The organism is Mucilaginibacter sp. GW821-FHT07G05 (assembly GCF_059418565.1).
Genome location: NZ_JBWKQC010000007.1, coordinates 230686 through 288356, shown reverse-complemented (window position 1 = coordinate 288356; position 57671 = coordinate 230686). Strand labels below are relative to the sequence as shown.

Sequence of the window (57671 nt, the reverse complement as noted above, 5' to 3'; positions counted from 1 at the left end):
TTTAAAAAAATGGACGGTAAATTAATCATATTCTCAGCACCATCCGGAGCCGGTAAAACTACTATTGTGCACCATTTGCTGGGTAAAATTCCTGATCTGGAGTTCTCCATATCGGCCACCACCAGGTTGGCCCGTGGCGAGGAAGTTGACGGACAGGATTACTATTTTATAAGTAAAGAAGAGTTTTTGCACCGTATTGCCAAAAAGCAGTTCGTTGAGTTTGAAGAGGTATATAGCGGTACATTTTATGGCACCCTGCGTACCGAAATTGAGCGGATATGGCAAAAAGGTAAAACGGTAATATTTGATATTGATGTAGAGGGCGGCATGCACCTGAAACGTAAATATGAAGACCAGGCGCTGGCCATTTTTGTACAGCCGCCATCGTTAGAGGTATTGAAGGAGCGTTTGAGTGGCCGCGGTACCGATAGCGCCGAAAAATTGCAGGAAAGATTCGCCAAAGCTGAAAAGGAGTTAAATTACGCCCCTCAGTTTGATATTATCCTCAAAAATTACGATCTTAACACGGCATGTGCCGAAGCAGAACAATTGGTGAGCGACTTTATAAAGTCGTAACTTACTTAATTAGTTCTCAGTTGTAACCGGGACGATTGTCATTGCGAGGAAGGAAGCAATCTCCGGTTTAATTTGTACGCTGTATAGTTCGCGATTGATTCGTTCTTCGCGATGACAGGTTTCTTACAACAAGCTTTATAGTATTTCAAGAGAAATAGATTTCTCTTTGTCCTTTGGCTAACTATTAATCCGTGAACAAGAATGAAGATAGGCTTATTATTCGGTTCATTTAACCCCATACATATTGGGCATTTAATTATAGCCAACTATCTGGCTAATCATACCGCGCTTGATAAAGTGTGGCTGGTGGTATCGCCCCAAAACCCGCTTAAAAAATACGGCGACCTCATTAACACTTACGACAGGCTGGAGATGGCTAAACTGGCAACCAGTAATTCTGATAATATTGAGGTGAGCGATGTAGAACTGAAATTACCGCAACCATCATATACCATCGATACCTTAACCCATCTGCGTGAAAAATACCCTCAGCACGAGTTTGCCGTTATTATGGGTTCGGATAACCTGATTTCGCTGCCCAAGTGGAAAAACTATAAACTGATACTGCGCGACTACCGCGTATTTGTATACCCTCGCCCCGGTTATGAAAATGCCGAACTGGCATCGCACCCATCGGTAACCATCACGATGACACCGCTGATGGAACTCTCGGCCACCTTCATCCGTAAATCGCTCGCCGATAAAAAGAACGTGCAATACTTTGTACCCGATGCCGTTCTGAGCTTTATTGAGAGTAAGAATTTGTACAGGTAAATTTGGTATAGGGGAGGGTGTTTGTATTCTTCACCGCTGTCATGCTGAGGAACGAAGCATCTGTCGGTTACTTTTAAAGCGAAGAAGATTCTTCACTACGTTCAGAATGACAACTTTTTAGCCCGTAATTGCTTCGTCGTTCCTCCTTGCGATGGCATGATTTCAATTTCAGCAGTTCTTAGGAACCGAAAATGTAACATTCAAAGCCTGCCACTATCTAAATAGCAAATTATTACATATGGCAATAGATTCTACTTCAACTAATTTAGCAACTGCTGTTACTTTTGATGCCACTTATGAGGCTTTGAAAGAGAAGTTTAGTATTGAGCCGACCGGTCATATCGATTTTCAGCTGAACGATTTTGGTGTGTTTAAAGATTACAGCAGCGTTGCCGTTACGGCATCGTACCGCATCACCACCGACTGCGACAGTTGTTATATTATTTTTGCCGATACCACCCGCAAGGTAGCAGGTTCGCGAGGGCGTATTACCGAGCAGCGTGAATATCAAACCTGGGCCATTGCCTACCTCAAGCGCGACCTTGGCCGCATACTCATTCGCCGTGAGACACTGGCCGACAAAATAATTGAACTGATACACCCCATCGAACTTGATTTCAAGGAAGACAAGCCTTTTAGCGATACCTTTTATGTACTGGTAGATAACCTGCAAAAAGCGATAGCCGGTATCGACCGTAATTTCCGCAACGCGGTAATGGACATCCGGGAAGACGATTTCATCATCGAAATAAACAACCACACCCTACTGGCAGGCAGCCACAAACCCATACCACACCAAAAAGCCCTTCATTTGGCAGAATTTATAGAACGTTTGATTTCTACCTATTGAGTTGTAGGTTGTGTGTTGTAAGTTGTGAGTATTCGAAGAACAGGGATGTAGGTGTTGAGTAGTTGACTTACAACCTGCAACACACAACTTACAACACAAACTAAGCCGCTTCAGATATATACTTTACCAAACTCCTTTTGGCTACGGGTAGCAGCGTTTGCTCGAGCGGGAAGGTAATATCGCTATGTACGTAGTATACCGCCGGGTTGGGGGCATATTTATTGCGCTTTATCAATTGTTGCTTAAAGGCCTCCGGCGTGTTTACTATGCTTTGCTCGTAGGTATCTATCAGGCTGATATTGATGCCGCGGTATTTATCATCCTTGCCTTCAAAAATGGTAAGGTTATACTCGTATACCATATTGGTAAGGTCGGCACCATTACGGAGCGAGAAATAGCCGTGGTATGGTAAAAGGGGCACTAAACCCACCGGGTCGATATTGAGGCGGCTTTCCACAAAATCGTAAATTTCTTTACCGGTTTGTATAGCCGGGTCCATTTTGCCAAGCGAGTAACTGATAATGCGTTCTATCTCCAGCATGGAGCTGTCGTCTTCCACTATTTTTTTATAGGTAAGCTTTACCGCGTTGATATTGGCTTTGGTAAGTCGCTGCGGAAAAGCCTGTTGCAGCACCGTTTTGTTTTGCTTAAAAGCGAGCAGGTTATTGTAATGAAATATCAGATCGGCCAGATTAGGGTACAGCCTGCTTTTATCAAAATGCCGGTTAATCTCTTGCAGGTAATCGAGCAAAATGTATTTTTTATACTCAAAATCAATAGCCCCTTCAATAAACCAGTTCACGCCCAGCATTTTCATAATTTCAATCTCCTTTCATACAGCTTAAATTAAATAAAAAAAGGCAATTTTGCAATATGGCCACAGGTACCCTCTTTTTAATACCCGTTCCGCTTGCTGATGACGCGGCGGCAAAATCGTTCACCCCGTTTTTGGTTGATACCATTAACAGCATTAAGGAGTACATTGTGGAGAACGAAAAAACCGCGCGCCGCTTTCTTAAACTCGCCGGGCTGAAGATGCCACAAAGCGAACTCATTATTCATGATTACGGTAAGCATAACCGCGATAACATAGGCAATGATTTTTTTAAAGGGCTGATGGCCGGTAACGATGTAGGCCTGATGAGCGAAGCGGGCTGCCCCGGCGTGGCCGATCCCGGTGCGGATGTAGTGGCCGAAGCACACCGTAAAGGTATAAAAGTGGTTCCGCTGGTGGGGCCAAGTTCTATTTTATTGGCGTTGATGGCATCGGGCTTTAACGGGCAAAGCTTTACCTTTCATGGTTATTTGCCTATTGATAAGGTGCAGCGCAGCAAAAGCATTAAAGACCTCGAAGCCCTGGCCGACCGCAACAAACAAACGCAGATATTTATTGAAACGCCTTTCCGCAATAATCAACTGCTGGAAGAAGTGCTTAAAACCGGCAACCCTAAAACCAGGCTTTGTATAGCCTGCAACATTACAGCTGCCGACGAAATGATAAAAACACGACCGCTGGCCGACTGGAAAAAACAACCGCCCGACCTGCATAAACGTCCAACTATTTTTTTACTTTTCCGTTAGTTTAACATGGTTATATCGGAGCAGCATGTACAGGTTTTAATTGTAGGCGCAGGTCCTTCGGGGCTGATGATGGCCGCGCAATTACTCAGGCATGGTGTGCAGCCCGCTATAATAGATATCCGGCAAGGCCCTACCGATTATTCAAAGGCGCTGGCCGTGCAAGCCCGAACGCTCGAAATATACCGCCAAATGGGTATTGCCGAACGTATTGTTAAAGAAGGTAAACATGCTTCGGGAGTTACCTTTAACAGTAATGGCGAGCCGCAAGCATCTTTATCATTTGAGGATATCGGCACCGGTAAAACGGCTTTTCCTTATGTGCATTTTTACCAGCAAAGCAAGAACGAGCGCTTGCTTTTAGATTACCTTACGCTCAACTGCTGCCCGGTTTACTGGGAAACATCGTTAGTAAGTTTACAGCAGGATACCGATAAGGTCACCGTACAATTAAAAAATACCGACAGCGAATATACCATTACCTGCGACCGCCTGATTGGCGCGGATGGCGCGCATAGTACCGTACGTAAGCAATTGAATATTCCATTTAAGGGCGACACTTATCAGCATAAATTTTACCTGGCAGATGTGAAGCTGGCTAATGAACTTGGCGATAACATACAGCTTTACCCGGCGAAAGATGGCTTCGCGGCCTTCTTCCCGATGCCTGAAGAAAACTGTTTCAGGATAGTAGGCAGTTTGCCTTACAACCTTACAGAAAGCGAAGAGAGCCTGCAACTGGATGATGTATTGCCGCATTTAAGCAAAATTGCGGGCTACCCGGTAAAGGTGGTACACTGTAATTGGTTCACGTTGTATAAGCTGCACCACCGCATGGCCGAGCACTTCAGGCAGCAGCGGTGTTTTTTGGTGGGCGATGCAGCGCATATCCATTCGCCGGTTGGCGGGCAGGGCATGAACACTGGCTTGCAGGATGCTTATAACCTGGGCTGGAAACTGGCAGGCGTAGTTAGCGGGCAAATCAGTCCGGCTATATTAGATAGCTACGAAACTGAACGTATGCCCGTAGCTAAAGACCTGCTAAACTCTACCGACCGTGCCTTTAGTATCATCATGTCGAAAAACTGGCTGGCGGGTTTGTTTAAAAGTTGGGTACTGCCTAAGCTCTTAAACTTTATGTGGAGCAGCCAAAAACTGAAAGCCGCCTTTTTTGAGCAGGTATCGCAAACTGGCATCAGTTACAGGCAAAGCCGGCTCAATCTGCATTTGAGTAATTCGTCGCCCGTAAAGGCTGGTGACAGGTTGCCTTACGTTAAAATATTCGACGAGAAAAAACAGGAAGAAACCGACCTGCACGAATGGTGCAGCAAACCCGGCTTCACCCTGATCGTGTTAGGTAAACTACAGGAGCTCGACCTGTTTACGCTTGCCAAGTGGATCACCCAGAATTATAATGGAAACCTTAACTTCTTCTACCTGCCGCCATCGGCTAAAAACCAGGAAGTATTTGATCATTTTAAGATAGGGAAGAAACAAAAAAAGGCCTTCATTATAAGGCCCGATATGTACATCGGTTACATTAACGATGTGGTGGATATTGATATGATGGATAATTACCTGCTCAACGTAGTGGGTTTTGTAAAGCGGGTTGCCACATAAGCAACAGAGGGTTCAATGTGTATGCAGATGTCCTTGCATCATGTCTGCATTGTCATTGAAATAGTCCCCCTGTTTTATGCCATGCGGATAATGCTTTAATCCGGCACAGCCGTCAAAAATCACTTACTGAGTTTGTGCTTTATTCTCTACCCAGTTCTCTATTGCCTTTAACAACTGTATATGTACAGCGAGTGATTTTTGAGCGGCTGCGTGACGTTATCTACCACAATAACTATCAATACCCGGTTAAATAATTATGATATAAAAGTGCGGATTAGCATGCGGCAATTACCCAATGTATCGGTAAACCGGCTATATGTATCGACTAATGACGTGCTTATCTTTTAGCCCACTCTTTAATAAAATCGGCATAGCTATCGCTTACCGGTAACTCAATGCCGGCCAGCTGTACCTTGCGGCTCTGTATCGATTTTATTTTGTTAACAGCTACCACATAGCTGCGGTGTATTCGCCGGAATTTATCGGCAGGCAGCTTCTCCAGCATTTTCTTAAGCGGCATCAGCGTAAGCACAGGTTTTACACCCGTCAGGTGGATCTTTACGTAATCCTCCATGCTTTCAATGTACTCAATGTCATTAACGTTCACCTTTACCATGCGGTACTCGCTGTACACATAAATGCTGTCGTCGGGCTGGTCTTTAGGCTCTGCGTTTTTATACTTATAGTACTCGGTGGCTTTATCAACGGCTTTGGCAAAGCGGGTAAAGTCGATGGGCTTAAGCAGGTAATCTATTGCCTCTAACTCAAAACCCTCAAAGGCGAAGTTTTTATAGGCTGTTGTGAAAATTACCATCGGTTTCTTTTCCAGCGAACGCACCAGCTCTATCCCGGTAATATCGGGCATATTGATGTCGATAAATAACAGATCGACCTGCGCGTGTTTTAAAAATTCGGCACCGGATATGGCATCCTCGAAAGTTTTAAGCAATTGTAATGATGGTATGCGCGATACATACTCGCTGATCAGCATCAGCGCCAGCGGCTCATCATCTATGGCAACACATTTTAATTGCATATCAGGCTTTTAAAGTAAGCTGAACGGTGTACATATCATCGGCATCAATAATATCTAATAAATACCTGTTGGCATACAAATGTTCCAAACGTTTGCGGGTATTTTTTATGCCGATGCCGGTGCTTTGGTTCTCCTTACTAATCGGGAACTTTTGGTTGCGGCAAATAAATGAGATTCCCGCCTCGCTGCTATCAATGCTAATATCGATAACTGATTTTATATTTTTGCTTACCCCGTACTTAAATACGTTCTCTACAAAGGTCATCATTATTAATGGTGCTATCTGCCTGCCAAAAATATCGCCCTTTACCTCAAAGTTCACCTGCGTGTTTTTGCTTATGCGGAGTTTTTGCAGTTCGATATAATCGCTTATGCAATCAATCTCGCTTTGCAGGGGTACCATATCGGCAGTTACATCGTCGGTTACATATCGCATAATGTTCGATAGCTTCATGATGCTATCTGCCGTTACCTGGCTGCCTATTACGGCCAGCGAATATATATTATTGAGGGTATTAAATAAGAAGTGCGGGTTGATCTGCGCTTTCAGAAAGGATAACTCGGCGCTGGCCTTATCGGCTTCGGCACGGGCGGCACGCTGCTCGGTAAGCTGCCACTGCTGCATGGTTTTGGTAGCCGTGCTCAGTGCCATTATCATAGCGAAAATGAAGATGCTGGTGCTGTCAAAATGCCTGCGCCTCATCATCCGGCGACCATCATCCTGCCTGAAATTACCATTAGGCGGGCCTTGTGGTGGCGGCATACTGCCATCGCGGGGCGGTGGCGGTGGTTGCTGACCATTAAGCGGCATACCAAAAGGCGGCGGTTGCATCCTGCCTTGCTGCTGATACCGCATGCCGTTGCGGTTTTCGTTGTTCCTCAGTAATTTATCAAAGGGCTGCAAAAAGAATACGCCGCATAGCAATATGGCTGTAACTACGGCGTAATCCATGTATTTCTTTTTCAGGAAAATACGCGGGATGAGTACGTATACATTCAGGTAAAACAGCGCGATGTACGTAAAACAAAACAGCCAGTAATACGGCGAGGTAAGCAACTGGTACTGGTTGGTGGTTTGGCCGTTATTGTTTAAAAACAATAAGGGGAAGGCCATAAATAGCAGCCAGCCTGCTATGTGTATGATAACTATATATGATTTGAAGCGCAACATACACAAAACAAGTTATTTAAGCTATATAAACCCACAATGTATCGGCAATTGCCCCAATTGTGTAGACGAACTACCCGTGGATGGTTTCGCCCTTGCCGTAATTTTGTATCAGTTGAGCCTCAAAATCCAGAAATTCTTTCCAGCGCGCATCCACATCGATATCGCCGGCATACTTTTTAGCCAGGCGAATAAACATGGCATAATGGGTAGCCTCGCTCACCATCAGCTCGTGGTAAAACTCGGCAAGTTTGGCATCGTTAATATTTTCAGACAATACTTTAAAACGCTCGCAACTGCGGGCTTCAATCATGGCCGCAAACAGCAGGCGTTCTATCAGCTGATCTATACGGCCGCCGCCGGGTTTCATGCCCTTGGCCAGTTCGCGTACATAATCATCTTTACGTTCTTTACCCAGTACGTAACCACGCTCCAGTATAATATCGTGTACGCGTTTAAAGTGCTCCAACTCCTCCTGCGCCAGGGCAAGCATTTCCTGCACCAGGTCGGACAGGTTAGGGTTCTGTATAATGATGGTTATGGCATTGGTAGCCGCCTTTTGCTCACAATAGGCATGGTCGGTAAGTATTTCCTCAATGTTGCTTTCCACCACGTTTTTAACCCATCTTGGGTCGGTAGGCAGCTGTAGTTTTAAAATGGTTCTTTCGCTCACAACAACAAAAATAAGGTTTAATGTTGGCGCTTAAAAGAGGGGAGGGATATTCGCTTTCAGTTGTAAAGTTAACTCACCCGGTCTACGCTGCGCTGGACCACCCTCTCTGCGCGAGCGCAAAGAGGGAAGGAAAAAACAAAAACAAAAACCCCTCTTTCCGCTTGCGGAGAGAGGGGTGACGAGCGTAGCGATGTCGGGGTGAGTTGATGAATCAACCCTTAATCTGACTGCTATGCTCAAACAATAACTTATTTCAATTTTGAAAGTGCTTCTTTTATTCTTGGGATAGTTTGCCTGATATCGGCATTGGTAATAGTACCCACTGAAGCACGGAACCAGGCCACATCTTCGCCGGTACCAAATGCCGAGAACGGAACAAAGGCTATACCCGCGTTTTTGATGAGGTAAAAGTTAATATCAGTAGCGGTTTCCAGCACTTTGCCATCGGGTGTGGTTTTGCCGAAGTAATCTACCTTAACAGTCAGGTAAATTGCACCCATGGGTTCGATAGAATCAACGCTGAAACCTTCAGCCTTTAGTTGTTGAAAGCCCTGGTGCAGGCTGTTCAGGCTGGCTTGTACGTTGCCTTTCAGCTCGGTTAAGTAGGTCTCAACACTGCTTTCGTCCTGTAAAAACTTAGCCATGGCAAACTGTTCGGCTTTTGGCGCCCATGCACCCATGTGGCCAACAATTGCTTTCATGTTATCAATTACATGCGCCGGACCAAAGCCCCAGCCCACACGTACACCTGTGGCCGCGAAACATTTTGAACCGCCATCAACAAAAATGGTATAATCCTTTAGTTCGGGGCGCAAAGTAACCGGGTCGAAGTGTTTGTGTTCGCCAAAGGTTAGCTGTGAATAGATTTGATCATATAACAGGTACAGCGGTTTTTCGTCTGCCGCGCGGTTCTTGTTTTCTTCAATTACCAGGTCGCAAATTTCTTCCAGGTCTTTTTTACCAAACATGGTACCTGTAGGGTTAAGCGGCGAGCATAATGCGAGCAAAGCGGCTCCTTTTATATGCGGACGAATTTCATCGGCCGTAGGCATAAAGTTATTTTCGGGACGGGTTTCAATCATTACCGATTCGGCCGAAAGCAGGTCGCAGTAATGGTTGTTGTTCCACGATGGGGTAGGGAAAACCACCTTTTCGCCGGGATTAACCACGGCCATATAAATAGAATAAATGAGCGGGCGTGATCCGCCTGAGATCAGTATTTCGTTAGAAGCCGCGTAATCAAGATTATAGCCATCCATCAAAAATTTAGATACACTTTCGCGCAGGCTCAACAAACCATCCGCAGGCGGGTAATTGGTTTGATTATCGTTATAAGCCTCAATAATACCTTGCTTTAAAGCAGTTGGTATAGGATAAATGTTCGAGTCAAAATCGCCAATGGTAAGGTTGGCTATGTTTTCGCCGCGGCGTTTCAGTTCGTTGATCTCGCCGGCAATCTTTATAATTTCAGAGCCCCTTAAGTTTTGGGCCAATACCGATACACTCATTGTAGTTATTTTTTGTGTGGCAAATATACATTATTTGATAAGGATGGCGGGGTTATCAGCCCTTCATTTCATGGTCATAAATGATCGTTCTACTTCAAGCACAACAAATTGTTATCCCATAAAAAAGCCCCTGCTGAATAGGCAAGGGCTTAAAATATTTTTATACTGCTACAGGTTTTCGTAGCTTGATGAGCCTTGTCCAATGCATCAGCTTCATAACCGGGTAAACAGGATCAATCTCCCACCACTTAGCGCCGAAGTTAGCTTGATTAGGGTGACGATGGTGATTGTTCTGAAACAATTCGCCAAGCATCAAAAAGTCGAAAGGGGTAGTATTCTTTGATTTATCGCCGTTGTTAAAGTTAGCGTAACCATATTTATGACCGCACCAGTTTACAATAGCGCCATGTAATGGACCCATTATAAAATGAATAGGCAACAACAGGAACATCCACCAGCTGGTAGCAAAGGCTACATAAAACCAGGTGTACAAGCCCATAAACATAAAGCGTGAAAAAAGAGACGAACCGAAGTTATCTATCAGCGGCCATTCGGGAGTATTACCTTTAAAGCGTTCTTCAGGCTCTTTTAGCTTGCGTACATGCTGCCTGTAGCTCATAGCGGTATACCACATCATCTGGAAAACATCCCTGAAGAAGTGTGGTGAATGCGGATCTTTTTCGGTATCACTATAAGCGTGGTGCTCACGGTGCATAATGGCATAAGCCCTCGGGTTTAAATATGACGAACCCTGGAAAAAGAAAGTTAAGAAATGGAATACGCGTTCATTGAATTTATGTGTGCTGAACATTTTGTGCGACGCATAGCGGTGCAGGTAAAACGTTTGGAAGAACAGGGATAGAAACCAATGTGCGACGAAGAAAATTAATATATACACAACTGAGATTTATAATATAGAAAATTTTATTTAGAATGCTTACAAAGATACAACTTTATCCGGTTATTAGCTTTTTACCGTATAAATCTTTCTATATAATACAAAAGCCGCCCCGTATGTTTGGGCGGCTTTCGCATTTTGCGGGTTAATTATACAGCGCTGTCGCGTAGGGCTTTGATCCTGTCGTGGCCTTCGTCAATCTTTTGTTTTTGATCAATGATCAACTGTGTAATTTGCGATGAAAGTCCGCCGTTATCTTCTGTAAGGGCATTTTGATACGCTTTTTTAATAGCGTCCTCGCCACGTTCGCATTCGGCTAAAATAGCCTTGCGGTCGTGACCTGAAAAGGTGGCCTTAACATCCAGCCATGCACGGTGGATAGTGCCTGTTACGGTATTGCCGGTATCAGGCTGCTCGCCTAACTGGGCTACAACCGCGGTAAGCTCCTGCACGTTGCGGCGGCTATCCTGTGCAAACAGGGTAAACAGGTTTTTCAGATCGTTGTCATCGGCGGTAAGATCCTTGCTCGCGCGGTCAAAACCGTCAATACGGTCGTTATTAATAGCGATAAGATCGTTTAGTACTTCAGCAGATTTTTCAATGGTTTCCATAATAGTAGATTTAAAAATTATTTTAAAAGTTAAATAAATAACCTTTGAAAATAATTATTGTTTCGATAAATCTTCAATTATTTAGGTGTTGTGAGTTGCAAGTTGTATGTTGTGAGTTGCAGGTTATTGGGCTTCATACTAAAAACATACAACCTGCAACACACAACTTACAACTACAACGTAACCCCCGTTCCGTTAGGGAAAAACATGTTTACGCTTACGGGTAGTTTGCCTGTGGGTTTCATTTGGCCGGTGATAACCTTTACGGCGGCGCGTTGCAGTTCTTCGCTGTTTTGGTAGCCTACTAAAAGGCTACCGCTTTTTTCAATACCCGGTAAACCTGCAATGCTATAAGCATTGGCGAATACGCTGGTTACGGTATTTTTTTGAGCCGCCAGTTGCGCTATCAAAAAGCGAACATCTGAACTATAATCCAGTTTGCTTTGCGGGCGCAGGCGGGTATCGTGAATGCTTATGTATACCTGGTCGAAAGTTTTGAGCGAGATAAGCATATTGTTGAGCTGCGATAATGGCGTGCTTTTGTTTACCAGGAACAACATACTGTTAGGGTACCATTTCGATAGCTCCATCTGGAAGATGGTTGGTTTATCAATGCCTATGCTTACTATCGCTGTTTTGCGCATTGGATCGAGGCGTAGGGCAGGAGTATTACCTTTTAATAAGGTGATGGCGGCATCGCTCAGTTGCTGTATCAATTGTTTGGCTTCGGGGCGATTGATGGATGCGATGATGCCTGCCGGGTTAACCGGTTTATAATCATTTAAGCCTGCCCAGTATTTGGCGGTAAGTACCTTTTTTACCTTGGCCTCAAACTCACGGGCATTGATCTTCTTTTTGCGGCAAACCTTACTGATCAGTTTAATGGCGCGTTCGGAGTTTACCGAAAGCTCCAGGATATCGTTTCCGGCTAAAAATGCCTGTACATCGGCTTCCCCGTTAGGGAAATATTTTACAACGCCTTTCATCTCCATAGCATCAGATACTACCAAACCTTCAAACTTCAACGAATCTTTCAGCAGGCCTGTAATAATAGGTCGCGACAGGGTAGAAGGACGGTTTTTGGCGGTATCAAGCGCCGGAATATTCATGTGGGCTATCATAATACCGCTGATGCCTGCTTTGATAGCTTCGCGAAAAGGGTATTCTTCCAGCGAATCGAGTCGCTGGCGGGTGAAGGGCAACAAGGGCAAATCGAAGTGCGAATCAACATTAGTATCACCATGACCGGGAAAGTGTTTGGCTGTGGTAAGCAAACCGCCATCCTGCATGCCTTTAAAATAGGCTATGCCCTTTTTTGCCACGTTGAAACGATTATCGCCAAACGAACGGTAATTGATCACCGGGTTATTGGGGTTATTGTTGATATCCATCACGGGGGCAAAGTTCATTTGCAGGCCTATACGCTTAAAATCGGCGGCTATCATCTGCCCCATTTTATATATCAGGGTGTTATCCTGTATGGCGCCCAAAGTCATTTGATATGGGTATGAAATGGCCGAATCAAGACGCATGCCCAAACCCCACTCTCCATCCATCGATACCAGTAAAGGTACTTCTGATGCCTTTTGATATCGGTTGGTTAAATTGGCCTGCCTCACCGGCCCGCCCTGAAAAAACACCAGGCCGCCAACATGCTGCTCACGGATCACCATTTCAACCGAATCTTCATAAGCACGGCCTTTATTAGTATGGGCGCGAATAAAGAATAGCTGGGCTATCCTTTCAGCTTTGGTCATGCCGTTATATACCGAATCAACCCAGTGGTTTTGCCTGTCGAGCGATTGTACAAATTCCTCCTTTTGCGCAAAGGCATTTATGGCCAGAGTATTAAATAGTATGATTGATATTATATATAGTAAGCGTCTTTTATATCCTGTCATAGCCCAAATGTAGGGTTAATTTGATTTTTGCAACAATTGTTTTACAAGCTTCCAATTAATTACGAATAAACCTTTCTGTTCAGTTTCTATCTATCAGTTATAATTAAAAACTATAGGATATGAAAAAACTTCTCTTTTTCGCGATACTACTACTTGTAGCAGGCGAGGTGAGCGCGCAGCGCCGTTATGCCCGCCGTCCGCCGCCGCCACGGCACCAGCAACGTAACAATTATTATGATGACAACCGGGTTACGGTAAGCATTATCGGCGGAGCCAACATTACCAATTTGGTGAGCAGCTACTCGCGCGATTTTAACTACAACAGCATTGCCGGTGTACACGCGGGACTATCAGTCGATATCCCTATCGACGATCAATTGTTCATCACGCCCGAGATCATGTTTTCGCAAAAGGGTTACAGTGCCGTTACGCCCGATGGCGAGTTCAGGCAGCGGAATAATTTTATTGATGTACCTGTTTTCCTGAAATTTAAGCTGTCAAGGTCGTTCAGTTTGATGGCCGGTCCGCAGGTGTCGTTTTTAACATCAAGCCGTAATAGCTTCAACAATGGCTTTGTAACTATTGTAGATGGCTATAACTACCGTGATAATTATAACTACACCGGCAACGATGTATTGCTGGGCGGTGTGTTAGGTGTTAATATTGGTTTGAGCCGTAATGTTGAACTGCGTGCCCGTTACTCGCTCGATCAGTTTATTAACGACGACGATCCGTACGCTTATATTCCCCGCTACCGTAACCAGGTTTTCCAGGTTGGTTTGGGTATAAAGCTGCGCTAACCATTAAGTGTTTATCAAAAGTCCTTACGAAGATTCAGTAACTTTGTAAGGACTTTTTAATGCTTTTTAATGATCTCCATAATCATATCATCGGTTGATAATGTTCAGCTAAACCAGGTAGCCAAAAATATAGAAGACACAATTGGTGTGCCGTATGAAATAATAGCTACCGATAACAGCCTTGGCGAAAAGGGTATTTGCGAGGTATATAATACCGCGGCCATAAAAGCAAAATACAATATATTGTGTTTTATTCATGAGGATATTATCATCAGGTCGGTAGGATGGGGGAACAAGTTGGTACAATCTTTTGCCAGAGACCCGGAAGTGGGTTTGATCGGGGTGATCGGCGGGTCATATAAGCCATTGTCGCCATCCATATGGTCGGGTTCGGGCATAGCAAATGAGTACTCAAACCTTATCCAGGTACATAAATATTCAAACAAACCTTCGGTACATTTTAACCGGAACCCGCGCAATGAGGAACTTAGCTACGTAGCCTGCGTAGATGGTGTATGGCTGTCAACAACTAAAGAAGTTTTTGCAAAGTATAAGTTTGACGAACACCTTTTAAAAGGGTTTCATTTATACGATATTGATTACTCGTTAACAGTAGGGCAGCATTACAAAGTGGCTGTAACTTATGATATTTTAGTTGAACATTTGTCGGAAGGCAATTACAGCAAAGGATGGATGCTTGACCACATCAAACTGCACAAAAAATGGGGCAGCTATTTACCGGTAGATACGGAAGGCTTTTCAAAAAAGGACCGGGCGCATAGCGAAAAGTCAAGTTTTATGGGGTTTGTTGAGCAACTTATTGAACTTGGTTTTCCAATAAGCACTGCTTATAAAATGTTATGGGCCAACCCACGCCTGCTACGTTTACACTTTAAGCTGTTTTGGAAACTGCACCGGTACATTTACAGGCTTTATAAGCAGCGAAACGCATTATAATTTATAACCGTACTGTTCAATTATCGGTTTCCAAAAATCGATGTACAAATCCCAGGCATGGCAGCCAAAAGGCAATACATTATTATTGATATCCATGGCCCGTTCGGGTTGAAACTCAATTGAAAATTGTAACGCGCGCTTATATCCCGGAATTTTTAACCGCTTTTTTTTACGGTTAACCTCCAGGCTCCAAAAAGCATCTTCATTATACTGATGTTCTGTATGGCTATTGTAAAGCGCTATCTGTGGTTTAAGTTTTTGGCACAGATCGTAAAATTTACGGGTGTTGCGTAACGAAAAGCCCCCGTTGCCAACCTGGTAATAAAATTGCTCATCAATAGGAACGCCGTTTACTTGCGTATTTACCCGCTTATGGTAATAAATTAAAAGTTGGCATTTTAGCTTTTTAACAAAGTCAGGGTAAATATAGCTCCGTATCCATGGGGCACCTATATAGTCCCAGTTTTGACTGCACCATTCCTGTAATTCATCTTTAAATACAAATACATCCAACTGGTGTATCAGTATATATTTATAATCGAGAAAAGCACCGTAAAAAACCTCAGACATCATGAGGCGGTTATATCCCTGTATGTTGACAAAAAAATCGTCATCAAAACTAACTACGTCCGTAAATGTGTACTGGCCGGTTTCGGCAGGCATGGTGAGCGACCGCGGTTTTATAGCGATAATGTTATGGCGCGATAAGGTTTTAAAACAACGGTCGAGCGCTATGTTTTCATAGGCAGTAAGCGTTGTTTTATAAAAGGGTATAATTATAACCGCTTCCTTACCTGCCATATTTAACGTTGAAAACTTTATTTATAATTAAGTGCTTCAACTAATGATTCAAAATGCTCCTGAAACAAAAAATCGTAGGCATTATCGCCCTCAGGTACTACATTAATTACATCAAAAGAAGACTCAAGTATACGTGGAATTTTCAAACCTTCAGCAATAGAAAATGGAAAAGATTGATTGCCAATAAAAAATTTGCACCCCGCTATCATGCGGGCCAGTTCTAAAAAGTTGGTAACCGGTACCCATTTAATATGCGGGAGCTGTTTCTTTATATCATTGTATTCACTCTCAACACCAACAAATACAAGGTTTTTGTATTTGTTTAAAAATGAATGATCTATTAAAATATTCCGGTAACGTTCGCTGCGGGCAACAATAATTGTATCGGCATATGAAGCATCAGGCTCCACAAAAAGCCATTGCTTCCACAGTTCAGGATTTGCACCTGTAATATAGCTGCACCACCTGGCAATATTGCCCTTATCGGTAGGGAACAAAGGCGTACGTATACCATCAAGATCAATATCGATGGCTTGGCCATTATATATTTCGCATGCTGCCAGGTAAGGTTGCTGCCTTAATAAAGCAAACAGCATTTCCGCCATTTTTTCGTTCAGCATTACATTGCCAAGCGGATGCTTAAGATGCGCCGGTAAAACCAGCGGCTGGTTTAAGCGCAGGTATAAAGTGATTTTGGCCCCGGTTTGCTCATGTATCTTTTTTATAGTAGGCAATGCGTAAATAATATCGCCCGAATTACCACTATGTACAACACTTAACGCGCCATTAAGTTGTGCAACCTCTTTTACATGTTTAATGTTAGCAAATTGCAAAGAACGATAGGTGTCTCTTAAAAGGTCCTCTTTCGCTTTGCGGGCAAATTCATACTTGTATAATTTATAGGCAGGCTTATCTGTAAATTTCAGCCAATTTTTACTTAAAAAACTCTTTTTACGCATTGTTAAAATTTATGGCCATTTACCCGGTAAAAGTTTGCATATCAATTAGCCTGCGGTAAAGGCCGTTGTTTGCAAGCAGTTCCAAATGGCTTCCCTGTTCAACTACTGTTCCATCCTCAAGTACAATAATCAGATCGGCATTTTGTATAGTGCTTAAGCGGTGTGCTATGATCAATGATGTACGGTTCTTCATCAGGTTGTTTAACGCATCCTGTACTAATTTTTCTGATTCGGTATCCAATGCCGATGTAGCTTCATCAAGCAGCATTATAGGCGGGTTATTTAATACTGCGCGCGCTATGCAAATACGCTGCCTTTGTCCGCCCGATAGTTTGGTGCCCCTGTCGCCTATATTGGTTTCATAACCGTTATCAGTTTCTAAAATAAAATTGTGGGCATTGGCAATACGGGCGGCGGCTTCAACCTCCTCTTGTGTAACCCCTATTTTGCCAAAGGCTATGTTGTTAAATATGGTATCGTTAAATAGTATCGACTCCTGGTTAACAAAACCCATCAGGCCGCGTAACGATGTCGTTTTTATTTGTTGTATATCATGATCATCCACCAATATGCGTCCGCTTTTTGGTTCGATGAACCTTGGCAACAGATCCATCATGGTTGATTTACCACCGCCCGACGGGCCAACCAACGCTATGGTTTTACCTTTTGGCAGGGTAAGGTTAACGTTTTTAAGTACTTCGCGTTCGTTGTAGGCAAATGATACATTTTCGAGGTGGATACCTTCTTTAAAATCATCAACTACAACGGCATCCGGCGCGTCAACAATTTGTGGTTTTTCATCAATCAACGCCAGGATACGCTCACCGGCTACCAAACCCGAGTGGATGTTGCTAAAGGCATCGCCAATAGCTTTGGCAGGGCGCATCAGCTGCGAAAATAGTGCGATGTATGCAATGAACTGACCGGCATCCAGATCGGATTTTTTGTTGAAGATGAGATAACCGCCATATAATACCACAAACGAGATCATAGAAACCGAAAGCGCTTCTGATACCGGCGATGCCAGTTGCTGACGTTTAGACATGGCACGGGTGATCTTCGAGAAACGGATATTCTCATCGTCAAAACGCTTGATGATAAAATCGGTAGCGTTAAAGGCCTTGATGATCTTGATGCCCGATAAGGCTTCATCCAGATAACTGATCATATTGGCGTAAGAGTTTTGTGCTGCTACCGCCTGCGAACGTAATTTTTTAACAATACGCGAAATGAAGAAACCCGCAATAGGAATGATAAGTAAAGAGATAAGTGTAAGCTTGGCCGATATTACAAACAACCATATTAAATAGCCAATAAGCAACAGCGGCTCTTTAAACACGACCTGTAAGGTGCCAGTTACCGAAAATTGTACTGTTTGCACTTCCGAAGCTATTTTCGACATGATATCGCCTTTGCGCTCATTGCTGAAATAGCCCATGTGCAGGTTCATTACATTATCGAATACCGCTTTTCGTATTTTTAAAAGGGTGTGGATACGCAGGCTTTCCATAATGCGTTGAGAAAGGTAGCGGAATATGTTACCCAAAAACACTGCGCACACAATTACCCCGCATACAAACTTTAATGCGCCCCATTCGCCATATAAGGCTATAAAGTGATTGGTATAGTATTTAAACCAACCCGAAACATCAAAAGTTGAAATATCCGCCGCTTTTACCGGGATATCCTGCGGATCACATTTGCAGGCGCCAACGTGAAAAAGCGTGTTTAATAAAGGCCCTAATAAACCCAGCACAGAGGTACTGAATACCACATACAACAATGTAAAAATGATGTATGGTATAGCAAATTTCTCGATAGGTTTAGCAAAAGATAAAAGCCTGAAATATGTCTTCATTAAAAAATAATTAAATAAAAGTTCAAAATTAACAGTAATTAGCTAATTACTGTTAACCAATTAAACATGTATGTTCAGGCTGTTAATAATATTACACTATATTGTATTAGTGGATAGGCCATTAACTATTAATTATTGTTAAGCATTTCTACCAATGTTTCAAAATGATCCTGAAAAAGGAAATCATAGCCGTTGCCGCCTTCAGGTACTACGTTTATAACGTCAAAAGAAACCTCCAGTATACGCGGCACCTTTAATGCTTCGGCCACCGAAAATGGAAAAGATTGATTACCGATAAAAAATTTACAACCGGCAATGGTTTGTGCCATTTGTAAAAAATCTTTCATTTCTATCCATTGTATATGAGGTATAAACTGTTTTATATCATCATACTCGCTTTTAACTCCAATAAATTTTATGTTTTTGTAATTGCTCAAAAAAGAATAATCGGCTGCACGGCTGCGGTACCTTTCGCTTCGGGCTATAATAATAGTATCGGCAAATGAGGTATCGGGTTCAACAAATAGCCATTGTTGCCATAATTCGGCATTTATACCGGTTATATAACCACACCAGCGGGCAATATTGCCTTTATCCATAGGTACCAAACCATCCCGAAAGTAATCAAGATCAATATGGATCTGCTGATCTGTATAAACCTCGCAGGTATTAATATAAGGCTGGGCTTTGAGCAAGGGGCAAAGCATATCGGCCATTTTTTGATTAAGCATTACATTGCCCAGCGGATGCTCTTTGTAACCGGTAACCAGCAAAGGCTGCCCTAATGTAAGGTACAGGTTGATTTTAGCCCCGGTTAATTCCTGAATTTTTTTTATGGTTGGCAGTGCATATATAACATCGCCGGCATTGCCGCTATGGCTAAAATTAATTTCGCCGCTTGCTGCCGCAAAAGCCTTAATAAGCTTAATATTGGTAAGCCGCGGACTGCCAATAACGGCATCGGCATAACGAATTTTCTTATCGTTAGCCAATTCCCATTTGTAGCGGGTGTAACCGGGTCTGTTTGTATATTTTAGCCAGTACTTGCTAAAAAACGCCTTCTTTTTAAACATTTGTAAATGTAGTGAGTAGATGCAATGCTGCATATATTCATATGCCATAACGTGAGTTAAGGGCATAATGCAACAGTAATAGTAAAATATTCCTAAACGCTCTGTTTTGAGCAATGTTTTATGCAGATGCTTTTATTGTAACCAAATTATATTATCCGGTAATTTTTGTATTCGCCAATGCGCCAGCCGGTAATGTCTTCAATAGCCTGCAACAGCTTTCGCCTGAATGGTAAACGTTTGCGGGCTTTCTTCATATCGATGTTAAGCGGCCAGTTTACTTCATCCACACGTTTTTGCATTACTGCGGGATGCTTATCTTTAAAAGCGAGCAGCCTGTCGGCATTGCCGTAATCAAACTCGTGGGTTTCAATAATGCTTTCGTCGGGTACGTAATCGGGTATATAAAACTGGCGAAAGTTTACCCCCTTTCGCAGTAAACCTTTGGGCGGCTTTACCCAGCCGTAATGGTAAATATAGGCGTCTATCAGTTTTACGTTCAGCTTACGGTCATCATACCTGAAACCCTGCGCGTCGCGAAAAGATTGGATATGCTTATCATTCCTTATAATACGTACCTCGCGCCTATACCACCTGCGCGACTCGGCATAATAATCATACGAACCATAAAAGTGAGTGTATTTAAATAGCAGGGCTTCTACCTTTTTATCGTTCAGGTTATCCTCCATTTCCTTTTTTATAAGGGGGAGATATTTCTCATGCACGCATTCATCGCCCTGTATATAAAAAGCCCAGTCGGCATCGGGCGATATCGCTGCCAGCGCCTTGTTGGTTTCATCGGCAAATACACGCCCGCCTTCGCGCAGGTTGGTATCCCAAACGGTATTAACGATCTTTATTTTTGGCGAATTGATGTTCTTGATGAGGTCTTCGGTACCATCGTCGCTATTACCCACGGCTACCACAAACTCATCGCAAAGCGGTAAAATAGAGGTGATAGCTTCAACTATAGGATAATCGTTTTTTACAGCGTTACGAATAAAGGTAAACCCGGCAACTTTCATACAGCAAATTAAGCTTAATTATTTAACATTACCGGCCAGGCAATCGGCGTACAACTGTAAGTACTGCCGGGCGGTTTCCTTCCAGTCGAACCGGTTGGCATGGGCTATTATTTTCGGGGTAAGGTCGGCGCTGTTATATTCGGCTATACCTTTATTATATACAGCCTGCATAGCTTCAGCATCAAAATTATCAAAATACCATGCCGCGTCGCCCCCAATTTCGGGCAGCGATGTATGGGTTGATAAAAATACCGGCTTGCCAAAATGCATGGCCTCAATAACCGGCAAACCAAAACCCTCGGCAATAGACGGAAATACGAAAGCCTCGCATTGCTGATAATACCAGGCCTTGTCATCATCACTAACAGGGCCGGTAATGATCACCCTGTCGGTGCAATTATATTTAGCGGCCTCGGCCATTATCTTATCCTTATAAGGAGTTTCAATTCCGGCTATCACCAATTCCAGATCGTTATTGTGCAGTAACGCGGGCAGTACATGAAAATTCTTTTTGGCTGATACATGCCCTATCGTAAATAAAAACTTACGCTGAGGTACGTATGCGGGAGTATGGCCGGGCTTAACTGTTAACCTATCGGCCCCGTTATAGATCACCTGTATCTTTTCGGCGGCCTCGGGTATGTAGCTGACAATATCCTGCGCCACAAAGTTTGATATGGTAACCACCTTATCGCACAGTTTAATATACCTGCGTAGCTTATTAAGGTGCTTGTTTATTTTAGCCGCCGACTTGGTTTTTTCGTGAACCGGGTTAATATCGTGAATGGTGAGTATCTTTTTACCCCCGGTGCGTTGCGGGTGCAGGCGGCAGTACTGATCGGTAAAGTGAAACAGATCGTAATTGTTGCGCTGCGGGTAATATAGCTTATGCAGTTTAGAGAGGTACTGCACTTTCACCTTACCATCAAACTGGTACGATGCGCGTTTGTGCAGGTAATAGGTAATATCGAACTGATCCCGGTTTTGTTGCAGCAAGGCATCGCCCAGGCTTTTACCAAAGTAAAAGAAACCCGAGTTAGGGTATTTCATGGAATCGAACGTGAGCAGTACTTTGGGCTTTTGCGCCATATTAAACTATATAATTATGCAATAATAGGGCAAAAAAATATTTATGCCGATGCGTTCTGTTAAAATAGCTATGTGTTTAACGGCATAAGGCAATGTACACTTTGCGCTATATTACCCAATTTGTTAACAGAATTTTGCACAGTAAATATATTATGGACTAAAAATTTACCTTTGATGAAACCCTGCTATAATGCTTATAAAGCTTATCTATATTTTATTTTTTGCTATCGCGAATTTTATCATCTACTCCAAACTAAATAATACAGGTAAGGTATCAAAAGCGGTATTTATATCCTTTACTATTGCCTTCGTTATTATTGTGTTATTACATAATGGTATATTAAATGTGAATATGCCTATACGAGCTAAAGATTTTCAACCGCTTATTTTCTTCCTGTTCTTTCCTGTTTTTTCTTATCTGTTTTTCACCTTTTTTGGTATGCGAATGTTCGATAATCTTAGGGACAAAGGCGTTAATGAGCGATTTTTAGATTACGGGCTGCGGGTCTTCTCGTTATTTTTCTTGAAATTTGTGTACTTAATGGCGTTTGTTGGTCAGTGCACGTTTATTTTTAGCCTGAAGCTCGGTTAACAAAGACACTGCAAAGATTATTTGCGCCATTCCTTTTATCATTCATTATTAAAACGTGGCCGCAACAAAGCATCATTCGCCGGTAATTGATAGTTCCGATTTCAGACAGGTGGCACGTGCTTTAACTATTGTTGAGAATAGCCTGGCCGGAGCCGATGAGTTACTTAAAAGCTTACAGTTTAAAAAAGACACTACTATAATAGGTATCACCGGTCCGCCGGGAGCGGGCAAGAGTACGCTGGTAAATGCCATTATCAATAACCTATTGAAACAGGGCAGTAAGGTGGCCGTATTGGCTATTGACCCTACTTCGCCGTTTAACTTCGGGTCCTTATTAGGTGATAGGATCCGCATGGCCTCGCACTTTAATCATCCGGATGTGTTTATCCGTTCGCTGGCTACACGTGGTTCGCTTGGCGGATTGTCTGCCAAAACTATAGAGATGACGGATGTTTTACGCGCCGCCGGTTTCGATCATATTATTGTGGAAACAGTAGGGGTTGGGCAATCAGAAGTGGAGATAGCCGGTTTGGCCGATGTTACGCTGGTGGTGCTGGTGCCCGAAGCAGGTGATGAGATCCAAAACATTAAATCGGGACTGATGGAGATAGCCGATGCCTTTATCGTCAACAAAGCTGACCGTGCCGATGCCGATCTTTTCGCCAACAACCTCCGTAAAATAGTTCACCAAAGCAAGGCAACCGAAATTCCCGTTATCAAAACCATCGCCTCGCAAAATGTGGGGATAGATGAAGTAGCGGAGTTAATTATCAGTTCAAAAAAATCAGGTAATAACCGTAAAAGTATGCTCTTGTCTGAAAAAGCGTACAGACTGATACAGCAAAAGCGGATGCAGCATATTAATAAGCAACAACTTCATCAACAGTTAACAGCAGCTTTAACCGAAGAAGAGTTTAATTTGTATGCCTTTGTAGATGAATACTTAGGTTGAGAGTTGAGAAATAAGATTCAGGAGTCAAGACACACACATTATTTTATTTACTACACAGACGCTCGGCTCCGGCCGAGTGTCTGCTATCCCGCGGCGTCCCGCCGCAATCCTATTATAATAATTGTAAAGGTCGGCCGGAGGCCGGGTAATAATGGACACTCGGCCGGAGCCGCGCGTCAGCATTATAGAGCTAATTCCTGATTCTTGCCTCTCAACTCTTGCCTCTAACTATTCATTATCTCCTCAATATGCTCTGCTTCAACAGGTATATCTGCCATCAGGTCGATGTTGCCATCGGTGGTGATGAGGATATTGTTTTCTATGCGAATGCCCAGGCCTTCTTCGGGAATGTAGATACCCGGCTCGCAGGTAAGGATGTTGCCGGGTTCAAAGGCTTTGTACCTGCTGGCGAAATCATGCACATCCAGGCCTAAATGGTGCGAGGTGCCGTGCATAAAGTATTTCTTATATAATGGCATCTTTGAATCCTGCTTTTCTACCTCGTGTTTCTTCAGTAAACCAAGGCCGATCAGTTCATCTGTCATAATGCGGCCCACTTCTTCGTGGTATTCATTCCAAATGGTACCGGCTACTAATAGTTTGGTAGCGGCACGCATTACCCTTAACACCGCGTTATAAACATCGCGCTGGCGCGGAGTAAACTTGCCGCTCACCGGGATAGATCGGCTCATATCGGCATTATAGTTTCCGTATTCGGCGCCAAAATCAAACAGTATTACGTCGCCATCTTTGCAAACCTGGTTGTTATCGGTATAATGTAGCACAATCGCGTTTTTACCTGATGCGATGATAGGGCTGTAAGCATGCCCGGTAGATCGTTGCTTTATAAACTCGTGGATTATTTCCGCCTCTATCTCATATTCGGTAACGCCGGGCTTGGTAAATTTAAGCACACGCGTAAAAGCGTCGCGGGTAATTTCGCAGGCTTTTTTGGTAAGGGCTATTTCAGCAGCCGATTTTACCGGGCGCAGATCGCGCAGTATTAATGCCGATCGTTCATAGTGATGTAACGGGTACTTTGCCTTTAAATCAGTGTACATGCGCAGGTCGCGGTAAGGCACCTCGTGTACGTAACGGTCGTTTTCGTTAGTATTTATATAAATATGTTCGGCATAATTAATAATACTATGTAATATCGCATTAATATCGCTCAGCCAATATATCGCTTCAATGCCCGATGCCGCGCGCGCTTCCTCCTTGGTATATTTGTGTCCTTCCCATACGGCTATGTGCTCACTGGTCTGTCTTAAAAATAGTACTTCTCTGTATTGCATATTAGGACAATCAGGGAACAAAAGCAGTATACTTTGCTCCTGATCTATGCCCGATAAATAAAAAAAGTCGGGATTTTGCTTAAAAATGAAAGCCTGGTCGCCACTGCGTGGATATTCGTCATTGGAGTGGAATATAGCTATAGAGAGTGGCTTAATTCGTGAAACGAAATTTTTTCTATTAATTATAAATAATTCATTATCAATAGGTAGATATTTCATCGGGGGGAGATATTTAGTTGTAAGAAAAAAACTATTTTGTGGTATTTGCGTTAACCATTATAATTTTTGGAACAAAATTTGGTTATCGTTTCAAACATAATTAGTATTTTTGAAAAAAATCACAATTAAAATCGTTTAATCTTAAAACTATGAATTATTCTACATTAAAGAAAACAGTCGCATTATCCTTTGCTTCTTTGATGGTAGCTGGTGCAGTTTCTGCGCAAACTACGGATTCAACCTCGACAGCAACTTCGACTGAAGCTACTACTCCCAAATTGTTTGGCGGTGCTGGCCAGTACAGAAAATTTAGCATTGGTGTTAACGGTGGTGTTACTTCTCCACTTACTGCATTAGGCGGCAGCAATGACTTCCTTAAAGCTGACATCAAATTAGGCTACGGTATCTCTTTCAGAGAGCAACTTTCACACGTATTTGGTTTACAATTAGACTTACACGGTGGTAAAGTTGGTGGTAACAACAACAACTTAGATCCTAACGATCCGGTTTACTCAGCTAAACAATTCGAAACTGAGTTCTGGTCTGGAACTTTGAGCGGTGTTGTTAACATTGGTAGCATCGATTTCTTACACCGTAAAAACTCAATCAACTTCTTCGGTACTGCAGGTGCTGGTTTAGCAATGTATGCTGCTAAAGTTGACGGTGTTGATTTCAAAGGTACTTATGGCGACAGCGGCGATAAAAAATACGCAAGAGAGCTGATCATCCCTGTAGGTGTTGGTGTTAAATTCAGATTATCTGATGTTACTGCCTTAAACTTAGGTTACACAATCAACTTTGTTGACGGTGACAACTTTGACGGTTTCAAAAGAGGATATCCTACTAAAGACAGATACTCTTACGGTTACGCGGGTTTAGAGTTCACTTTAGGTTCAAAATCAAAACCGAACCTGGATTGGGTTAACCCGGTTGCCTTAATGTATGATGAGTTGTATGATGCAGCTCTTCGTCAAGAAGTTGAAGCTTTAAAAGGCCGTGTATCTGCAGTTGAAACTGCTGTTAGCGACCTGAAAAAAGATTCAGACGGTGACGGTGTATCTGATCAATTTGACAAATGCCCTAACACTCCGGCTGGTACAGTTGTTGACGGTGCTGGTTGCGCTATCGTATTCCCAACTCCTGCTAAAGAGGATTCAGTTGGTGTTGCTTACTCAAACATTCAGTTTGAATTTGATAGCTCAGTATTAAGAACTTCTTCTTACCCAGCTCTTGATGCTACTTCAGCTGACTTACGTTCAACCGGTGCTACTGTAACTGTTAAAGGTTATGCTTCATCTGAAGGTACTGCTGCTCACAACCTTTCTTTATCTAAAGATCGTGCTAACTCAGTAAAAACTTATTTAGTTAACTCAGGTGTTGAAGCTAAAAAACTGAAAGTAAAAGGTTACGGTGAAACTAACCCAATTGCTGATAACTCTACAGAAGAAGGACGTGTATTAAACCGTCGTGTTTCTTTCAGCAAGTAATTAAAAAATAATATCATTTGAGATATTGGAAGGCTCCGGATAACCCGGAGCCTTCTTTTTTTTATTAATTTTGCAGCATGTACTTTTTCCGCAAAAAAGATCCGAACAGGCCAACCAACTTTAATTTAAAGGTGATGCACATAATTAATGCAACGGCTATTATTATGTTTTTGGGTGGTATTATATGGAAATTGATAGACTGGTTTATACTAAAAAAATGAAAACAATAATTAACACTACCAATGCCCCTGCGCCAATAGGGCCTTACAGCCAATCGGTAAAAGCAGGCGGTTTATTATTTGTATCGGGCCAGGTGGCCATTAACCCGGTAAGCGGCGAATTGGTGCTTGATGATATTAAAACCGAAACCAAGCAGGTAATGGAAAACATCAGCGCTATATTAACCGAAGCAGGCCTTAACTTTAGCCACGTGGTAAAAACCAGTATCTTTTTGTTGGATATGGGCAATTTCGCGCATGTGAACGAAGTATATGGCAGCTATTTTTCGGATAACTTTCCGGCGCGCGAAACTGTGCAGGTAGCAGGTTTGCCAAAAAATGTGAATGTTGAAATTACTGTTACAGCTATTGTTGCTTAACTGAATTATATAGTACTATAAAAAATTATAACCATCTGCATTGAATCCGTTTCAAACACCAATTGAATATTTAAAAGGTGTAGGCCTCAGCCGTGCAGAGGTTTTAAAAAAAGAACTGGGCATTCATAATGCCGAAGATCTGTTGCGGCACTTCCCCTTTAAGTACATTGACCGCACCCAATTTTACAAAGTAAAAAATATTGAACCCGACCTGCCCTACGTGCAGGTTTTGGCGCGTTTAACCCATAAAGAAATTATTGGCGACAAACGCAGCAAGCGCCTGGTGATACAAGCGCAGGACGATACCGGTATAATGGAACTGGTATGGTTTCAGGGCATCAACTGGGTAGAGAAGAACCTGCATGTAGGTAAGGCTTATATCATTTTCGGGAAGCCGGGTTCGTTCAATGGCAAAGCGCAAATGTCGCACCCGGAGATGGAGCTGTACTCGCCCGAGGCGATGCGTCGTAAAGGCAACATGACCTTGCAACCGGCTTACAACAGTACCGAAAAGCTAAAGAGTTTTCAGTTAGATACCAAAGGGCTGCAAAAGCTGATCGGCGTGTTGTTAGAGCAGCATGCTAAAGATATTCACGAGAACCTGCCCGCCTACATACTCAATAAGTACAGGCTGATGAACCGGCAGGATGCTTACCGCAACATCCACTTCCCCGATGATGCCGCCAAGCTGAACGAAGCCCGTAACAGGTTGAAATTTGAAGAGCTTTTCTTTTTGCAGTATAAACTGTTAAAGAATAAGATTTACCGTACACATAAATTTAAGGGTAATGTATTTGATAAGGTAGGGCCATACTTTAATGATTTCTATCACGATAAATTACCCTTCCCGCTTACCAATGCCCAAAAGCGGGTGCTGAAAGAAATACGGATTGATACCCAGCGCGGCGTACAAATGAACCGCTTATTGCAGGGGGATGTAGGCAGTGGTAAAACGGTGGTAGCGTTAATGAGTATGCTCATCGCTATTGATAATGGTTTTCAAACCTGCATTATGGCACCTACCGAGATATTGGCTACGCAGCATTATCAAACCATAAAAAGTTTGGTAGGCGATGGTTTTGTGGAAACCGCTTTGCTCACCGGATCGACCCCTAAAAAGGAACGCCGCATATTGCACGAAAAGCTTGAAAACGGTGAACTCAAAATACTTATAGGTACCCATGCGCTGATAGAAGATGCCGTGCAATACAAAAACCTGGGCATGGTGGTGATAGATGAGCAGCACCGTTTCGGGGTAGAGCAACGTGCCAAGTTGTGGCGCAAAAATGTTGTACCACCGCATGTACTTGTAATGACGGCCACGCCCATCCCGCGTACTCTCGCCATGACATTATATGGCGACCTTGACGTTTCAGTAATTGACGAACTCCCCGCCGGGCGCAAACCTATCGAAACGCTGCACTTTTACGAGTCGCACCGCTTGAGGATGTTCGGCTTTATGAAGCAGGAAATAGGTAAAGGCCGGCAGGTATATGTAGTGTACCCGTTGATACAGGAAAGCGAGAAGCTCGATTTGAAAAACCTGGAGGATGGGATAGAGGTAATGTCGAGGGAGTTTCCGTTGCCTGAGTTTCGTATCAGCATTGTACATGGTAAACTAAAAGCTGCCGAAAAAGAATTTGAAATGCAGCGTTTTATAAAAGGCGAAACGCAGATAATGGTAGCCACCACTGTAATTGAGGTAGGGGTGAACGTACCCAATGCCTCCGTTATGATCATTGAAAATGCAGAGCGGTTTGGTCTTTCGCAGCTGCACCAGTTACGCGGTCGCGTGGGCAGGGGAGCCGAGCAATCGTTTTGTATACTCATGAGCAGCCAGAAGTTGAGCAACGATGGGCGCATCAGGCTCAATACCATGGTAAAAACCAACAACGGCTTTGAGATCTCCGAGATTGACCTGCAACTGCGCGGGCCGGGCAATATTGAAGGCACCCAGCAAAGTGGCGTGCTCGATCTTAAAGTGGCCAACATTGCCACCGACCAGGAACTGTTGATACTGGTACGTAAATGCGTTGAGGAGATCTTCGAAAAGGATCCGCAGCTTAGTCAGCCCGAACACCAGATATTGCACCAGGCAACCCAAACTAAAAATAGTGGTTTGAGCTGGGATAAGATTAGCTAAAGCTCAACACTATTTTTCCCATTGTCATTGCGAGGTACGAAGCAATCCCATCGAGTTTTTGCTTTCTATATAAAACTTGTCATTGCGAAGAATGAAGCAATCTCGTCGCCTTCTTCTACCCTTTTAAGGATTTGTGCTGTAATTGACGTCAGTCTGCTCTTGTGGGCGCAGTGCCCCATTACTTTTGAGGGCAAAAGTAACAAAACCCTTGTCCAGCAAAAGGCTTCTTTGCCGCACATGGCTCCTGCGCTGCAAAACGGGCAGAACTTTGGGCTGGAACTTTTGCCCCATGCTTCGCCGCGCTATTCCATCCCGCATGCAACAAGTTCACTATGCCCGTCCTTGCGCTTCAGGCCGCCAAAGTTCTGCCCGCTTTCGTCCGAAGCTGTTTGCTGACGAAGTAAGCTGAAGGTGCTGTCGCGAGTTTAGCGCACAGCGTAACTCGTGACATAGCATGGCGTAAGCTTTCAGCTTACTTACTAAAGACGCATCTATCGTACAGCGGCGGGACGCCGCGTAATAGTTGCCACTTGGCCAGAGCCAAGCGGCTGTGGATAAACTATGCAAAAGCACAACCTCAACATACCCGCAAAAATGCGGCATCGTAAGGAACGGCTAGCACAAACCCTGCTCAAGCACAACCCAAACATAGTTCCTTGCGCAGCCGCGACTTTTCTTTTTTGGTACTTTTTTCTTTTGAGAGAAAAGAAAAAAGTACATCCACTAACGTTCAATAAAGCAGAACCATTCCTAATGAAAAACGGACCAATCGCTCCCCATGTCACCAGTTTTAACAACCAACCAATACCCCTATCCTCTAAAAAAAGCGTAATTTTACGTTACCATGCAAAAACCAGCTCTTAATAAATATAACGATAAATTTCAGCAGGCATTAGCTTCATTAAACCCCGAACAGCTGGCCGCTGTTAATAAAATGGATGGCCCTGTGCTGGTGGTGGCAGGGCCGGGAACCGGTAAAACACAAATACTTGCCGCCCGGATAGGAAAGATACTTACCGAAACTGATGCCCGCCCCAACGAGATACTTTGCTTAACCTATACCGATGCCGGCGCAGTGGCCATGCGCAAGCGTTTGTTTGATTTTATTGGTCCGGATGCTTACCGCATTAATATATATACTTTTCACGCGTTTTGTAATGATGTTATTCAGGAGAACCTGGAATATTTTGGTAAGCATAACCTTGAGCCGCTATCTGATCTGGAATCTGCCATATTGTTTCGCGAACTGATAGACGAATTCCATAACGACCACCTGCTGAAGCGCTTCACAGGTGATATTTACTTTGAGCAGGCACGGTTGAAAAGGCTTTTCTCTACCATGAAAAGCGAGGGTTGGGATGCCGCGATGATAGAGAACGCGGTACACGAGTATATGGAAGATTTGCCCAATCGCGATCAGTATATCTACAAACGGGCGAATGCCAAAGCGGGGATCCAAATTGGCGATGTAAAGCAAAAGGATATCGATAAGGTGCAGGAAGCCATGGATAAACTACTGGCTGCCGTTGGCGAATACGAATTGTATCAGGCCAAAATGGAAAAGAAGGGCCGGTACGATTATGATGATATGATCATTTGGGTGCTGAAGGCCTTTCGTGATAATGAAGATATGCTGCGCCGCTACCAAGAACGTTACCAGTATATTTTGGTGGATGAGTTTCAGGATACCAGCGGATCGCAAAATGAACTGTTAAAGTTTCTGCTCAACTTTTGGGATACGCCGAACGTGTTTGTAGTAGGCGATGATGATCAATCCATCTACCGTTTCCAGGGCGCTAACATGCGTAATATATTGGATTTCGCTACCGATTATGTGGATACCCTGCACACGGTGATATTGAAAAGCAATTACCGTTCAAATCAGCATATACTGGATATGTCGAGGTTACTGATCGAAAACAACAACGAACGACTTACCGCACAGCTTAACCTCAATAAAAACCTTAGCGCTTCGCATCCCCGCTTTAGCGATGCGAGTATAGAACCGGTGATCAGCGAATATCCTAATCCCGATCAGGAAGTGGTGGATATTGCCAACCAGATTGTGCAACTGGTAACTGATGGTACACCGCCCGCCGAAATAGCTGTAATTTACCGTAACCACAACCAGGTTGCAGAGCTGCTGCATTACCTCGACCTGAAAAAGATAGCGGTAAATACCAAACGTAAGATCGATATACTCTCCCTGCCGTTTGGTGAAAAGATCATCAATATTTTGCGTTACCTCGATATGGAACTCGATTCGCCTTACAGCGGCGATGAGTTGCTTTTTGAGATAATGCACTACGATTTCTTCGACATAGCGCCTATTGAAATTGCCAAGGCGAGTATCGCGGTAGCAAAAGATAATTATGGCACGGCGGCCAGTAACGAAGCTAAAACATCCCTGCGGCGTTACCTTACCGAAATCCGTTCGCCAAAACAGCCGGGATTGTTTGATAATATGCAGAACGTAAGCATGAAAGAACTGATAGGCAATATTGAAGAATTGCTTAAAGGATCGTTAAGTGTTACGTTGCAAAGCCTGTTTCAACAGGTAGTTACCCGTTTGGGCATTTTACGCTATGTAATGCAGCAAACAGATAAAGGCTGGCACATGGAAGTGCTCACCAACCTGTTCGATTTTATAAAGGCAGAAAGCCGGAAAGACCCGGATATCAAGCTGGCCGATCTGATAAAAACCTTCGACCTGATGCTGAAGAACGGTATCCGGCTTGATCTTAACCAATATATCTATTCGGAAACGGGAGTGAACTTTCTTACCGCGCATGGCTCAAAAGGGCTTGAATTTGAGCATGTGTTTTTGATTGGTTGCAACAAAAAAATATGGGATACCAAAGGGCGCAACAGCAGTTATAGCTACCCGGATACATTGATGCAGGCGGCGAACGACGAAGAAGCGCAAAAAGAAGAATCGCGCCGTTTGTTTTACGTAGCGCTTACCCGGGCTAAGCAGCACCTGAACATATCCTATAGCAGCGAAGATAAAAAAGGCAAACCGCAGGAAGCCTCACAATTTGTTGGCGAGATACTCGCCGCAACGGATGTACAGGTAAATTACCCTAAGCTGAGCAGTGATGATATGATGGCCTTTTACCTCACCCAATTTAACGAGGCCGATAAGCCTGTTGTGCAGTTGGTAGATAAAGAGTATGTGAACCGGTTGCTGCAAGGTTACACACTATCGGTAACGCACCTTAGCAACTACCTTGATTGCCCGCTGAAATTCTATTTCCAGAACCTGATCAGGGTGCCGTCGGGTAAAAGCCCATCGCTTACTTTTGGTTCGGCGGTGCACGATGCTTTGAGACGTGCCTTTAAAAAGCTGAAAGAGAACAACGATGAGTTTGCGCCGGTAGAAGATTTTATGAAGGATTTCCGTGCGTTCATGTTCCGCAACCGCGATTCGTTCACTAAGGAAGAGTTTAAGCTGCGTTTAGATTATGGCGATAAGATACTGCCAACTTACTACCAACAAAACATAGTGACCTGGAACAAGGTAACCCTTGTGGAGTTATCGGTACGTAATGTGGAAGTAGCGGGTGTGCCGATAAAAGGAAGCCTGGATAAGGTAGAGTTTCATGGCAAACAGGTGAGTGTGGTTGATTACAAAACGGGCAAGTACAAATATGCCAAAGATAAATTTCAGCCCGCCATACCCAATGATGAGGAACAAATCGGCGGCGATTACTGGCGACAAGGTGTGTTCTATAAAATACTGATAGATAACGACCGTACCCGCGACTGGGAGGTGATCAGTACCGAGTTTGACTTTATAGAGCCTGTAAATGAGGGTGAATACCGTAAAGAAAAAATATACATTACACCTACGGACGTGGCCGAGGTAACTAAACAAATTACTGCTACCTACAAAAAAATAATGAACCACGAGTTTAACATCGGCTGCGGCAAGGAAGATTGCGAATGGTGCCGCTTTGTGCGCAGCAATTTTAAGCAACCGGGTGATATACTTACGGAAGATAACGAATAGAGGGGTTGTGGGTTGTATGTTGTAAGTCGGGTAGTTTTGACAACTTTTAAAAAGTTGTCAAAACTAATTGTACCTAACTAAAACTTACTCCGCTTTTATACTTTTAACCGGGTTTACCAGCGCCGCTTTTATGGCTTGCATGCTTACGGTAACAATGGCTATTAGTATAGCCACTAAGCCTGCTGCTGCAAAGGTGAGCCAGTTAAGGCTGATGCGGTACTGATAGTTTTGCAGCCAACTATGCATAGCCCACCAGCCAATAGGTGTGGCAATAACGATGGCAATGACCACCAGTACTACAAAATCTTTTGTAAGCAATTGCACCACGCTGCGCACGCTTGCGCCAAGCACTTTACGGATACCTATTTCTTTGGCGCGGCTTTCGGCCATGTAGGCGGCTAACCCGAACAGACCAAGGCAGGATATAAATATGGTTAAGCCCGCAAAAATAGCGGCGAAGGTAGCTGTGCGCACCTCATCGGCAAATTTGAGGGCATATAGCTGGTCTACAAATTTGTAGTTGAACGGGTAGGCCGGGTTATATTTTTTGAATACGCCGGTAGCCAGTGTTAGATTTTTGGCCGTTGAGTTATGATCGTTAAGATGAATGAGCACATTATAGTTCCATGTTTTAGAGCCATGCACAATTATCGGATCGGTTTGGCCATAAGGCGAGCCAATGATGAAATCTTTAAACACTCCTACAATAGTAAAAGTATCGCCGCCATAACGCACTGTTTGGCCAACGGCATCCTTAAACTTCATAATTTTTTGGGCGGTTTCATTAATGATGATCGAGGCGGTATCCGTGGGATATTCGGCCACATCAATGTCCCGGCCTGCCAGTAGTTTTAGTCCGGCTGTTTTGATGAGGCCGCCTGTGGAGTTGAAGCGGTTCATGCTGATATCCGGTCCGCCGTCAGGTTTTCCGGTCCACTGATAGCCTGTTGATGAAGCTGCCTGTATGGTGAGCGAAAAGCTGGTTTTAGCCACCGAAGTAGCAGCACCTGTGCTGATCAGTTCATTTTTTATCAGGTCGAAATTTTTCCTGATATCACCCTCGATAGCTACATCAACCAAATTATTTTTAGCATACCCGTTATCGCGCTCCTGCGCAAATTTAACCTGGTTGTAAACAATAATGGTTGATATTACCAGCACAATGGCCACTGTAAACTGTACAACTACCAATACTTTTCGAGGGGTAAATACGGTTTTGCCCTGCTGAAACGCGCCCTTCAGTACTTTAACCGGTTTAAACGACGACAAAAAGAAAGCAGGGTAACTGCCGGCCAGTAAGCCGGTAAATAATATAAAGGCGATAATCCCAATGATAAACACAGGGTCGGTATAGTTAATAATTAACGATTCGCCGGTAAGTTTGTTGAACACAGGCAGGCAAAGCTGTACCAGCCATAAAGAACACACTCCTGCAATAAACGCTATCACGATTGACTCGGTTAGGAACTGTTTGATCAGCATCCCCTTACCAGCACCAATTACCCGGCGAACGCCTACTTCTTTTGCCCGTTTTTCGCTTTGGGCGGTGCTTAGGTTCATGAAGTTGATGCAGGCTATAAGTAGTATCAACGCGGCTATAATGGCTACTAAGCGCACCACTTCTATGGCACCACCTACGGCTACGCCATTCTCAAAACGCGAATACAAACGCCATTTGCTGAGCGGATGTAAAAAGGGTTCCATTTTAGCATCCTTGGCATTTTCTTTAATGAGGTTCTTTATTTTTTTGTTGAAAGCAGCTTCGTTTACGCCCGGTTTAAGCTGCAAATAGGTTTGATAATTACCGTTTTCCCAGCGCTGGTCCGAATAGTATCGTGCGCCTTTAGCTAATGATACCAGGTAATCAAAACTGAAAACGGAATTTTTAGGCACATCCTTCATTACCCCGGTAACCTTGTATGCGCCTTTAACATCAAGGGTCACCATTTTATTCATGGGGTCTTCATCGCCTAAAAGTTTTTTGGCTAAACTTTGGCTGATCACTACGCCGTCTATATCATCCAGCGCGTGTTCGGCATTACCCGATATCAGCGGGAAACTGAACATGGTAAGAAAAGGCTTATCTACATCACGACCATCGGCCTTAATGGCTTTATCACGATAATTAAACAAGCGCTCTATGGGCCAATACATGCGCGCAACATCCTTTACTTCCGGATATTTGGCCTTTAAAGCGGCACCTATCGGGCTCGATGATATTTCGGAACTGTATAAAACACCATCACTATCGTAGTTGGTCCATACCTTGTAAAGCGAATTTTTGTTGGCATGGAAATCATCATAACTCACCTGCTGTTTTATCCAGGTGAAGATGAGTATGGCACCGGCCATGCCTACGGCCAACCCGGCAATATTGATAAACGAAAAGCCCTTATTGCGCTGCAAATTGCGAAAGGCTATCTTAAGGTAATTTTTAAACATAGATTCAACTGTAACAGCAGTATAAATATAATATTTATGCCACTAATTTAATGTCTTGAATTACAGTTAGTTGATAGATAGTTAAACCCTCTTGAATGTTCGGAAACGAACGGTTATTGTACGGGGATGAACAGGGAGTTGTGTTGTGAGTTGTGTGAGGAGGAGTTGCAGGTTTGACAACTTTCAAAAAGTTGTCAAACCTAAAATGTACAGAGAAAGGATTTAGGTGAGGCTCTTTACTTCACACTCTTTTTCAACAAAATAAAATATCCGCCTATAAATACCGCTACGGCTATTACCAGGCTTACATATACATCATCGGTAAATATATTGATGATGAGTTTTGGTGAGGCTATGGCTGCTTTGGTGCGGGGCATCATGTTTTGCAGGGCAAGCATGGGATGCGAGTAGGGGAACAGGTAGGCGTATTTCCATCCGGCGGCGCCCATTATTACACCGGCTATGGTGCCTACAAAGCCAATCCCCATGGGCTTTAAAAAATCGCTCCACAAAACACTGAATAGAAATTGTATGGAAAGGATGCCCAATGCCGACAGGAACAATTTAAAATACACCTGGAACAATGCCGACTCCATGTGGTACTCCGAAAATTTAAGTTCGGGTTTAAGTACGCCCAGCAAATTGCCGAAACCTATGGTAAACACCGTAAACAACAGCAGGCACAAAAACACCAGGAAAAAAGCATACAGGTATTTGGCTGCGTAAACCGATAATTTGGGTATGGGCAGGCTGAACAGCGTTTTCCATGTATCGGCCTTATGCTCGATACTGTTTACCGAGTAGGCCGTAAAAATCACGAATATCGGTAACAAAAGGGTACCCATCACATTTAGTATAGCGCCCGAAAAACGGATCCACAGCAGCATGCCGGGTGTGTTGACCATCTTATCCACACTGGTAAAAAAGCCAACAAATACCAGCAGACAAATTAGCAGCGGCAAAATAATGGCGCACCAAAACCCCAAAGTTTTGCGGCTCTTATAAAACTCCGAACGGAACGATAGTATAAATCCTTTCATATTGGTTTAGGCTTCTTGTGTGATGGATAAAAACAACGCTTCGAGGTCTTTTTGCTGTTTGCCAATGGTGTAAACGGTGTAACCGTTGCTGTTGAGCATGGCATTCACTTCGCCCATTTGCTGTTTGGAGATATAGGGCAGGTAAATGGTAGTTTCGTTAACATCGTCAACCGTAATGTGATTACGTTTCAGCAAGTTGGCCGCGTCAACGGTGTTATCGGTTTCTATGTACACTAATGGTTTGCTTAGGGTTTCAAGATCTTTTATCGAACCCTGAAATAGTAGTTGTCCAAAGTTGATGATGCCTACATGGGTAGCCATACGCTCAATTTCCGACAGGAGGTGACTCGATATAAAAACGGTTTTATTATGCTGGGTAGTAAGGCGTATCAATAGTTCACGTATCTCGATAATGCCGTTAGGGTCCAGTCCGTTGGTGGGTTCATCTAAAATTAAAAGCTGCGGATCAGATAACAGCGCCAGCGCTATGCCCAGGCGTTGTTTCATGCCGAGCGAATACTGGCCTGCCTTTTTATTGGCGGCATTGGTAAGGTGCACCAGGGCAAGCATTTCATCAACCCTTTGGGTGGGTATTTGCAGCAGCAGGGCGCGGTTAAGCAGGTTCTCTTTACCCGTAAGGTGCAGGTAAATGGCCGGCTGTTCAATAAGCGACCCTATTTGCGATAGTATTTTGGTGCGGTTGCTTTGCAGCTCGAGCCCAAAAATGTTAATGCTGCCCTCCTGGGTTTTAAGCAGGTTGAGCAGCAGTTTAATGGTGGTGGTTTTTCCGGCGCCGTTAGGGCCTAAAAAGCCATATATACTTCCTTGCGGAACTTGAAGAGATAGTTGGTTGACAACCTTTTGGTCGCCAAAATTAAAGGTCAGGTTTTCGGTGCTGATTACCATACGTTCTCTTTGGTTACACCGGCAACAGTTTTAAATAAGCTAATGCCTTTGTAAAAAAGTGAAGTGGCTTGTTTGGCCTGTATGGTGGTACCTTTAATGTCGTTTTGTTTTTGTTCGAACTGGTATGATACGCCTAACAATAAGGCAAACATAACAGGAGCTAATATTAGAACAAAAGGGTTTGAGTTTGTGAACAACTTTTTCATTGCGATTGATTTGATAGAACAAAGAAATACCAAAAAAACCGGGTGCTAAAAACATTTAGACCAACTGTAGTTATTTATAGATGAACCGCGGAATAAGGGTTTTCGCCTGTTCGTCGGTTAAAAAAGCCTGTTCATCGAAAATTAGTGTGCCTATATATAATATATAGGCCTGTAACCCCTTTAAAATATTACTTTAGATGCAATGAAAATATTATTTAAGTAGCAGCCGGGTATAATAAATGAAGAGATATTGGCAAATAATGTGGCATGTTTTAGTATGGGTGGGTATCATCTCGTTCTTCTTTTATTTTGCCAGTACCAACTCCAAACTTACATTAGAGCATCTGCTGGTTATATTTGTAGTATTCGGCGGTATCAACATTGGTGTATTTTACATTAATTATTTATGGCTGATACCTGCTTACCTGGATAAAAACCGTTATTTACGGTACATCCTCATGATGATAACTACAGCCATCATCATAGGTATAGGCAAGTATGGCGTAGGGCTCATATTTAAAAGTTATGTGCTGGTACACGATGGCAAGGCACTCTCTTTTTGGGAATACTTTAGCAGTACTTTATTCACCAGTTTGCTGTTTGTATTTTTGAGTATAGTGCTCAAGTTTTCGGTAGATTGGTTTACCAATGAGCGTGTACAGCGCGACCTGGAGACACAGCGCCTAAGTGCCGAATTGTCCTTCCTGAAATCGCAGGTGAACCCGCATTTTCTGTTTAATTCGCTAAACAGCATCTATTCGCTGGCCTATCAAAAGTCGGAAACCACGCCCGAGGCCATACTGAAGCTATCGGAAATTATGCGCTATATGCTGTATGAAAGTAATGATAACAAGGTTGACCTGGAGAAAGAAATCCATTACCTGCAAAACTATATCGACCTGCAAAAAATACGTTTCGGGCATAAGGCCTTTATTGATTTTAAGGTGAATGGTAGTATCGATAACCAGCGGATAGCACCTTTGCTGTTAATTTCGTTCATCGAAAATGCCTTTAAACACGGTGTGGCCAATGATCCTAATTCGCCTATTAAAATGCTTATTAATGTTGATAACGGGCATTTGAGTTTTTATATTGAAAATAAAAAGCACAACAATAACCGCGATGCATCGGGCGGTATTGGGTTAAATAATGTTAAAAGGAGGCTCAATCTTTTGTATCCTAAAAAATATAATTTAACTATACGTGACGAAGCCGATACATATATCTGTGAATTATCTTTAGTTTTATAACCATGATAAGGTGTCTTGTTGTTGATGATGAGCCTTTGGCCTTAAATATTTTGGAAGATTATATTTCAAAAATGCCTGCTTTGCAATTGGTTAAGGCCACTACTAATCCTATTGAAGCGCTTACGCTGGTGCAGGATGGCGGCATCGATCTTGTGTTTCTGGATGTGCAAATGCCCGAGCTTACCGGTATCCAGTTCCTCAAAATATCAAACGGAAAAGCCAAGGTAATACTTACCACCGCTTACCCCGAGTACGCGCTTGAAGGCTACGAACTCGACGTGGTTGATTACCTGCTTAAACCCATCGCGTTCGACAGGTTTTACAAAGCCGTACAAAAGGCACAGGGCGTATTGCAGCCATCGGCCAAACCTGCCGCGCCAGAACCGGTACAACCACAGCAGCAACAGCAGGATTTTTTGAACGATTTCATTTTTGTAAAAACCGAACATAAAATACAAAAGGTATATCTTAAAGACATTTTGTTTATTGAGGGCCTGAAAGATTATATCTCCATTTTTACCACCGCGGAGCGTATTATCACCCTCCAAAACATGAAGAAAATGGAGGATGCGCTACCCGAAAAATACTTTATCAGGGTACACCGTTCCTACATCGTATCACTCAACAAGATCGACAGCATAGAACGCAGCCGCATCTTCATCGGCGACAAGATTATCCCCGTAGGTGACACCTACCGCGACGATTTCTTCCGGATAGTTGACGAGAAGAACGTGTAACCCCCCTGCCCCCTGAAGGGGGAGTTTTTGAAGTGCAATAACAAGACCTGCACAGTGCAAAGAAAGGTTTTCCGTTTGAAAACAGATTAATGCAGTTCCCGTCAGCAAAGAGCTTCGGGTGAAAACGGGCAGAACTGTGTTGGCCATGAGCGCAAAGGCGGGCATAGTGAACTTGTTGCATGTGGGATGGAAATGAGCGGTGGGGCAAAAGTTCCAGCCCAAAGCTCTGGCCGTTTTGCAGGGTATGGCCTCGTGCGGCAAAGAAGCCTTTTGCTGGACAAGGGTTTTGTTACTTTTGCCCTCAAAAGTAATGGGGCACTGCGCCCAAGAGCAGACTACCGTTAATTACAGCACAAGCTTCAGCCTAAGTAGAGATTGCTTCGTTCCTCGCAATGACGTGATTATACAAAACGCGATGAGATTGCTTCATTCTTCGCAATGACAAAGGGAAGAAAATTTAAGACATTTCAGGGTTAACCTTTGCTCTTACACGCTCTTCAATCTCTTTCACCAACTCATCAACAGGAACTTTCCCCGGTTCAACAGGTTCGAGTACTTCCCATGTCATGGGGATGAAGGTATTGAGTGGGTACAGACCATAACGTACCATCTTCCATGAGTTAGTGATTGCAACCGGAACCAGTAAAGCGTCCGGGCATTTCTTTAATAGGGTGGCAATACCTGCCGATTGGAAGGTTTTTACCTTGCCATCTTTTGAGCGGGTACCTTCGGGGAATATCATAGCCGACCATTTATTTTCTTTCATTCTACCCGCCAGTTTAACCAGTTCGGTAATAGATTGACGCGGGTCTTTACGGTCGATATTAGCACCGCCGCCTACTCTAAGATTATATGAAATAGAAGGAATCCCTTTGGCAAGCTCTATCTTAGAAATGAATTTAGCATGGTATTTTCTGAAGAAGTAGATCATCGGCGGTATATCACCCAGGCTTTGATGGTTAGCTATAATGATCATCGGGCGACCAACCGGCAATTCGTATTTATTGACGAACTTCACCGTATTACCCAATATATAGAAGGTGCTGAACAGGCAAAAGTTAAGCATATCAACCGACCGCTTGTGAGCCGCATAACCAAAAAAACGGTAGCAGATCCACTGTACGGGCTGAAATATGATCAACACTAAAAAAAATGCAAGTATGCAAATGGGCGACAGGATATAGCCGAAGAACTTTCTCATAAAGCTACAAAGGTAAAAATTTAGTTTTCAACTAAAAATGTGTTGTTTACACAAGTTGCCTGTAGTATAAGTACTATTACAACTTGCCTTCCAGCATCAATAGCTTAGCTTTTAAAATTGCCCCTACCGACATGCTATCGGTGATTTCGCCGTTACAAACCATTTGGTATGCTTCTGCAAAGGGTACCTTTTTAATTACCAGTTGCTCGGTTTCTTCGGGTTCGGCCTCAAATTGTTGCAGGTCGCGGGCAAGGTAGGTAATGCTTAACTCGTCGCTTACCGAATTGGAGAGGTGCATGCGTTGCAGCTCTACCCATTCGCCGGCTTTTAACCCGGTTTCTTCCAGCAGTTCGCGTTTGGCCGATTCTATCGGGTCGACGCCAATGATGCCGCCGCCTTCGGGGATTTCCCAGCTATGTTGATTGAGCGGGAAACGGAATTGGCCCACCAGGTAGGTGTTCATATCGGCATCCAAAGGCAATACACCTATGGCCAGGTTTTTAAAATGAACCTTACCATAAATTCCCGGGTTACCGGCCGGATTGATCACCTTATACTCGGTAACATTTATCCACGGATTATCATATTGCTCTTGCTCGGCAGTAATTTGCCAGGGATTGTGGTCGGGGTTGTGCATTGAGTAAAGATAATCAGTGCAGCGGTTTTTAAGGTAATTATTGTGTTATTGATATATTATCAGTTTAAAAGTAATTTTATAACAGCACAGAAGTTCAGGCGTATTTTTCAATTTCCTCCTTGGCGCATAGCCGTCAACTTAAGAATTGCTCAATATCGACTCACCCCGACATCGCTGCGCTCGTCACCCCTGCTCTGCTTCGCAAAGAGGGGCTTATGTAATTTTATTTCTCCCTCTTTGCGGCAAAGCCGGAGAGAGGGAGGTCCAGCGAAGCGTAGACCGGGTGAGTTAGCTATGCGATTTGCCTTGACACAGAAGCTATTTTAACTTTTTATCCTTAAGTTGACGGCTATGCTCCTTGGGGAGGGGTGTGTTGGGAACTGTGGTGGCAGGGAGGGGTTTATACAATGTTTAAAATAAGAAACCGGGTTGATGAAACCCCTCCCTACACCCTCCCAAGGGAGGGAATCGCACATGGCCCTGCCTTTTTACTTCTTCCAAACACCTTTCCGCTTTCGCCCGAAGCTTCTTGCTGACGAGCGGGTCGTCCAGCCTAAAGTCGAAGCTTTCAGCTTTATCCTTTCAGCTTTTACCTTAATTATTAATTTCCTTCAGCGAGAGCGGAATCAGTTTTTTTGTTTTTAAATACGTTACGCTCACTACGATCAGGGTCATGGTGCCGCCGAATATTACCGCGGGCACTGTGCCCAGTAGCTTTGCAGCCGTGCCCGATTCAAAGGCTCCTATCTCGTTGGATGAACCGATGAACATTTGGTTAACGGCAGATACACGGCCGCGCATTTGGTCGGGCGTGAGTATTTGCATAATGGTACCGCGTATCATCACGCTGATACTGTCGAAAGCGCCTTCGGTGAACAGGAACATCAGTGACAAGTAAAAATTACGCGACAAACCAAAGCAGATGATCGACATGCCAAAACCTGTAACAGCAATGAGCAGGTTGCGCCATGGTTTGCCCATTGGAGATATGCGTGCCATGGCCAGCATGGTGAGTACAGCCCCTAATGATGATGTAGCCCGCATAATGCCCAAACCTTCGGCACCTACCTTTAATATTTCGTTGGCAAATACGGGGAGTAATGCTACCGCGCCGCCAAAAAATACCGAGAAGAGATCAAGACTCATGGCGCCTATCATCATTTTATTGCGAAACACAAAGGTGATCCCTTCCGAAAGGCTTTTCCAGATAGTTTCTTTGGGTATAAAAATTGGCGGGTATGATCGTAACAAGTAAATACTAACCAATGCCACCAGCAGAAAAGCGATGATGATAATAAATGTGATCGTAATACCATAAAATCCATACACCAACCCGCCAACCGCCGGCCCTAATATCGAAGCTATTTGCCATGCCGAACTATTCCAGGTGCTGGAGTTAGGATAAATCTCTTTAGGTACACTGTGCGCCAGTACCGTAAACGCAGCCGGGGAATAAAAAGCCCTTGCAACGCCGTTCACAAATATCATGAAGAATATGGTAGGCACCACCCATCCGGTATGGATGTAGCCGCTCAAGCTTTGCAGCGTAACTACGAACATGGATATGGACGAGAACAACACCAGCGAAAATATGATGAGCAGCATTTTCCGCTTTTCTGATTTATCGGCAATATACCCGCCATACAGGGCGATGCCAATAGCGGGAATTGCTTCGCATAAACCAATAAGGCCCAATGCAAAAACACTTTTGGTAAGATGGTAAACGTAAAAACCAATAACCACTGCCTGCATTTGATAGGCAAAGGTGAAAAAGAACCTCATGCCGAGGTATGATCTGAAATCTTTATACCGCAGGGCGGCAAATGCATCGTTGGGGCGGGGTGGGGTACTGTCTTCTTCGGGCACCTGTTTTAATTAAGAGATGAGCCGCAAATTTAAGATTTGTAGCCTATTACAACGCACAAGGGACACATTTAATTTGTGTCCCTTGTGTAAAAAACAGGTAGTGCAGGGCCTATTTAAGTCCGTGCTGATCTATCAGGTATATCAATGATGCCATAGCCGCCGAACCCAATTCAAGCTCGCGTTTATGTACATTTTCAAACACATCGTTAGGGGTGTGGTGAATATCAAAGTAACGTTGCGAATCGGGTGTAAAGCCTATCAGCATAATTGAAGGTATGCTCTCTTTAAGCGGACCGATATCTGTACCACTGCCGCCTTTTACCAATCTGTCGGCTTCATAAGGTTCCAGTAGTGGTTTCCAGTTCTGGTTTACTTTCTTTAATAGCTCCGGTGATATATCTTCAAAGCTGAAGCCGCGCGGCACAAAACCACCTTCGTCGGTTTCAATAGCGGCAATATGTTCTTCCTTATTCTTAACGGCAAGTTCGGCATATTTTAAACCACCTTTGTGCCCGTTCTCTTCGTTCATGAAAAATACCGCGCGTACCGAGTTTTTAGGGCGGTAACCAATAGCCTTGAAAATGCGCAATACCTCGGCCGATTGTACAATGCCCGTTCCGTCATCATGCGCGCCTTCGGCCAAATCCCACGAGTCGAGGTGACCACCAACAGTGATAAACGTGTTAGGATGCTCGGTACCTGTTAACTCGCCAACCACGTTGTATGATTTTACATCGGGAAGGGTTTGGCAGCTTTGTTTAAAGTAAAACTTAGCCTGCGGAAACTTGCGCAATTTTAACATCATGCTCAGTTTGTTAGCCGCTTTGGTTGATATAGCAGCACCCGGAATTTTCTTTACGCCATCGGTATAATCGGTTCCGCCGGTATGCGGGTAATCGTCAATGCTTTCGGTTAACGAGCGCACAATTACACCCACCGCGCCATATTTTGCAGCAGCAGCCGGACCTAAAAAGCGTTGATCGCCCGCGGTACCATACGCTTCGCCGGTTTCAATAAAACGCGGATCGAACGGACGGTTAAAGAAAACTATTTTGCCTTTAATGGCTTTTTCGCCCAGGGTTTCCAGTTCTTTCAGGCTGTGCAGCTCAATTACACTGGCGGTAATACCCTCTTTAGGGGTAGCTACCGACATGCCAAGCGCCGCGATTGGCACAGGTATACGTTTATTGCCATCAATAATATAGCCTTCTTCTTTAGCACCGCGTACCCAGTGCGGCACCGTAACTTCCTGCAAAAAAACCTTATCAAAGCCATAATCTTTCATCAGTTTTTCGCCCCATTCCACAGCCTTTTGGGCATTTGCAGATCCGCTCAAACGCGGGCCTATCTTTTTGCACAGGTAACGCAGTTTTTCGTAACCCTGGCCGTTTACCAGTGCTTCATCATATATTTTGCGAATGGTTAATGAATCCTGCGCCTGTGCGGATGCAGCGGCCAGCAGGATAGCTAATGAGAGTAAAGTCTTTTTCATCAATTGCGATCAGTTTTAACAAATATAGTTAAATAGTGTATTGTGCGCTGCGTTTTTTGAGGTTCGCGGTTTCATGTTGAGGGATAGTGCAGTATGTTGTATATGCTCCCATTTTTGTGTTTATATTAGCACAGCATGAAACCTGTCATATACATCATTTTCAAATACGCGCTTATATTATTTATTACACTGTTTGCGCAGTGGTGGGCTATTGAACTTTCGGAATATGTACCCCACTACATACCGGAAACGCGAATTAATATCTCCGGCATGGTGATTTTCGCTGCAACATTATCTATATTGATATTTAGCCAAAAAGAAATATTCAGGCGATATCCACAATTTTCAATTATAAAACTTACTGCATTAGGTTTAAGTATTTGCGCTATTGCCGAGCTCGATTTTATGCTATTCAGCCGGTATGTAATGAAAGATTTTGATATTTATAACCTATTGGAAGTCTTCTTTAAGATGATGGTATTTGATGGCGGCCTTGCTTTTTTAGTCGCTTTTAAAATTGTGCGCCCCAGATCCGATCAGTTCTGGCTGCTGATCATTGCATTTTTCGGATTGGTATATCTCTTAACCATAATTTGACCCAACTAAACATATAAATAGGGGATAAATTCATTAAAATCTGTCAACCCCAGTTACAACCCAAATCGGTGAAATCCCCCCTCCAATCAGTGAAATCCCAAAAGAATAAAACATACAATTAAAATCAGCTGCAGCCAAATCGGTGAAATCATTCCCCCAATCAGTGAAATCCCAAAAAAATAAGAAAACCAATACCCGTAGTACTTTGGTTAATGCAGCCCCGTGATCCGCTCATACGCCGCAGGCCTTATGCGCCGGGCCGGTATCCGCTACTCCCGGGTTTATGACGGGCTGGGTTCCTGCAAAAAATCTTGTCTCCTACCTCTTTATTCCTGAATCTTCGCAGGGGCTCTATAAGCCGGTACATTGATCAGCAGTATCCCCACCAATATCACTACCAGCCCGATCAGTTGCCCGCCTGATACTTTTTCACCTGCCATTATCCAGCCTAAAAAAACAGCTACTACCGGGTTAACGTAAGTATGGGTGCTCACCAGCGCAGGCGGACGAATAGAGATCAGCCACACAAAAGACAAGTAGGCGATGAACGATCCCATAACGATCAGGAATACTAATCCTGCCCATGCTTCAAACGGCACTTTATCTACATCAAAACCAATGTACTCACCTTTAACAAGCGCGATAATTTCACTGGCGAAACCTGCCGCGAGCAATTGTACACCCGAATTCATGATGGTGCTACTGTTACCCCTGCTGTTACTGGTGATCAGCGAACCCAATACCCACAACACTGCGCTGAACAATACTACCCCGCTGGCAATAATAGTCATGGTAGATGTAACAGTAGCTGCCTGTGTGCTATGGTTAAGTTTCATGAACAGGAAAATACCGGTAAAACCAATGAGCAATCCCGAAATAATAAACTTATCGCGAAAGTATTCGCCCCAGCGTTTTTTATCCAGCAGCAGAAACCAAAGCGGCTCGGTAGCCACCAGTATAGCTGCCTGGCCGGAGCTGATGTAAAGCTCGGCCCAGGCGATCATGCCTGTACCGCCAACCAACATCAGTATGCCGCTTACGGCTTGTCGCAATAACAGGTTGGGGGGCGGTAGTTTTTCACCCTTAATAAGGCACCATGCAAATAATACCACACCCGCTACCAAATATCGCGCGCCCACCAGCACAAAAGGAGGTAAGCCCTTCAACCCGTAAGCCACCGCCAAATAGGTAGAACCCCATATAATATATATGTTAAAAAAGGCGAATAATATAAGCCAGCGTGATGGCGCGGTTTGTTGTTTCACGGTGTTTTTTTAATAAGGTTATAACTAATCGGGTAACATTAGTCCATAAAAAAAGCGATGAGTGCAGTACCCATCGCTTTTTTATTATTTGCAAAAAGTACTATAATCCAAAGGCTGTTTTCACCTTCTCTACGTAATCAAGCTTTTCCCAGGTAAACAGTTCAACCTCTGTAACCACTTCGCGGCCTTCAGGGCTTACAAAAGTTTTAGTTACTACCTGGCTTGGCTTACCAAAGTGACCATAAGCGGCAGTTTCGCTGTAAATAGGGTTGCGCAGTTTAAAGCGTGTTTCAATAGCGTAAGGGCGCATATCAAAAATTTCTTCTACCTTTTTAGCTATCTCGCCATCGGTTAAACCTACTTTGCCGGTACCATAAGTATTTACATAAATACCCATTGGCTGGGCAACGCCTATCGCGTAAGATACCTGTACTAATACCTCGTCGCTAACACCGGCAGCTACCAGGTTTTTAGCGATGTGGCGGGTTGCGTAAGCGGCAGAACGGTCAACCTTTGAAGGATCTTTACCCGAAAATGCACCACCACCGTGCGCGCCTTTACCACCGTAGGTATCTACAATAATTTTACGGCCGGTTAAGCCTGTATCACCATGCGGACCGCCGATAACGAATTTACCGGTTGGGTTAATGTGGTATTTAATAGCATCGTTAAACAGGTGCGCGTAGTTAGGGTATTTAGCCTTAACACGAGGGATGAGGATGCCGATAATATCTTCGCTGATCTTGGCCAGCATCGCTTTCTCTTCATCAAAATCATCGTGTTGGGTTGATATTACAATGGCATCTATACGTACCGGTTTGTTGTTATCGTCATACTCCAGCGTAACCTGCGATTTCGCATCCGGGCGAAGATATTTGATCTCGCTGTCTTCACGACGGATAGCTGCCAGCTCAATTAACAAAGCGTGGGCTAAGTCGAGTGCCAAAGGCATGTAGTTGTCGGTTTCAACAGTTGCATAACCAAACATCATACCCTGGTCGCCGGCGCCTTGCTCTTCTTTTTCTTTACGCTCAACACCCTGGTTAATATCCGGTGATTGCTCGTGAATGGCCGATAATACGCCGCACGAGTTACCATCAAACATATATTCGCCTTTGGTATAACCAATTTTATTGATCACATCGCGGGCAATTTTTTGTACATCTAAATAAGCTTTTGATTTAACCTCGCCGGCTAAAAATACCTGCCCGGTAGTAACCAGTGTTTCGCAGGCTACTTTTGATTCAGGGTCGAAAGCAAGAAATTGATCTATCAGGGCATCTGATATCTGATCGGCAACTTTGTCCGGGTGTCCTTCTGATACGGATTCGGAAGTGAATAAGTATGACATAAATATTTTAATAGATAAAAAAGTAAAACACAGGAAAGTGAAGGAGTTAACCGGAAACGACAACGGAACGCGTTAAAAAGAAGCAGGATTTTAGCACTTTTTTACGTGGTTGCAATTCAGCACCGGGCTACCGGCACAATTAAATCAGTCCACTTTCGGGCAGCAAAAATAAAACAATTTTTACAAAGCTAAAAATACTTTACTTTTGATGCCTCAAATATATATAGTTGAAACGAAAGGCTTTATTTATAATAAACCCCATATCGGGCGGGAAAAAGAAGGATGGCGTACCCGAACTTATACAGAAACACCTGGATAGCGCCGTGTTTGATGCCACTTTTGTTTTCAGCAGCGGCGTATCAGATGCACGTAAGCTGGCAAAAGAAAACCTGGGTGGTTTTGATGTAGTGGTGGCCGTGGGCGGCGATGGTACTATAAACGAGGTAGCATCGGCCATTGTGGGCAGCGATGCTATTTTGGGCATCATCCCTTACGGATCGGGCAATGGCCTGGCAAGGTTTTTAGGTATACCTATGGATGCCGCCAAAGCTATTGAAACGCTTAATAAAGCACAATTTGAAGTAATAGATTCGGCCAATATGAACGGCAAACCCTTTTTTAACATGGCAGGTATGGGTTTTGATGCCCACATCAGCGATGTATTTGCCCATGGCAGCAAAAAGAGGGGCTTTTACAGCTACTTTAAATCATCGGTACACGAAATACTCAATTATAAACCGCAAACCTACCATATAGAGGTTGACGGTGAAGCTTACGAGCGCGAAGCGTTTATGCTCAGCTTTGCCAATTCATCACAATACGGTAACAACGCGCACATATCGCCCAAGGCATCGGTACAGGATGGCTTGCTGGATGTATGCGTGGTGAAACCTTTTCCGTTATACAGGTTTCCGGAGCTGGGTTTACGCATGTTCAGTAAAACTACCGATCAATCGAGCTACGTTGAAATAATAAAAGGCAAGCGCATCCACGTAAAGCGTAAAGACTCGGGCCCGGCCCACCTTGACGGTGAACCCCAAATTATGGGAACCGATGCCGAAATAAATATTATACCGCAATCGTTAAAAGTAATAGTAGGGGATGATTTCCTGAAGGTGAACTAAATTGTATTATTGGGGTTATATTATTTGTGCCATGATCAATCACTCATTCACTAATTTAATAAATCACTAAATATTATACGGCCGGCCATGTCAAAAAAGAATCAAAAGTTTACCGGGGTGGTGTACTCAACCGATCCGGGTTTTCAATATAGCGAGGAGGGGGGCTCTGGTGCCGAAACCCTGCCGCCACAGCAACAAAACCTTAAAATATACCTTGACCGTAAAGGCGGCAGCAAACTGGTTACCCGTGTAAGTGATTTCAGGGGAACTGATGACGACCTCGAAACCCTTGGCCGCAAGCTGAAAAGCAAGTGCGGCGTAGGCGGTTCGGTTAAGGATGGCGAGGTATTGATACAAGGCGATCATCGCGATAAAATACTCACTCTTTTACTTGCCGATGGCTACAAGGCCAAGAAAGCCGGCGGCTGATTTTAAGTGTTTTAAGTACACACTAAATAAAAATAAAAAATATACACCCGAATATTAAAAAAACAGTTTAATATTGCCCTTGCTAAAACCTTGTAATGCAAGCCAAAGGCAGAATTAAATTTTACATCAAACCTTGTTCTTTTTATAATATATCACTTTAGTTACACACAATTTGTAGTTTATTTTTTGCTATTTTTAAAAAAAATAAGTTTCATTGTAAAAAATTGTAGTTGTAACAAACAATATTTACGCTAATAAGCGTTATTGTATTCACCAATTACGGGGAAAAAGAACATATTAAATAATTGTTAATAATAATAAAGGAGACTTTTTTAATTTATTAAAGTCATAAATTTGTTATCCGCTTAAGGCAGCACATAATTAAATTAAAAAATAAACATAAACTAAAAACTAAATTTTACTGTAATGGCTAACGTACCAGCAAAACCAAGTACCCCTGTTAAAAAAGAAAGCTCAAGCTCATCGGGCATTTTCGCTACCCTTGCTATTCCACTTTGTCTTGTAGTCGGAATACTTATTTTCATGTTCATCTTAGGTCACCCAAGTCACTACAAAGGTGGCGATCCAGCAAATGAGCCAGTTGATATCTTCGGTACTGTACACAAAGGAGGAGCTATCGTACCGGTAATTATGTCATTCCTGTTAATGGTTATCGTTTTCTCAATTGAGAGGGCAATCGTTATTGGTAAAGCAGCTGGTACAGGTAGTGTTGATGCTTTCGTAAGAAAAGTACAAAGCTTCCTTAACGCTGGTAACATCGAAGCAGCAAGCGCTGAGTGCGACAAACAAAAAGGTTCGGTAGCTAACGTTATCAAATCAGGTTTGAAAAAATACCGCGAAATCGAAAACGATCCTAACTTTGATACTGAGCAAAAAGCATTAGCTATCCAAAAAGACATCGAAGAAGCAACAGCTTTAGAAATGCCAATGTTAGAGCAAAACTTAACTATCATCGCAACTCTTGTATCTATCGGTACATTGATGGGTCTGTTAGGTACGGTTGTGGGTATGATTGGTGCCTTCTCTGAGTTGGCAACTTCAGGTGCTCCAAACCAGGCTGCGTTATCAACTCACATCTCTGAGGCACTTATTAATACTGCATTAGGTATCAGTACTTCAGCTTTCTCAATCATCCTGTATAACTTCTTTACATCTAAGATTGATAAACTGACTTACGCAATTGATGAAACAGGTTTCAGCATTGTGCAAACATTTGCTTCATCACACAGATAAGAAATATTGAGCTTATTACTGCCCTCCGGGTGGAGGGCAGTATGATATAAATAATTATAAGCAACAATATATTTTAAAAAAATCGAATTATGTCGAGAGCAAAAGTTTCAAGGAAGAGTACAGCGATTGACATGACCGCCATGTGCGACGTGGCGTTCCTGTTGCTTACCTTCTTTATATTAACATCAAAATTTAAGGTTGAAGATCCGGTTCCGGTTGATACTCCGGGATCAAGTATTCAACAGCCTATACCTGATGATAACCTGGCAGTAATTACTGTTGGTTCAAACAAAGCGTTCTTTTCGGTAGATGGTAGCGATGTGCGTATTGCAGCGTTACAGGAAATGGGTAAATTGTACAACATTCAATTTACGCCTGATGAAGAGAAAAAATTTGCTGCAACAGCTATTTTTGGTGTGCCAATTTCACAGCTAAAGCAGTTTTTGAACATGGATGCCGAGCAGAAAAAATCAGTTCAGCAATCGGGTATTCCTCGTGATTCAGTTAGTAACGAATTATTTAACTGGATCCGTGAATCGCGTAAAGCTGCCGCTGCGTTACACCAAAAGCAACTGCGTATATCTATTAAAGGCGATAGCAAAGAAGAGTATCCGGTAATAAAAGATATTATCGCTATCCTTCAAAAGCAAGAGGTTAATAAATTTAGTTTAATCACGTCACTAAGAGGTGCGTCAAAATAATTAAAAAATGGCAGAATTAGACACCTCCGGCGGGGGTAAGAAGGGTGGGAAAGTAAGAAGTAAGAAAGCTTCAACACGCGTTGACTTAACAGCGATGGTGGATTTAGCGTTCTTGTTGATCACTTTCTTTATATTAACAACCACTCTTTCGAAGCCCAAAGCAATGGATATTGCGATGCCGGATAAAGATGATAAAAAACCCGATGAGCAACTTGCAGTTGCCGCTTCACGTACCATGACCATTATTTTGGGCAAGGACGATAAATTGGAGTGGTTTGTAGGCGAACCGGGTAAAAGCGCGCCAACTGTTGATGGCTACGGTAAAAACGGTATCCGTAAAGCACTTATCGAAAAAGGTAAGGAAATACAGGATAACTTCGGTAAATACATGGTAGTGATCATTAAGCCAAGTGCTAAATCTGTATATAAAAATACAGTTGATATCATTGACGAAATGAATATTACCGCGGTAAAATCATACGCTATAGTTGATATTACACCGGTAGAAATTGGTTTGCTTCAAAAGGACGGATTGTACTAAGGAGCAGATTGTATAATAATTAATATTAAAGCCTAAAAAAATGTTAGGATCAAAGTTAGACTTATTAAAACAGGAATGGATTGATGTAGTTTTCGCTGAACGTAACAAAGCTTATGGCGCATACGAATTAAGAAAGCAAAATTCCAAAAGAACCGGAACGGCGCTGTTAATTGGTATATCGTTATTCGTATTTGTTATCGCTTTGCCAACTATCGTTAATGCTATCAAAGGCTTCATTCCTAAGCCGGCAGAGAAAGTAAAGATCACCGATGTGATCCTTACGCCGCCGCCACCGGTTGATCAAACCAAAAAACCACCTCCGCCAGCAGTGGAGCCACCTAAACCAAAAGTTGACCAGGTGCGTTTCCCTCCTCCGGTAGTTAAACCTGATGATCAGGTTGTGGAAAAAGATCCGCCAACAGTAAAAGAGTTAGAAGTAGCCGATCCTGGTCAAAAAGATCAGAAAGGTGATCCAACTGCCGATGTTCGTATTGATGAGCCGGTAGGTAACTCGGATGTTAAGCAAGTAATTGAAGATACCGGTAACCAGATCTTTACCGCGGTTGAGCAACAACCAGAGTTTCCGGGTGGTATCCAAAAGTTCTACGATTACTTAGGTAAAACCATCAATTACCCTGCGGTTGACAGGGAAAACAACGTACAAGGTAAAGTAATTGTAACCTTCGTAGTTGAAAAAGATGGTAGCTTAACCGATGTTAAAGCGCTTCGTGGCCCAAGCGCAACGTTACAGGAAGAAGCTGTACGTCGTGTAAAGGCATCACCAAAGTGGAAACCAGGTATTCAGAATGCCCGTCCGGTACGTGTGCAGTTCACCATGCCTGTAAACTTTACTTTAAGCGAATAATCACGTAGATGTCATTAAATCGCAATAATGTGCAAAAATCGCCCAAAAGGCGATTTTTGCTTATTTTAGGGGTAGTTACCTTCGTATGTGTTAGTATACTGGGTGTTATGATCATGTTTTGGGACAGGCTGAACCTGCCGCTAACACAAACACAACGGTATATATTCGGCGCGTTTTTTATAATATACGCCGTAGTGAGGTTTTCAAGGATTATACTTAAAAAGGATGATGATGAATAAAATTAGGCTCGCACTTACAGGTGTTGCACTAATATCGGCCTCATTAATTTACAGTTGCAGCCAAAAAGATAAGAAAGCTGAACTTAAAGAAGACTTTACATCGGGCACGGTGAAATTTATTGCTGATGAATCTTTTAAACCTATTATTGGTGAAGAAGAGTACATATTTGAAAGCTTGTTCGAGAACGCTCATCCCGAGATCATCTACCGTTCAGAAAATGAGGCTTTGAACTTGTTTTTAAACGATAGCATCCGGGTAGCCATACTATCGCGCGAGCCTACAGCTGATGAAGTAAAGGTGTTGAAAAGCCGCAACCTGCCACCCGATGTTAGCCGTTTCGCTATTGATGCAGTTGCATTAATTGTAAACAAAGCATCGGCTGATACGTTGATTACCGTGCAGGAGATAAAAAAAATGTTGAATGGAGACACTAAAACCGATAAAAATATCGTTTTTGATAACCCGAACTCCAGTTTAGTAAGGTACCTGAAAGATTTTTCGGGTAATAAAGAATTTAAGCAAAAGAATATTTACGCGCTTAAATCAAACAAAGAGGTGATTGAGTATGTAAGTAACCACGAAGGGGCGATAGGCATAACCGGCTTTAGCTGGCTTAACGACCCTGATGCTGATTACGCGGCCGCTGTTAAGAACGTTAAAATTGTTGGTGTGAAAGACGAGGCGAGCAAAAGCTTCCCTAAAGACTACTTTAAACCATCGCAGTCAACACTTGTCTTAAAACAGTACCCTTTAAGCAGGGGATTATATATTATAAACTGTAGCGGCAAGATGGGTTTAGGCACGGGGTTTGCATCATTCTTATTAAGCGACAGAGGTCAGCGTATAATATTGAAGTCGGGTTTATTGCCTGATTCTATTCCTGCAAGGGAAATAAACATTAAAAAGTAACAAAGTAAATTAAAATAAATCGATGAAAGAGATCAGTAAAATTGCCAAAGCAGCATTGCCGCTGATATTTATAGGTTCATCAGTTTTTTCGCAAAGTTTAGACGACGCCAAAAAAGCTATTGACGCCGAACAATATCAAAAGGCAACTTCAATGTTGAAAAACCTTACTGTTACGCAAGCAGATAAGGACGAAAATTATTTTTACTTAGGTTGGGTGTACCTTGTTCAGGACTATCCTGATTCAGCAAAAACCGCCTTTAATCAAGGTATTGCAAAAAATGCCAAATCAGCATTAAACTATGCAGGTTTAGGTGCAGTTGCACGTGCCGAAAAAAATACTGCTGCCGCAACTACCGCTTTTAACCAGGCTATTTCATTAGCAGGTAAAAACAGCAAGCCTTATCTGTACATCGGTAAAGCTTACTTATTAGATCCGGTTGATGCTAACGCGGCTATTGACGTATTAACTAAAGGTAAAGCAGTAAACGCTAAAGATGCCGAGTTACTTTTGGCATTGGGTAACGCTTACCGTGTTAACCTCAAAAGCTCTGATGCGCTTACCAACTATGATGGCGCTATCGCTTTAGATCCTAAATATGTTGCTCCAATTGTAGCAAAAGGTATACTATGGAAATTCGCTAACAACTTCGAAGAATCAGAGAAAGAGTTTAAAAATGCTTTGGCATTAAACCCTAACTATGGTCCGGCTTACCGTGAGTGGGCCGAAACTGATCTTCGCTGGGCGCTTAACGAGCCTAAAATGGCATCGGTGAAAGTTAAAGAGGGTGTAGAGCAGTACAAAAAATACCTGAGCTTAACCGACAGATCTGTTGATTCACGTATCCGTTACGCCGACTTCCTGTTAGCTGCCGGTGAGTACACTACCTTACAAACTGAGGTTTCTGAATTAGCTAAATCAGCTACTTCAAACCTTAAAGTTTACCGTTATTTAGCTTATTCAGCTTATGAAAATAAAGATTATGCTAACGGTTTAACCGCTATCAAAAAATTCATGGCTGAGGCTGGCGAAAAACGTATCATCAACCGTGACTACCTTTACTTGGGTCGTTTGCAAATAGCTAATGGTGATGATTCAACCGGTATCAAAACCCTAAAAGACGCGATAACCCGTGATACTACCCAGGTTGACCTGTATGCCGAGATCGCTAAAACATTATTTGCTAAAAAGAAATATGTTGAAGCCGGCGATGCATATCATGAGTACGCTGCAAAATCACGTAACGCTAAATTAACTGATCACTACTACGAAGGTTTGAGCTACTACTTCGGTTATGTAATACCTTACGCAAGTACTGATAAAGCGGTGAGCAGCAAAGCAGATACTGCACTGTTAACTAAAGCGGATTCAGCATTTAGCTACGTTATACAAAAAACAGCAGCATCTCCATTTGCCGATGCTTACCTGTACCGCGCACGTGCTAATGATTACAAAGAGCCTAACCGTGATAATATCTCTGGCTTAGCAAAACCATACTATGAAAAATATATCGAGTTGGTTGTTGCTAAAGGCGCACCTGATGAAAAAGTAAAGAAAAACCTTGCTGAAGGTTATGCTTACTTAGGTTCATTAAGTGAGTTTAAAGATAAAGATGATGCGAAAGCAGCAGAAAATTACACTAAAGCCCGCGAGTATGATCCTGCAAACAAACAGGCTCAAAGATACTTCGCTAAAAAAGGCGGAGCCGCTAAAGGCAAGTAATTTGTATTGAAAATAAATAAGAGGCCCTGTTTACAGGGCCTTTTTTATTACGTATCCATTTGTATATTTGCGTTATGCAAACTCAAAGTTTACCCGTTAATTTTTTACCTATCATATTTCAAATGATAGTAGCGCTTGGTTTTGTGTTCACAACAATGTTTGTAACGCACAAAATAGGGCCTAAGCGTAAAACCAAGGATAAACTAACGCCGTTTGAATCGGGTATCGAAGTTATAGGTAACGCCCGTAACCCAATTTCTATTAAATACTTCCTGGTAGCTATCCTGTTCGTTTTGTTTGATGTGGAGGTTATATTTATGTACCCTTGGGCGGTAAACTTCCGCGATCTGGGTAAAACCGGCATGATCGAAATGTTCATCTTTATGGCAACCCTGCTACTCGGTTTCTTCTACATAATAAAGAAGAAAGCCCTCGATTGGGATTGAGTTTAGATTGATTCTAAATACGTCCTTTACAGCCCTTTAGCTACTATTAACGCGTATTTTGTTGTAGATTTGTTTGTCTGAAAGATATATTTTTTATCAGAACAACCAATTCTATAATATAATTCATGAGTGATATTCAGATAGTTGATGCCCCTCCGGGTGTAGAAGGTTCAGGATTTTTCGCTACTTCGCTTGATAAGGCAATTGGTTTGGCAAGGTCGCACTCATTATGGCCGTTGCCTTTCGCTACTTCATGTTGTGGTATTGAGTTTATGGCCACCATGGGCTCACATTATGATCTTTCGCGCTTCGGCGCCGAGCGTTTAAGCTTTTCACCCCGCCAGGCAGACCTGCTGATGGTAATGGGTACAATCTCTAAAAAAATGGCTCCGGTACTTCGCCAGGTTTACCTGCAAATGGCCGAACCCCGTTGGGTAATGGCTGTAGGCGCGTGCGCTTCAAGCGGTGGTATATTTGATACTTATTCGGTTTTGCAAGGCATTGATGAGGTGATACCGGTTGATGTTTATGTACCCGGCTGCCCACCTCGCCCCGAAGCTATTATTGATGGTTTTATAAATATTCAAAAACTGGTACAAACCGAAACCCTGCGCCGCAGGAACGAACCTAAGTACCAGGAGTTGTTAGCTAAATACGGTATTCAATAATGGGTAAAATAACTAACGAAGAGCTTCAGCAAAAAATAACCGGAAAATTTGGCGAACAGGTAACTATTATCGGCGAGCCTTTTAGTTTATTAACCGTTGAAACCACCCGCGGGCAGATCATCGATCTTTTAACTTTTTTAAAGAATGATGCTACCCTCCAATTTATATTCTTAACAGATATTACTGCCATTCATTATCCTGAACAGGAAAAACAGATAGGCGTAATTTATCACCTGCACAGCTTGGTTAACAATGTGCGCATCCGTGTAAAAGTATTTTTGAACGATGCCGACGTGCATATACCAACCGCCACCGTTTTGTGGAATGGTGCCAACTGGATGGAGCGCGAAACATATGACTTTTTTGGTGTGATATTCGATGGCCACCCCGACCTGCGCAGGATATTAAATGTTGACGACATGACGGTGTTCCCGATGAGGAAAGAGTTCCCGTTGGAAGACCCTAACCGTGTAGATAAAAAAGATTACTTTTTCGGAAGATAAGCATGCAAAATCATCCTGTATTTACTGATAACGATCCGCAAAACGAACTTTCAACCCTAAACTTAGGGCCAACCCACCCGGCTACGCACGGCGTTTTTCAAAACGTACTGCAAATGGATGGCGAAAGAATTGTTAGCGGCGTATCAACCATTGGCTATATACACCGCGCGTTTGAAAAAATTGCCGAACACAGGCCGTTTTACCAGATAACACCGCTTACCGACAGGTTGA

The 57671-nt window shown here is 43.2% G+C and carries 54 protein-coding genes (1 of these 54 running past the window's edge); 29 read left to right on the top strand and 25 right to left on the bottom strand.

What is annotated here, in order from left to right:
• Positions 1-9: 9 nt before the first annotated feature.
• From gmk to AC07NA_RS18750, 3 genes are all read left to right on the top strand, one after another.
• On the top strand, positions 10-576 hold the full coding sequence (gmk, locus tag AC07NA_RS18760) for a guanylate kinase (RefSeq protein WP_494899092.1): 567 nt from the start codon (positions 10-12) through the stop codon (positions 574-576).
• 201 nt (positions 577-777) lie between these two features.
• Positions 778-1350, top strand: a complete 573-nt coding sequence (gene nadD, locus AC07NA_RS18755) for a nicotinate (nicotinamide) nucleotide adenylyltransferase (protein ID WP_494899091.1) — start codon at positions 778-780, stop codon at positions 1348-1350.
• Between the two features lie 238 nt (positions 1351-1588).
• Complete coding sequence (locus tag AC07NA_RS18750) at positions 1589-2200, top strand: hypothetical protein (RefSeq protein WP_494899090.1); 612 nt, start codon at positions 1589-1591, stop codon at positions 2198-2200.
• Positions 2201-2300: 100 nt separating this feature from the next.
• Here the strand turns inward: AC07NA_RS18750 and AC07NA_RS18745 are convergent, their stop codons facing one another.
• A complete protein-coding gene (locus AC07NA_RS18745) occupies positions 2301-3017 on the bottom strand; it encodes a hypothetical protein (RefSeq protein WP_494899089.1) in 717 nt (238 codons plus the stop codon).
• A 56-nt stretch (positions 3018-3073) separates the two neighbouring features.
• Here AC07NA_RS18745 and AC07NA_RS18740 point away from each other — a divergent pair, with 56 nt between their 5' ends.
• Positions 3074-3781 (top strand): SAM-dependent methyltransferase, encoded by a 708-nt coding sequence (locus AC07NA_RS18740; protein ID WP_494899088.1) that lies wholly within the window; start codon positions 3074-3076, stop codon positions 3779-3781.
• A 6-nt stretch (positions 3782-3787) separates the two neighbouring features.
• Positions 3788-5398, top strand: coding sequence for an FAD-dependent monooxygenase (locus AC07NA_RS18735; RefSeq protein ID WP_494899087.1), 1611 nt, complete (start codon positions 3788-3790; stop codon positions 5396-5398).
• A 337-nt stretch (positions 5399-5735) separates the two neighbouring features.
• Here AC07NA_RS18735 and AC07NA_RS18730 read toward each other — a convergent pair whose 3' ends face one another.
• From AC07NA_RS18730 to AC07NA_RS18700, 7 genes are all read right to left on the bottom strand, one after another.
• Complete coding sequence (locus AC07NA_RS18730; protein ID WP_494899086.1) at positions 5736-6434, bottom strand: LytR/AlgR family response regulator transcription factor; 699 nt, start codon at positions 6432-6434, stop codon at positions 5736-5738.
• Position 6435: 1 nt separating this feature from the next.
• Positions 6436-7605 (bottom strand): sensor histidine kinase, encoded by a 1170-nt coding sequence (locus tag AC07NA_RS18725; protein ID WP_494899085.1) that lies wholly within the window; start codon positions 7603-7605, stop codon positions 6436-6438.
• Between the two features lie 70 nt (positions 7606-7675).
• Positions 7676-8275, bottom strand: a complete 600-nt coding sequence (locus AC07NA_RS18720; RefSeq protein ID WP_345213122.1) for a MiaE family protein — start codon at positions 8273-8275, stop codon at positions 7676-7678.
• Positions 8276-8523: 248 nt separating this feature from the next.
• Positions 8524-9783: a pyridoxal phosphate-dependent aminotransferase gene (locus AC07NA_RS18715; RefSeq protein WP_494899084.1), complete on the bottom strand. Its 1260-nt coding sequence runs from the start codon at positions 9781-9783 to the stop codon at positions 8524-8526.
• A 160-nt stretch (positions 9784-9943) separates the two neighbouring features.
• The gene (locus tag AC07NA_RS18710) at positions 9944-10681 is read right to left on the bottom strand and encodes an acyl-CoA desaturase (protein ID WP_494899083.1); all 738 of its coding nucleotides are present in this window, start codon (positions 10679-10681) and stop codon (positions 9944-9946) included.
• 149 nt (positions 10682-10830) lie between these two features.
• Positions 10831-11292 carry a ferritin-like domain-containing protein gene (locus AC07NA_RS18705; protein ID WP_345213118.1) on the bottom strand — a complete coding sequence of 154 codons (462 nt, stop codon included), beginning with the start codon at positions 11290-11292 and terminating at the stop codon, positions 10831-10833.
• 173 nt (positions 11293-11465) lie between these two features.
• Positions 11466-13193 (bottom strand): glycoside hydrolase family 3 protein, encoded by a 1728-nt coding sequence (locus tag AC07NA_RS18700; RefSeq protein ID WP_494899082.1) that lies wholly within the window; start codon positions 13191-13193, stop codon positions 11466-11468.
• A gap of 119 nt (positions 13194-13312) precedes the next feature.
• Here AC07NA_RS18700 and AC07NA_RS18695 point away from each other — a divergent pair, with 119 nt between their 5' ends.
• Both AC07NA_RS18695 and AC07NA_RS18690 read left to right on the top strand, forming a co-directional pair.
• The gene (locus tag AC07NA_RS18695) at positions 13313-13993 is read left to right on the top strand and encodes a porin family protein (protein WP_494899081.1); all 681 of its coding nucleotides are present in this window, start codon (positions 13313-13315) and stop codon (positions 13991-13993) included.
• 69 nt (positions 13994-14062) lie between these two features.
• Entirely contained in the window at positions 14063-14950 is an 888-nt protein-coding gene (locus tag AC07NA_RS18690; RefSeq protein ID WP_494899080.1) for a glycosyltransferase, read from the top strand.
• On the opposite strand, the gene AC07NA_RS18685 is transcribed toward AC07NA_RS18690, so the two are convergent.
• The 6 genes from AC07NA_RS18685 to AC07NA_RS18660 all read right to left on the bottom strand — a co-directional run bounded on the left by AC07NA_RS18685 (position 14945) and on the right by AC07NA_RS18660 (position 21752).
• On the bottom strand, positions 14945-15751 hold the full coding sequence (locus tag AC07NA_RS18685; protein ID WP_494899079.1) for a DUF5672 family protein: 807 nt from the start codon (positions 15749-15751) through the stop codon (positions 14945-14947). The genes AC07NA_RS18690 and AC07NA_RS18685 overlap by 6 nt on opposite strands.
• A gap of 17 nt (positions 15752-15768) precedes the next feature.
• Positions 15769-16710: a glycosyltransferase family protein gene (locus tag AC07NA_RS18680; protein WP_494899078.1), complete on the bottom strand. Its 942-nt coding sequence runs from the start codon at positions 16708-16710 to the stop codon at positions 15769-15771.
• A 19-nt stretch (positions 16711-16729) separates the two neighbouring features.
• Entirely contained in the window at positions 16730-18568 is a 1839-nt protein-coding gene (locus AC07NA_RS18675) for an ABC transporter ATP-binding protein (protein ID WP_494899077.1), read from the bottom strand.
• A 128-nt stretch (positions 18569-18696) separates the two neighbouring features.
• Positions 18697-19641, bottom strand: coding sequence for a hypothetical protein (locus AC07NA_RS18670; protein ID WP_494899076.1), 945 nt, complete (start codon positions 19639-19641; stop codon positions 18697-18699).
• A gap of 146 nt (positions 19642-19787) precedes the next feature.
• Positions 19788-20663, bottom strand: coding sequence for a glycosyltransferase family protein (locus tag AC07NA_RS18665; protein WP_494899075.1), 876 nt, complete (start codon positions 20661-20663; stop codon positions 19788-19790).
• Between the two features lie 18 nt (positions 20664-20681).
• Positions 20682-21752 carry a glycosyltransferase family 4 protein gene (locus AC07NA_RS18660; protein WP_494899074.1) on the bottom strand — a complete coding sequence of 357 codons (1071 nt, stop codon included), beginning with the start codon at positions 21750-21752 and terminating at the stop codon, positions 20682-20684.
• A gap of 647 nt (positions 21753-22399) precedes the next feature.
• On the opposite strand from AC07NA_RS18660, the gene meaB reads away from it, so the two are divergent.
• Positions 22400-23296, top strand: a complete 897-nt coding sequence (gene meaB, locus AC07NA_RS18655) for a methylmalonyl Co-A mutase-associated GTPase MeaB (RefSeq protein WP_494899073.1) — start codon at positions 22400-22402, stop codon at positions 23294-23296.
• 224 nt (positions 23297-23520) lie between these two features.
• Here meaB and AC07NA_RS18650 read toward each other — a convergent pair whose 3' ends face one another.
• Positions 23521-24810 carry an aminopeptidase P N-terminal domain-containing protein gene (locus tag AC07NA_RS18650; protein WP_494899072.1) on the bottom strand — a complete coding sequence of 430 codons (1290 nt, stop codon included), beginning with the start codon at positions 24808-24810 and terminating at the stop codon, positions 23521-23523.
• Positions 24811-24959: 149 nt separating this feature from the next.
• On the opposite strand from AC07NA_RS18650, the gene AC07NA_RS18645 reads away from it, so the two are divergent.
• The 5 genes from AC07NA_RS18645 to AC07NA_RS18625 all read left to right on the top strand — a co-directional run bounded on the left by AC07NA_RS18645 (position 24960) and on the right by AC07NA_RS18625 (position 33050).
• Complete coding sequence (locus tag AC07NA_RS18645; RefSeq protein WP_494899071.1) at positions 24960-26297, top strand: OmpA family protein; 1338 nt, start codon at positions 24960-24962, stop codon at positions 26295-26297.
• A gap of 77 nt (positions 26298-26374) precedes the next feature.
• Positions 26375-26518, top strand: coding sequence for a DUF6728 family protein (locus AC07NA_RS18640; protein ID WP_345213105.1), 144 nt, complete (start codon positions 26375-26377; stop codon positions 26516-26518).
• The gene (locus tag AC07NA_RS18635; protein WP_494899070.1) at positions 26515-26895 is read left to right on the top strand and encodes a RidA family protein; all 381 of its coding nucleotides are present in this window, start codon (positions 26515-26517) and stop codon (positions 26893-26895) included. Before AC07NA_RS18640 ends, AC07NA_RS18635 begins: the two co-directional genes overlap by 4 nt.
• Positions 26896-26935: 40 nt before the next feature.
• Positions 26936-29038 carry an ATP-dependent DNA helicase RecG gene (gene recG, locus AC07NA_RS18630; protein WP_494899069.1) on the top strand — a complete coding sequence of 701 codons (2103 nt, stop codon included), beginning with the start codon at positions 26936-26938 and terminating at the stop codon, positions 29036-29038.
• An 844-nt stretch (positions 29039-29882) separates the two neighbouring features.
• Positions 29883-33050, top strand: a complete 3168-nt coding sequence (locus tag AC07NA_RS18625; protein WP_494899068.1) for an ATP-dependent helicase — start codon at positions 29883-29885, stop codon at positions 33048-33050.
• An 84-nt stretch (positions 33051-33134) separates the two neighbouring features.
• Here AC07NA_RS18625 and AC07NA_RS18620 read toward each other — a convergent pair whose 3' ends face one another.
• The 4 genes from AC07NA_RS18620 to AC07NA_RS18605 all read right to left on the bottom strand — a co-directional run bounded on the left by AC07NA_RS18620 (position 33135) and on the right by AC07NA_RS18605 (position 37590).
• A complete protein-coding gene (locus AC07NA_RS18620) occupies positions 33135-35492 on the bottom strand; it encodes an ABC transporter permease (RefSeq protein ID WP_494899067.1) in 2358 nt (785 codons plus the stop codon).
• Between the two features lie 236 nt (positions 35493-35728).
• Positions 35729-36532: an ABC transporter permease gene (locus AC07NA_RS18615; RefSeq protein WP_494899066.1), complete on the bottom strand. Its 804-nt coding sequence runs from the start codon at positions 36530-36532 to the stop codon at positions 35729-35731.
• 6 nt (positions 36533-36538) lie between these two features.
• Positions 36539-37438, bottom strand: a complete 900-nt coding sequence (locus AC07NA_RS18610) for an ABC transporter ATP-binding protein (protein WP_494899065.1) — start codon at positions 37436-37438, stop codon at positions 36539-36541.
• Positions 37432-37590: a hypothetical protein gene (locus tag AC07NA_RS18605; protein ID WP_345213100.1), complete on the bottom strand. Its 159-nt coding sequence runs from the start codon at positions 37588-37590 to the stop codon at positions 37432-37434. Before AC07NA_RS18605 ends, AC07NA_RS18610 begins: the two co-directional genes overlap by 7 nt.
• A gap of 293 nt (positions 37591-37883) precedes the next feature.
• Here AC07NA_RS18605 and AC07NA_RS18600 point away from each other — a divergent pair, with 293 nt between their 5' ends.
• Together AC07NA_RS18600 and AC07NA_RS18595 are read left to right on the top strand one after the other, a co-directional pair.
• Positions 37884-38894 carry a sensor histidine kinase gene (locus tag AC07NA_RS18600; protein WP_345213101.1) on the top strand — a complete coding sequence of 337 codons (1011 nt, stop codon included), beginning with the start codon at positions 37884-37886 and terminating at the stop codon, positions 38892-38894.
• Positions 38895-38896: 2 nt separating this feature from the next.
• Entirely contained in the window at positions 38897-39631 is a 735-nt protein-coding gene (locus tag AC07NA_RS18595) for a LytR/AlgR family response regulator transcription factor (protein WP_494899064.1), read from the top strand.
• Positions 39632-40088: 457 nt separating this feature from the next.
• Here AC07NA_RS18595 and AC07NA_RS18590 read toward each other — a convergent pair whose 3' ends face one another.
• The 4 genes from AC07NA_RS18590 to AC07NA_RS18575 all read right to left on the bottom strand — a co-directional run bounded on the left by AC07NA_RS18590 (position 40089) and on the right by AC07NA_RS18575 (position 44827).
• Positions 40089-40832 (bottom strand): lysophospholipid acyltransferase family protein, encoded by a 744-nt coding sequence (locus AC07NA_RS18590; RefSeq protein ID WP_494899063.1) that lies wholly within the window; start codon positions 40830-40832, stop codon positions 40089-40091.
• Between the two features lie 76 nt (positions 40833-40908).
• Positions 40909-41469 carry an NUDIX domain-containing protein gene (locus tag AC07NA_RS18585; protein WP_494899062.1) on the bottom strand — a complete coding sequence of 187 codons (561 nt, stop codon included), beginning with the start codon at positions 41467-41469 and terminating at the stop codon, positions 40909-40911.
• 594 nt (positions 41470-42063) lie between these two features.
• Complete coding sequence (locus tag AC07NA_RS18580) at positions 42064-43335, bottom strand: MFS transporter (RefSeq protein WP_494899061.1); 1272 nt, start codon at positions 43333-43335, stop codon at positions 42064-42066.
• A gap of 109 nt (positions 43336-43444) precedes the next feature.
• A complete protein-coding gene (locus AC07NA_RS18575; RefSeq protein WP_494899060.1) occupies positions 43445-44827 on the bottom strand; it encodes a M20/M25/M40 family metallo-hydrolase in 1383 nt (460 codons plus the stop codon).
• Between the two features lie 135 nt (positions 44828-44962).
• Here AC07NA_RS18575 and AC07NA_RS18570 point away from each other — a divergent pair, with 135 nt between their 5' ends.
• Complete coding sequence (locus AC07NA_RS18570) at positions 44963-45424, top strand: hypothetical protein (protein WP_494899059.1); 462 nt, start codon at positions 44963-44965, stop codon at positions 45422-45424.
• Positions 45425-45750: 326 nt separating this feature from the next.
• Here AC07NA_RS18570 and AC07NA_RS18565 read toward each other — a convergent pair whose 3' ends face one another.
• The gene (locus AC07NA_RS18565) at positions 45751-46689 is read right to left on the bottom strand and encodes an EamA family transporter (protein ID WP_494899058.1); all 939 of its coding nucleotides are present in this window, start codon (positions 46687-46689) and stop codon (positions 45751-45753) included.
• Between the two features lie 100 nt (positions 46690-46789).
• Entirely contained in the window at positions 46790-48040 is a 1251-nt protein-coding gene (gene metK / locus AC07NA_RS18560; protein ID WP_345213089.1) for a methionine adenosyltransferase, read from the bottom strand.
• A 227-nt stretch (positions 48041-48267) separates the two neighbouring features.
• Between metK and AC07NA_RS18555 the strand changes: the two genes are divergently transcribed.
• From AC07NA_RS18555 to AC07NA_RS18495, 13 genes are all read left to right on the top strand, one after another.
• Positions 48268-49164, top strand: a complete 897-nt coding sequence (locus AC07NA_RS18555; RefSeq protein ID WP_494899057.1) for a diacylglycerol/lipid kinase family protein — start codon at positions 48268-48270, stop codon at positions 49162-49164.
• Positions 49165-49251: 87 nt separating this feature from the next.
• Positions 49252-49593, top strand: coding sequence for a translation initiation factor (locus tag AC07NA_RS18550; RefSeq protein WP_494899056.1), 342 nt, complete (start codon positions 49252-49254; stop codon positions 49591-49593).
• Positions 49594-50019: 426 nt separating this feature from the next.
• On the top strand, positions 50020-50847 hold the full coding sequence (locus AC07NA_RS18545) for a MotA/TolQ/ExbB proton channel family protein (RefSeq protein WP_345213086.1): 828 nt from the start codon (positions 50020-50022) through the stop codon (positions 50845-50847).
• 89 nt (positions 50848-50936) lie between these two features.
• Positions 50937-51548, top strand: a complete 612-nt coding sequence (locus tag AC07NA_RS18540) for an ExbD/TolR family protein (protein WP_494899055.1) — start codon at positions 50937-50939, stop codon at positions 51546-51548.
• Between the two features lie 7 nt (positions 51549-51555).
• The gene (locus AC07NA_RS18535) at positions 51556-52089 is read left to right on the top strand and encodes an ExbD/TolR family protein (RefSeq protein WP_494899054.1); all 534 of its coding nucleotides are present in this window, start codon (positions 51556-51558) and stop codon (positions 52087-52089) included.
• A gap of 40 nt (positions 52090-52129) precedes the next feature.
• Complete coding sequence (locus AC07NA_RS18530; protein ID WP_345213083.1) at positions 52130-52954, top strand: energy transducer TonB; 825 nt, start codon at positions 52130-52132, stop codon at positions 52952-52954.
• An 8-nt stretch (positions 52955-52962) separates the two neighbouring features.
• Positions 52963-53193, top strand: a complete 231-nt coding sequence (locus tag AC07NA_RS18525; protein ID WP_494899053.1) for a hypothetical protein — start codon at positions 52963-52965, stop codon at positions 53191-53193.
• Positions 53180-54103, top strand: coding sequence for a PstS family phosphate ABC transporter substrate-binding protein (locus tag AC07NA_RS18520; RefSeq protein ID WP_494899052.1), 924 nt, complete (start codon positions 53180-53182; stop codon positions 54101-54103). Before AC07NA_RS18525 ends, AC07NA_RS18520 begins: the two co-directional genes overlap by 14 nt.
• Before the next feature lie 22 nt (positions 54104-54125).
• Positions 54126-55823, top strand: coding sequence for a tetratricopeptide repeat protein (locus tag AC07NA_RS18515; RefSeq protein ID WP_494899051.1), 1698 nt, complete (start codon positions 54126-54128; stop codon positions 55821-55823).
• Positions 55824-55897: 74 nt separating this feature from the next.
• Positions 55898-56269: an NADH-quinone oxidoreductase subunit A gene (locus tag AC07NA_RS18510; RefSeq protein WP_345213079.1), complete on the top strand. Its 372-nt coding sequence runs from the start codon at positions 55898-55900 to the stop codon at positions 56267-56269.
• A 125-nt stretch (positions 56270-56394) separates the two neighbouring features.
• Positions 56395-56937 (top strand): NADH-quinone oxidoreductase subunit B, encoded by a 543-nt coding sequence (locus AC07NA_RS18505; RefSeq protein WP_228950834.1) that lies wholly within the window; start codon positions 56395-56397, stop codon positions 56935-56937.
• Positions 56937-57440 (top strand): NADH-quinone oxidoreductase subunit C, encoded by a 504-nt coding sequence (locus AC07NA_RS18500; RefSeq protein ID WP_345213078.1) that lies wholly within the window; start codon positions 56937-56939, stop codon positions 57438-57440. The genes AC07NA_RS18505 and AC07NA_RS18500 overlap by 1 nt, the downstream gene beginning before the upstream one ends.
• 2 nt (positions 57441-57442) lie before the next feature.
• Positions 57443-57671 carry the start of an NADH-quinone oxidoreductase subunit D gene (locus AC07NA_RS18495; RefSeq protein WP_494899050.1) on the top strand. Its footprint extends 983 nt past the window's final position, so only the first 229 of its 1212 coding nucleotides appear in the window; its start codon is at positions 57443-57445; its stop codon lies off the right edge, out of view.

Bases quoted from the DNA above. Each gene is read 5' to 3' on its own strand.
- AC07NA_RS18740 (WP_494899088.1), top strand. From the start codon at position 3,074: ATGGCCACAGGTACCCTCTTTTTAATACCCGTTCCGCTTGCTGATGAC.
- AC07NA_RS18670 (WP_494899076.1), bottom strand. From the start codon at position 19,641: ATGTTTAAAAAGAAGGCGTTTTTTAGCAAGTACTGGCTAAAATATACA.
- AC07NA_RS18605 (WP_345213100.1), bottom strand. From the start codon at position 37,590: ATGTTTGCCTTATTGTTAGGCGTATCATACCAGTTCGAACAAAAACAA.
- AC07NA_RS18505 (WP_228950834.1), top strand. From the start codon at position 56,395: ATGAGTGATATTCAGATAGTTGATGCCCCTCCGGGTGTAGAAGGTTCA.
- AC07NA_RS18535 (WP_494899054.1), top strand. From the start codon at position 51,556: ATGGCAGAATTAGACACCTCCGGCGGGGGTAAGAAGGGTGGGAAAGTA.
- AC07NA_RS18550 (WP_494899056.1), top strand. From the start codon at position 49,252: ATGTCAAAAAAGAATCAAAAGTTTACCGGGGTGGTGTACTCAACCGAT.
- AC07NA_RS18635 (WP_494899070.1), top strand. From the start codon at position 26,515: ATGAAAACAATAATTAACACTACCAATGCCCCTGCGCCAATAGGGCCT.
- AC07NA_RS18685 (WP_494899079.1), bottom strand. From the start codon at position 15,751: ATGGCAGGTAAGGAAGCGGTTATAATTATACCCTTTTATAAAACAACG.
- nadD (WP_494899091.1), top strand. From the start codon at position 778: ATGAAGATAGGCTTATTATTCGGTTCATTTAACCCCATACATATTGGG.
- AC07NA_RS18600 (WP_345213101.1), top strand. From the start codon at position 37,884: ATGAAGAGATATTGGCAAATAATGTGGCATGTTTTAGTATGGGTGGGT.
- AC07NA_RS18570 (WP_494899059.1), top strand. From the start codon at position 44,963: ATGAAACCTGTCATATACATCATTTTCAAATACGCGCTTATATTATTT.
- AC07NA_RS18590 (WP_494899063.1), bottom strand. From the start codon at position 40,832: ATGAGAAAGTTCTTCGGCTATATCCTGTCGCCCATTTGCATACTTGCA.
- AC07NA_RS18625 (WP_494899068.1), top strand. From the start codon at position 29,883: ATGCAAAAACCAGCTCTTAATAAATATAACGATAAATTTCAGCAGGCA.
- AC07NA_RS18595 (WP_494899064.1), top strand. From the start codon at position 38,897: ATGATAAGGTGTCTTGTTGTTGATGATGAGCCTTTGGCCTTAAATATT.
- AC07NA_RS18675 (WP_494899077.1), bottom strand. From the start codon at position 18,568: ATGAAGACATATTTCAGGCTTTTATCTTTTGCTAAACCTATCGAGAAA.
- AC07NA_RS18745 (WP_494899089.1), bottom strand. From the start codon at position 3,017: ATGAAAATGCTGGGCGTGAACTGGTTTATTGAAGGGGCTATTGATTTT.
- AC07NA_RS18750 (WP_494899090.1), top strand. From the start codon at position 1,589: ATGGCAATAGATTCTACTTCAACTAATTTAGCAACTGCTGTTACTTTT.
- AC07NA_RS18650 (WP_494899072.1), bottom strand. From the start codon at position 24,810: ATGAAATATCTACCTATTGATAATGAATTATTTATAATTAATAGAAAA.
- AC07NA_RS18610 (WP_494899065.1), bottom strand. From the start codon at position 37,438: ATGGTAATCAGCACCGAAAACCTGACCTTTAATTTTGGCGACCAAAAG.
- AC07NA_RS18515 (WP_494899051.1), top strand. From the start codon at position 54,126: ATGAAAGAGATCAGTAAAATTGCCAAAGCAGCATTGCCGCTGATATTT.
- AC07NA_RS18645 (WP_494899071.1), top strand. From the start codon at position 24,960: ATGAATTATTCTACATTAAAGAAAACAGTCGCATTATCCTTTGCTTCT.
- AC07NA_RS18525 (WP_494899053.1), top strand. From the start codon at position 52,963: ATGTCATTAAATCGCAATAATGTGCAAAAATCGCCCAAAAGGCGATTT.
- AC07NA_RS18640 (WP_345213105.1), top strand. From the start codon at position 26,375: ATGTACTTTTTCCGCAAAAAAGATCCGAACAGGCCAACCAACTTTAAT.
- AC07NA_RS18705 (WP_345213118.1), bottom strand. From the start codon at position 11,292: ATGGAAACCATTGAAAAATCTGCTGAAGTACTAAACGATCTTATCGCT.
- metK (WP_345213089.1), bottom strand. From the start codon at position 48,040: ATGTCATACTTATTCACTTCCGAATCCGTATCAGAAGGACACCCGGAC.
- AC07NA_RS18665 (WP_494899075.1), bottom strand. From the start codon at position 20,663: ATGAAAGTTGCCGGGTTTACCTTTATTCGTAACGCTGTAAAAAACGAT.
- AC07NA_RS18575 (WP_494899060.1), bottom strand. From the start codon at position 44,827: ATGAAAAAGACTTTACTCTCATTAGCTATCCTGCTGGCCGCTGCATCC.
- AC07NA_RS18500 (WP_345213078.1), top strand. From the start codon at position 56,937: ATGGGTAAAATAACTAACGAAGAGCTTCAGCAAAAAATAACCGGAAAA.
- AC07NA_RS18690 (WP_494899080.1), top strand. From the start codon at position 14,063: ATGATCTCCATAATCATATCATCGGTTGATAATGTTCAGCTAAACCAG.
- AC07NA_RS18615 (WP_494899066.1), bottom strand. From the start codon at position 36,532: ATGAAAGGATTTATACTATCGTTCCGTTCGGAGTTTTATAAGAGCCGC.
- AC07NA_RS18530 (WP_345213083.1), top strand. From the start codon at position 52,130: ATGTTAGGATCAAAGTTAGACTTATTAAAACAGGAATGGATTGATGTA.
- AC07NA_RS18620 (WP_494899067.1), bottom strand. From the start codon at position 35,492: ATGTTTAAAAATTACCTTAAGATAGCCTTTCGCAATTTGCAGCGCAAT.
- AC07NA_RS18545 (WP_345213086.1), top strand. From the start codon at position 50,020: ATGGCTAACGTACCAGCAAAACCAAGTACCCCTGTTAAAAAAGAAAGC.
- AC07NA_RS18660 (WP_494899074.1), bottom strand. From the start codon at position 21,752: ATGGCGCAAAAGCCCAAAGTACTGCTCACGTTCGATTCCATGAAATAC.
- AC07NA_RS18730 (WP_494899086.1), bottom strand. From the start codon at position 6,434: ATGCAATTAAAATGTGTTGCCATAGATGATGAGCCGCTGGCGCTGATG.
- AC07NA_RS18715 (WP_494899084.1), bottom strand. From the start codon at position 9,783: ATGAGTGTATCGGTATTGGCCCAAAACTTAAGGGGCTCTGAAATTATA.
- AC07NA_RS18510 (WP_345213079.1), top strand. From the start codon at position 55,898: ATGCAAACTCAAAGTTTACCCGTTAATTTTTTACCTATCATATTTCAA.
- AC07NA_RS18735 (WP_494899087.1), top strand. From the start codon at position 3,788: ATGGTTATATCGGAGCAGCATGTACAGGTTTTAATTGTAGGCGCAGGT.
- AC07NA_RS18540 (WP_494899055.1), top strand. From the start codon at position 50,937: ATGTCGAGAGCAAAAGTTTCAAGGAAGAGTACAGCGATTGACATGACC.
- AC07NA_RS18695 (WP_494899081.1), top strand. From the start codon at position 13,313: ATGAAAAAACTTCTCTTTTTCGCGATACTACTACTTGTAGCAGGCGAG.
- AC07NA_RS18520 (WP_494899052.1), top strand. From the start codon at position 53,180: ATGATGATGAATAAAATTAGGCTCGCACTTACAGGTGTTGCACTAATA.
- AC07NA_RS18700 (WP_494899082.1), bottom strand. From the start codon at position 13,193: ATGACAGGATATAAAAGACGCTTACTATATATAATATCAATCATACTA.
- AC07NA_RS18725 (WP_494899085.1), bottom strand. From the start codon at position 7,605: ATGTTGCGCTTCAAATCATATATAGTTATCATACACATAGCAGGCTGG.
- AC07NA_RS18680 (WP_494899078.1), bottom strand. From the start codon at position 16,710: ATGCGTAAAAAGAGTTTTTTAAGTAAAAATTGGCTGAAATTTACAGAT.
- gmk (WP_494899092.1), top strand. From the start codon at position 10: ATGGACGGTAAATTAATCATATTCTCAGCACCATCCGGAGCCGGTAAA.
- AC07NA_RS18585 (WP_494899062.1), bottom strand. From the start codon at position 41,469: ATGCACAACCCCGACCACAATCCCTGGCAAATTACTGCCGAGCAAGAG.